The following is a 57,671-nucleotide window of genomic DNA, read 5'->3' as shown; positions in this document are numbered from 1 at the left end:
AGACTCCGCGAATGGTATGTGGACGAGGAATCCAGCGCCGACGCACAGCTGTTGATGTCGGAGCTGTTCACCAATGCCGTTCGGCACACGGACAGCGAAAAGGTCAGCTGCGAGCTGTGGGTCATCGGAGTGCGCCTGCGCCTCGAGGTCACCGATGAGGGCGGGGGCGGCTCCGCGATGCGCGTCGACAACCCCGCCTGTGCCCGCCTGGGAGACGACGAGGGCGAAAGCGGGAGGGGCCTCCTGCTGGTGAGCGTGCTCGCCGACGACTGGGGCATACGCAAGGCCCGCACGGGCGGCTCCGACGCGGTGACGGGGCACGCTGTGTGGGCCGAGCTGGAATGCCACAGGACACACAACTGACGGCGGACACCGAAGGACAACCGAGACGGTACGCACCGCTGACAGCGCCTCCCGCCGATGGCAGGATGCACGGCATTTACCGGCCAAGATCGGGCTCCATTGCCGACCTGTCCCTCGTGGAGGCGCTGTGTCCGCACGATCCGCGCGTAAGCGACAGCACGGGATTTCCCGCATCTCTCTGACAGCCGCTCTGGCTGCCGCCGTACTGACCGCGGCCACCGCCTGTTCCAGCACCAAGACCTCCGGTGGCAGCGGTGGCAAGGTGCAGTTGGCCCACTCGGGGAAACTGACCACCTGCACCCACCTTCCCTACATGCCCTTCCAGTTCAAGAAGGGCAAAGAGGTTGTCGGGTTCGACGTGGACCTCGTGGATCTGGTCGCCAAGGACCTCAAGGTCGAGCAGGAGATCGTGGACACGCCCTTCGAGGGCATCCAGTCCGGAGAGGATCTGAACACGGGCAAGTGCGACCTTGCCGCCGCCGGGATGACGATCACGCCGGTGCGGGAGAAGAACCTCGATTTCTCCCATTCCTACTTCGAGGCCACCCAGGCTCTGCTGGTCAAGAAGGGCAAAGGCTACGACTCGCTCGACGACCTCAAGGGCAAGGAGCTGGGCGTCCAGCAGTCGACGACCGGCGAGGAGTACGCCAAGAAGCACGCCAAGGGCGTCAAGACCCGCCAGTACGAGGATCTCGGCCTCCTCCTGACCGCCGTCAAGACCGGCAAGGTGGACGCGGGCATCAACGACAACGGCGTGCTGTACGACTACGCCAAGAAGAACCCGGACACCCGGGTGACCACCGAGTTCGACACCGGAGAGCAGTACGGCATCGGCGTGCGCACCGGCAACGACGCACTGCGCGAACAGATCAACAAGACGCTCAAGAAGGCCAGGGCCGACGGGCGGTACGACCGGATCTACAAGAAGTGGTTCGGCAAGGAGCCGGCGAAGTGAGCCGCACCGGCCGTGCCCGTGCTGTCCGCTCCGCGCAGTACGGCGTTCTGGTCCTCCTGGTCCTCGTCGTCGCGTTCGCGGCGGACTGGGGCGAGCTGCGGCGCGCGTTCTTCGACGTCGAGGTGGCCAAGGAACAGTTCCCGGACGTCGTGACGACGGCGTTGGTCAACACGGTTGTCTACACCGTGCTCGGCTTCACCTTCGGGCTGGCTCTGGGCCTGCTGCTGGCGTTGATGCGGCTGTCGCGGGTACCGCCCTACCGCTGGCTGGCGATCGCCTATATCGAGTTCTTCCGCGGCGTGCCGGCGCTGCTGGTGTTCATCGCTCTGGGCTTCGGCGTCCCGCTGGCCTTCGAGGTCTCCATCGACCAGTACGTGACGGTCATGCTGGCGCTCGGGCTGGTGGGAGCGGCCTACATGGCGGAGACCATCCGGGCGGGCATCCAGGCCGTCCCCAAGGGGCAGACGGAGGCAGCCCGCTCGCTGGGCATGTCGTCCTCCCGCGCCATGGTCTCCATCGTCATCCCGCAGGCGTTCCGCATCGTGCTGCCGCCGCTGGCCAACGAACTCATCCTGCTCACCAAGGACTCCTCTCTCGTCTACCTGCTGGGACTGTCGATGGACCAGTACGAGCTGGCCAAGTTCGGCCGGGACGCGCTCAATCAGCACCACAGCCTCACACCCATCCTGATAGCGGGGCTTTTCTACCTGGTCATCACGCTGCCCCTGGGCCACCTGGTGCGGCGCCTGGAAGCCCGTACGGCGAGGGCGAGGTGAGCGGCATGAGCGGTACGACCGGTGACGGCCCGACCGGTGCGAAGGTGGCCGGGAGGTCTCCCCAGGACGGCACGGCGGCCATCGAGATCGAGGGGCTGCGCAAGTCCTTCGGTGCGCTGGAGGTGCTCCGCGGCATCGACATCACCGTGCGGCGCGGCGAGGTGGTCTGCGTCATCGGCCCGTCGGGGTCGGGGAAGTCCACGCTGCTGCGCTGTGTGAACCTCCTGGAGGAGCCCACCTCGGGCCGGGTGCGGGTCGCCGGGACGGAGGTGACCGACCCGGAGGTGGACATCGACCGGGTACGGCGCCGTATCGGCATGGTCTTCCAGGCGTTCAACCTCTTTCCGCACCTGACCGCGCTGGGGAACCTGACCATCGCGCAGCGCCGCGTCCTGGGACGCGGCAAGGCGGAGGCGGAGGAGGTGGCCCGGCGCAACCTCCGCCGCGTCGGACTGACGGAGAAGGCGGACAGCTACCCCGCGCAGCTGTCCGGCGGGCAGCAGCAGCGGGTGGCGATAGCCCGTGCCCTGTCCATGGGGCCTGAGCTGATGCTGTTCGACGAGCCGACCTCGGCGCTGGACCCTGAGCTGGTCGGCGACGTGCTCGCGGTGATGCGCGCGCTGGCGGACGAGGGGATGACCATGCTGGTGGTCACCCACGAGATGAGCTTCGCCCGGGAGGTCGCCGACCGGGTCATCTTCATGGACGGGGGTGTCGTCGTCGAAGAGGGGCCGCCCGAACGGGTCGTGGTCGATCCGAGTCACGCGCGGACCCGGGCCTTCCTCGCCCGGGTGCTGGATCCGGCCGCGGCGGACGTCCTGGAGGGGTCTCCGGCGCCGGAGTCCCCCTCGGCGCCGCTGGAGGGGCCGCCGTAGGGGCCGGGGTGGCCCCTACGAGGAGTCGTCCTGGGGCCGTCGCGGGGGAATGCCTCCGTCCGCTGCCGTCGAGAGGGCAGGCTGTCAGACCCTCCCTCTACATTCGTAGGTCTCACCGACTTCGCGTGTTCGCCGGCGCCGCCGGGTGGCCGGAGCAGACGAAAGGCAACGACGATGGCAGACAGCCCCCGCACGGCGGACGCTCCCGCGGGCCGGACCCCCGGCACCGCGGAGGAACTGCTGGAGCAGGCGAAGCCGTACCGCAACGAACTGCTGGCGCACTGCTACCGAATGATGGGCTCGGTGCACGACGCCGAGGACCTGGTGCAGGACACCTACCTGAGGGCGTGGCGGTCCGGCGACCGCTTCGAGGGCAGGTCCTCCCTGCGCACCTGGCTGTACCGCATCGCCACCAACGCCTGTCTGACCGCCATCGAGCAGCGGGGCCGGCGCCCGATGCCCTCCGGTCTGGGCGCGCCCAGCGACGACCCGGAACGCCCGGTGACGCAGGCCCCGGAGGTGCCCTGGCTGGAGCCGATCCCGGACGCGATGTTCTCGGGCGCGTCGGCCCCGAGCGATCCGGCTTCGGTCGTGGTGGACCGCTCGTCCATGCGGCTGGCGCTGGTGGCCGCGCTCCAGCACCTCCCCGCCCGGCAGCGCGCCGTCCTGCTGCTGCGTGATGTGCTCAAGTGGCGGGCGGCCGAGGTCGCCGAGCTGCTCGACACGACGACGGCGAGCGTCAACAGCGCGCTGCAACGGGCCCGCGCCCAGTTGGAGCGGGTCGCGCCGGTGGAGGAGGAGCTGGCGGAGCCCACCGATCCGGCCTCACGGGAGCTGCTGGACCGGTACGCGGCGGCGTTCGAGCGCTCGGACGTGACCGCGATCATCGACCTCTTCAAGGAGGACGCCGTCTGGGAGATGCCTCCGTTCGAGCAGTGGTTCCGCGGCCGGGAGGACATCGTGCGCCTCATCGGCGCCCAGTGCCCCATCGGACGCGACGAGGGCCTCATGCTGCCGGCCTCGGCCAACGGCCAGCCGGCGTTCGGCCTGTACAACCTGCGGGAGGACGGCACCTACCGGCCGTTCCACCTCCAGGTGCTCACTCTGCGGGACGGCCAGGTCGCCCACGTCGGCGCGTTCTTCGGGGACGCGCTCTTCGAGAAATTCGGGCTTCCCGTGGTGGTCGGCGCGGAGGAGGCCGCCGCACGGCGCTGAGCCGCGGCCTCCATGGCTGCCGGCGCCGCCGGAACCTCGTGCTCCCTGTGGGAGCCGGAGGGCCCGCTTCCCGTGTGGGCGGGCCCTCCCGGTCGGCCGGAGCAGGGCTTCAGACACCCAGCAGGTGGTCCATGGCCAGCTGATCGAGGTGCTCGAAGGCCATGCCGCGGCCGGCCGCCGCCGCGACGTCGAAGTCCTCGTAGGCGCCGCGGTCGGCCAGCAGCGCGCCGGGGGTCTCACCGGGATCGAGGGTGGGTCGCGCCAGCTCGTCGAGTCGCGAGGCCCGCAGTGCTTCCCGCACGGCCGGGTCGGCACGGAAGGCTGCCGCACGCTCGCGCAGGATGAGGTAGTTGCGCATGCATCCCGCGGCGGAAGCCCATACCCCGTCGGTGTCCTCCGTGCGCGGAGGCTTGAAGTCGAAGTGGCGCGGCCCGTCGTAGTCGCTGCTCTCCAGCAGGTCGACCAGCCAGAAGGCAGCACGCAGGTCACCCGCGCCGAAGCGCAGGTCCTGGTCGTACTTGATGCCGGACTGGCCGTTGAGGTCCAGGTGGAAGAGCTTGCCCGCCCACAGTGCTTGGGCGATCCCGTGCGGGTAGTTGAGCCCCGCCATCTGCTCGTGCCCCACCTCCGGGTTGACGCCGAAGAGTTCGGGGCGCTCCAGGCGTTCGATGAAGGCCAGCGCATGGCCGACGGTCGGCAGCAGGATGTCGCCGCGCGGCTCGTTGGGCTTGGGCTCCAGCGCGAAACGCAGGTCGTAGCCCTGCTCGGTGACGTACTGGGCGAGCAGGTCGAAGGCTTCCTTCATCCGGTCGAGGGCGGCCCTCACGTCCTTGGCGGCCCCGGATTCGGCGCCTTCCCTGCCGCCCCAGGCCACGTAGGTGCGGGCGCCCAGTCCGGCGGCCAGGTCGATGTTCCGCATCGTCTTGCGCAGGGCGAAGCGCCGTACGTCGCGGTCGTTGGCGGTGAAGGCGCCGTCCTTGAAGACGGGGTGGGTGAACAGGTTGGTCGTCGCCATGGGAACCGTCATGCCGGTCGCGTCGAGGGCCTGACGGAACCGCTTGACGTGCGCTTCCCGCTCGCCTTCGGGGGCTCCGAACGGAATGAGGTCGTCGTCGTGGAACGTCACTCCGTACGCCCCCAGCTCGGAGAGGCGGTGCACCGACTCGACGGGGTCGAGGGGGGCCCGGGTGGCGTCGCCGAACGGGTCACGGCCCTGCCAGCCCACCGTCCACAGGCCGAAGCTGAACTTGTCCGCCGGTACGGGCTCGTAGCTCATCTGCTGTCCTCTCCCGCGCGCTGTGCCCCGCCGGTGTCCTCGTGCCTCTCTCAGGGAGCGACTGCCGCTGCCGCGGCCGACCGCGACACCGCCTGGGCGGACGCGTCACCGCTCAGGCGGACGTGTCACTGTCCGGGCAGACGTGTCACCGTCCGGTCGGACGCCTGTAGGAGACCGCGCGGAGCTATTCGTCATGGCCGTTGACAAATTAGTATGCGCGCAGCACCGGCAGCGAGGGAAGGGATCGGCAGCCCATGGCCGCACCGGAAGGGCCGCTCGTCATCGGAGTCGACAGCTCCACGCAGTCCACCAAGGCTCTCGTGGTGGACGCCGCGACGGGCCAGGTGGTCGCCCGGGGACAGGCACCCCACACCGTCTCCCCCGGCGACCGCCGCGAGTCGGACCCCGAGGAGTGGTGGCAGGCGCTCCGTACGGCGGTGGGACAGTGCGGACGGGCCGCCGGTGAGGCCGCCGCCGTCTCCGTCGCCGGACAGCAGCACGGCCTGGTGACGCTGGACGCGGACGGCCGTCCCGTGCGGGAAGCCCTGCTGTGGAACGACGTACGCTCCGCACCGCAGCGCGACCGCCTGGTGGCCGACCTCGGTGGTCCCGAGGCGTGGGCCCGGCGCGTGGGCAGCGTGCCCCCGCCGGCCTTCACCGTCACCAAGTGGGCGTGGCTGCGCGAGAACGAGCCGGAGTCGGCCCGGGCCACGGCCGCGGTCCGGCTGCCGCACGACTTCCTGACCGAGCGGCTGACAGGACGTGCGTGCACGGACCGGGGCGACGCGTCGGGCACCGGTTGGTGGGCCTCTTCGACCGAGTCCTACGACAAGGAGATCCTGCGGCTCGCCGGGCTCGATCCCGCGCTGCTGCCCCCGGTCATGTCGGCGGGCGAGGCCGCGGGCACCGTGCGGGAGGCGGAGGACGGTTTCCTCACCCCGGGAACGCTCGTGGCCACCGGTACCGGTGACAACATGGCGGCGGCACTCGGTCTGGGCCTGCTGCCCGGCCAGCCCGTCGTCAGCCTCGGCACCTCGGGCACGGTGTACGCGGTCTCCACACGCCGCCCAACCGATCCGACCGGGACCGTTGCGGGGTTCGCCGACGCCCGCACGGGATGGCTGCCGCTGGCCTGCACGCTCAACTGCACCCTGGCCGTGGACCGGATGGCCGCGCTGCTCTCCCGTGACCGGGAAGACGTGGAGCCGGGCGGCCGGGTCACCGCGCTGCCCTTCCTGGACGGTGAGCGCACTCCCGACCTCCCTTACGCGACGGGACTGCTGACCGGGCTGCAGCACGCCACCACGGGTGGCCAGGTGCTCCAGGCCGCCTATGACGGCGCCGTGTTCGCGCTCCTGCGGGCGCTCGATCTCGTGCTGGCCGAGACGGGAGAGAGCCCCGGTGACGCACCGCTGCTCCTGATCGGCGGCGGTGCCAAGGGAGTGGCCTGGAGGGAGACCGTGCGACGGCTGTCCGGGCGCGCCGTCCAGGTGCCGCGGGCCCAGGAACTGGTGGCCTTGGGGGCCGCGGCCCAGGCCGCGGGACTGCTGCTCGGTGAGGACCCGTCCGCCGTGGCCCGGCGCTGGCGCACCGCCGACGGTTCCTCGTACGAACCCGTCGAACGGGACGAGGCAGCGCTCGCCCGCCTCTCCGACACGCTCGACGGGGCACGGACGCTGCTGGCCCGACCGCACTGACCCTCCGAGCCGCCACCCCCGTCCCGCACACCGACCGCCCCCGCCGCACCCCACTCGGCGCATACAGGCACCGCAACGACCCGACGGCCGGGACGGCACCTGTTCGCACCGAAGGAGCCCGCTCCATGGCAGGTCACGCGCCCGGTTCGCAAAGGGAGATACGCAAGCGCAACCTGTCCCGCGTGCTGTACGCGATCGCGGAACAGGGGCCGTCTTCCCGGGCGGCCGTCGCCGTGCGGCTGGGTCTGACCCGTGCCGCGGTGTCCACCCTCGTGGACGAACTGCTGCACGCCGGTCTGCTGACCGAGCAGGGCCCCACGCCGCCCGGCGGCGGCCCCGGCCGCCCCGGTACCGCACTGGCGCTGACGGACAGCGGGCCGTGCGGGCTCGGGGCGGAGATCGGCGTGGACCATCTCGCCGTCTGCGCCGTCGACACGCGCGGTCAGGTGCGCGCACGCGTCCGGCTGGAGTCCGACGACCGGACCGGCGCACCGGGTGCGGAAGGGCGAGGCGATACGCCGGATTCCCTCGGACGGGACGGTGGTGCGGTTTCGCAGGGACGGAACGGTGCATCAGATGCCCACCGGCGGAACAGCACCGCGGTTTCCCATGGGCGGAACTGCACCGCGATTACCCACAGGCTGGGCATCTCACCAGGTCAGGTCCTCGCCCGGCTGCGGGCCCTGGTGGACGAGGTGGCCGCGCGGGCCCGCGCGCTCGGGTTGCACCCGGCCGGGCTCGCCGTGGCGGTGCCGGGCCTGGTCGCCCGGGGGACCACCACGGTCGTCCGGGCGCCGAACCTCGGCTGGTACGACATCGACCTCGCCCCCGCTCTCCAGGGCGCGGGGGTGGCGGAGGGGGCGGCGCCCCTGCCGCTGACCGTGGACAACGAGGCGAACCTCGGCGCCCTCGCGGAACTGTGGCTGGACAGCGACCGGGTGCCCCGTGACTTCGTGCACGTCTCCGCCGAGGTCGGCATCGGTGCCGCCGTGGTACTGGAAGGCGAACTCCTGCGCGGGAACCGTGGCTTCGCGGGCGAACTCGGTCATGTGCCGGTGCGTCCGGAGGGCCCGGACTGCGCCTGCGGAGGGAGCGGCTGCCTGGAACAGTACGCGGGTGAGGTGGCCCTGCTGCGCGCCGCCGGGATCGCTCCTGAGAGCCCCAGGCACGCCGCCCTCGCGGCGCTCTCGGAGCAGGCCGCGCACGGAGGCACCGGAGCGAGAGCGGCGCTGGAAGAGGCGGGCACGGCTCTGGGCATCGCGCTGGCCGGGGCGGTCAGTCTGCTCGATCCCGGCGCCCTGGTCCTCGGGGGAGCGCTGGCCCGCTTCGCCCCCTGGCTGCGCCCGGCCCTGGAGAGGGAGCTGACCGAGCGTACGGCCGCTCCCGGGGAGCCGCCCGCGCTGCTGGTCTCCGGACTGGGCGCGGACGGTCCGCTGCTGGGCGCCGCCCATGCCGCCGTCCGCGTGGTACTGGACGATCCGCTGTCCTACGCGGGCACCACCGTGGGATGAGTGCACGTACCCGCACGGCCCGCCCGGCACACCTCGGCCGGGACCGTCCGGCGCCGCCCGGTCTCCGTCCCGCGGGCTCGGGCCGCTCATGCCCTCACCCGGTCACAGGTCGCTCCAATGGCACTCTCCGACGACTCTTGGCAGCCCTTCCGGCGACTGCCATCATCAACGCGCGTCAAGCATCGGCGACGCACGTCAGGTTGTCATGTTCGTGCCCCCATTGACCCCACCCTCTTCCCCCCACTGGGAGACCCGATGGACTCAGCACGCCAGCACACCGTGTCCCCGTCCGCGCGCCCTTCGCTCCCCTCGCGCCGCACTCTGCTGCGCGGCGGCGCGGGCCTCACGCTCGCGGCAGGACTCACAGGCGCCTCCCTCATGGCGGGCAACCCCGCTACGGCGGGCTCCAGAAGACCGCTCGCGGTCGACTACCCCGAGGCGGAGTGGGTACCGGCTTCGCGGTCCAACTACACGGTCGCGGACCGCCCGACGCAGTACCCGATCGACTTCGTGGTCGTCCACGTCACACAGGAGTACTACGACGACACGCTCGCCATCTTCCAGAACCCCGCCAAGGCCGTCTCCTCCCACTACGTCGTACGGTCCGTGGACGGCCACGTCGCCCAGGTCGTGCGCGAGAAGAACGTGGCCTGGCACGCGGGCAACTGGAACTACAACACCCGCAGCGTCGGCATCGAGCACGAGGGCTGGATCGACGATCCCGACACGTGGTTCACGGACGCCATGTACGAGGCATCCGCCGCCCTGACCGCGGACGTCTGCCGCCGCCACGGCATCCCGGTGGACCGTCAGCACATCATCGGCCACAACGAGGTGCCGGGCGCCGATCACACCGACCCCGGGCCGGGTTGGGACTGGGCACGTTACATGGAGTTCGTCAAGGCCCAGTGAGACGGCCGACCGCGCCGGCGGATCCCGGGCCTGTCCCGCAGCCGGGCACTCTCGACACTCGCCTGACCGAGGCCCGCGCCCGCCCGGGATCCGCGCGGGCACCCGCCTGACCCGCCCGAAGCCGAGGGGTCGGCAACGCCCGGACCACGAGACGTGGCGAGCCCGCCAACACCGGCCCGCCGCAACGGTGTTCGCGCGTACACCCGACCGAGTACGCAAACACTTCAGCCCATCGTGTGACTACCGGCCAGAAGGCTTCTGTCCAGGGCACAGGCCCCTCATGCTCGGCATGTGCAGCAACGGGACCGCGAGCGACAACGGGACAGCGGGCAGCCCAGAAGGCGTGCCGGACGGCGGACGCTGACAGCGGCGGCGGCCGTCTGTGCCGCTCTCGGCACGACGGGGGCCGGCGCGGCGCTCGGCATGTCCTCCGCTGCCGTGCCCGCGTCGGACCAGTACGGCTCCTCGTCGCTCGCGGCAGCCGACGCCCCCGCGCGATCAGCTGTGGACGGCGCGGCCTCACTCGCACCCACCGGGTCCGTCGCATCCGACTCGTCGGCCACGTCAGCCGCGACTCCGCGCCGTGCCGGCGAACAGGGACCCAGTCCGGCCGGTGCCGCTCGGCGGCCGGGCTCCGGCGAGGGGGCACATCTGTCCGCGCACGCGGACGGCGCGCATGTGGAGGCCGCGGCCGGCCACCACCACTGCTGCCGGGGTGCCACGCTGGACGTTGCGACCGCGGACGGCGTCATCGTGCACCTCTCCGACGGGCACTGGCCGTGCCCACCCCCTCCTCCGCACCCGACACCGCCCCCCAGCCCCACACCGACTCCCACACCCACGCCGCCGGAACCGACGCCGACGCCGTCCCCGACACCGACGCCTTCAAAGCCCGCTCCCCCGCCGCCTTCACCCTCCGGCTCCGCGCCCGGTCCGTCCATCGCCCCCGCACCGGCGGCACCGGAGCCGGCGCCCGTACGGGACGCGCCGCATCGCCCTCCGCGCCCGGAGCGGCCATCGGCTCGGCCTCCCGCGCAGAAGCCCTCGCCCTCCTCACCGGAGCCTTCGCCCTCACCGTCCCGCAGCCTCCTGGCGGCTCCGCACCAGCCGACGCCCGAGCGGCAACAGCCGGACGGCAGCATGTCGATGGTCACGCGCACGCTGTTGATCGTCGCCCCCGCCGTGCTGGCGGCTGCCGCGCTGCGACCGCGTTCGAGCACTGGGCGGTCGGCGGCGTCCGGAGCATCCGGTGAAGCCCCGGGCACGGGCGGCTGACCCGGCCCCGCCTCGCCCGGACGCGCACCACCCGGCCGTCCATCGTCCACCGTTCATCGGGGCCGGACCGGGTCCGCCGCCGTCCGCGCCGCGCGGCACTGCCGTCCCGCCCGCGTCCCCGCCCCGCTTCCCATCCCTCATCCCATCCCCCATTCCCCATCCGTCTCTCGTGTTCTCTGGAGGCCCCGTTGTCCGAATGGCTCGTGCTGGTCCTCGTTCTGGTCGCCGCCTGTCTGGTGGTCCTCTCCGTGGTCGTTCTCAGACGCCGGCGCTCCGGTGGCGAGGATCCGTCCGAGACGCCGGACGTGATCGAGTACATGACGATGATGATCGGTGTGGTCTACGCCATCGTGCTGGGCCTCGCCATCGCGGGAGTGTGGGAGGCGCGCAACTCCGCGGACGCCGCCGTGACGCAGGAGGCCCAGGCACTGCACGAGGTGAGGGAACGCGTGCAGGTGTACCCCGCCGAGGAGCGGAAGCGGGTGCGTGACGACATCGACGCGTACGTGCGCTACACCGTGAAGACCGAGTGGCCCCACATGGTCGACCACGGCGAACTCACCGACCGGGGCGCGAAGATGCTCGCCCGGGTGCGCGAGGACGTGACGTCATACGAGCCGAAGACCACGCGGCAGGCCCAGTCGTACCAAGCCCTGGTCGATCAGGTAGCCGAGGCCGACACCGCGCGCACGGCGCGTGGGGAGAGCGCGGAGCCGACGATGCCGGGCGTGGTGTGGATCGGACTGTACGCGGGGGCCGTCGTCTCGATCGGCATGCTCTTCGCCCTGCAGATCCAGCGCTCGGGAAGGGAGTTGGTGCTGGCCTGGATCTTCAGCGCGCTGATCGCCTTCCTGCTCTTCCTGGTGTGGCACTTCGACGCGCCCTTCGCCCGGGGCCTGGACGACCCGGTCTCCGCGTTCACCTCCCTGTTCCCGCGCGCCACGGGCTCGTAGGTGTGACAACACGCGCCGTCCCCCGGCCGCTCCTTCGTACTCCCCGGAGGACCGGAAGCGGGCAAGCCGCTGGAATGCGACATTCCAGCGGCTTGCGCGTCTCGGGGCGGCATTCCCGGAGGCAGCGGCGTCTTGAGTGCCGATCCCGGGACGGGCTCCGTCGTTGTCTCCGGCACCGCTCCTCGCGCCTCTCCTCTCCTCTCCTCTCCTTTCCTCTCCTCTCCGCCCCACCCCGCCCCCGCCACCCCCGCCGGCCCGGGGCCGGGTGAGATGCTGGCGGTCCGAGAGGCCGAAGATCACGAAGGAGTCCGGGTGTCCCTGCTCTTCCCCGCCCTGCACAGCGCGTCCTCGCACACGGCTCTGCGCTTCGGTGACCGGGCGCTCAGCTACCGTGAGCTGGCCGCCGCCGCGACCGGTGTGGCCGCCCGGCTGGAGCGCGCGGCCCCGGTGGCGGTCTGGGCGACGCCCAGCCTGGAGACCGCGGTCGGCGTGGTGGCCGGGCTGCTGGCCGGTGTGCCCGTCGTCCCGGTCAACCCGAAGAGCGGCGAGAGCGAGCTGGCGCACATCATCACGGACAGCGCGCCCGGGATGGTGCTGGCCGAGCCCGGCGTGGAGCTTCCGGAGCAGCTGGCGCCGCTGCCGCGCACGGACATCGGCCTGTCCGCCGAACCGGTGCCGGAGGCCGGGCTCCTGCCGACCGAGCCCAATGCGGAAACGGCCGCGCTCATCGTCTACACCTCCGGCACCACCGGCCCGCCCAAGGGCGTGGTGCTCTCCCGCCGCGCCCTGGCCAGCAATCTGGACGCGCTGGAGGAGGCCTGGCAGTGGACGGCGGACGACGTCCTGGTGCACGGCCTGCCGCTGTTCCATGTCCACGGGCTGATCCTGGGCGTGCTCGGTCCGCTGCGCCGCGGCGGCACCCTGCGCCACCTGGGCCGCTTCACCCCGCAGGGTGTGGCACGGGAGCTGGCGAGCGGCGGCACGATGCTGTTCGGGGTGCCGACGATGTACCACCGGCTCGCGGACGCGTGTGCGAGCGACCCCGATCTGGTGCGGGCGCTGGCGGCCGCGCGGCTGCTGGTCTCCGGCTCGGCCGCGCTGCCGCTCCATGACCACGAAAGGATCACGGCGGCCACCGGCCAGCGGGTGATCGAGCGGTACGGGATGACCGAGACCCTGATGAACACCAGCGTGCGCCCTGGGGGAAGCTCCCGGCCGGGCACGGTCGGGGTACCGCTGCGCGACGTGGATATCCGTCTGGTGGACGACGCGGGGCAGCGCGTCCCCGCCGAGGACACCGAGACGGTCGGTGAGCTGCAGGTGCGGGGGCCGAACCTGTTCACCGAGTACCTCAACCGCCCCGACGCCACCACCGAGGCCTTCGACGGGGGCTGGTTCCGTACCGGTGACATGGCCACGTGGGACACCGACGGCTCCGTGCGCCTCGTCGGCCGGAAGGCCACCGACCTGATCAAGAGCGGCGGCTACAAGATCGGCGCGGGGGAGATCGAGAACGTGCTCCTCGGCCATCCGGCGGTCGCCGAGGCGGCCGTGGCCGGCGAGCCCGACGACGACCTCGGAGAGCGCGTCGTCGCGTGGATCGTCCCGGCCTCCGGGCAGCAGCCTCCGACGCAGCAGGAGCTGGCGGAGCTGGTCGCGGCCCGGCTCGCCCCGCACAAGCGCCCCCGCGAGGTGCGGTTCCTGGACGCCATGCCGCGCAACGACATGGGCAAGATCCTGAAGCGGCAGCTGCCGGGCCGGCAGGGATGAGGACCGCGGTCCGCCCGGCACGGCTTCAGGAGGCGGGCGCCGGGGTGGGGCGGTTCTCGGCCGGACCGGTGGCTTCGGCCAGGCGGCGATACGAGTCGAGGCGCTGTGCGGGGTCGTAGGTGTTGAGCGTCAGCAGCACCTCGTCGGCGCCCGTGCGCTCCACGAGCCCCGCCAGCGCCTCGGTCACCTCCGCCGCTGTGCCGCGCAGCTGCGACTGCCGGGCCTCGTCGAAGGCGGCACGCTCCTTCTCGCTCATCGTGCGTCCGAGAACCTGTTCGGGCGGCAGAAGCGGCGTGAAGGTCCCCCTGGTACGGGAGACGGCCGTGGACCAGGCCTCGGGGAGCTGGAGCAGCTCGGCCTCCTCCCGGGTCGCGGCGGCGGCGGCGTTCACCGCGACGACGACGTACGGCGAGCCGGCGGGAGGGACGCCCGTGCCCGGCAGGCCGGTCTCGTGGGCCCCGCGCGGCCGGAAGGCGGCGCGGTAGGTCTCGACGGCCTCACGTGTCCGCCGCTCGTCGCGCGCGGCACCGATGACCAGGGGGAGCCCGTGCGCGGCGGCCACGGACGCGCCGGAGCCGACCGCGAGGACGAACGGCGGTACCCGCAGGCCCTCCGCGGGGCGGGCGTGGACGAGGCCCGTACCGGCGAAGTAGCCGAGCAGTTCCGCGATCTGGTCGCTGAACCCGTCCGCCGCGTCCTTGCCGACCCGCAGCGCCTTGCGTATGCCGTCGGTGAAGCCGACGGAACGCCCGAGGCCCATGTCGATCCGTCCCGGGAACAGCGACTCCAGCACGCCGAACTGCTCCGCGACCACCAGCGGCTGGTGGTTGGGGAGCATCACACCGCCGGTGCCGACCCGGATACGTGACGTGGCGGAGGCCACCGCCGCCGCCAGGACGGTCGGCGCGGACCCCGCGATGCCGGGGACGGCGTGGTGCTCGGAGACCCAGAAGCGGAGGTACCCCAGTTCCTCCGCCTGCTGCGCGAAGCGGACCGTCTCACGCAGCGCCTGGCCGGGGTGCTCACCCTCACGAGTGAGCGACCGGTCGAGGATGGAGAGAGGTACCGGGAACCGACGTGTGGAAGTCACACCTGGTGCAACGTCTCACAGCGCCATGGATTCCCGTGCGGCCGGACGGGCCGACAGGCCGGTGGGCCGCCGAGCCGGTGGGCCAGTGGGTCGCCGGGCCGATGGGCAGTCTCAGTCCTCGCCCGCCCCGGCTTCCTCCAGCAGGCCCGCGTCGTGGACGAGGAGCGCGATCTGGACCCGGTTGTTGAGGTCCAGCTTGGTCAGGATGCGGGAGACGTGCGTCTTGACGGTCGGCACGCTCATGTAGAGCGACGCCCCGATCTCGGCGTTGGTCCGGCCGCGCCCCACGCCGAGAGCGACCTCGCGTTCCCGTTCGCCGAGCACGGCGAGGGCGTCCCGGGCACGGGCGCGGCGGCTGTCGTACCCGGCGGGTGTGACGTGCTGGATGAGCTGCCGGGTGACGGCGGGCGAGAGGACGGGCTCCCCCGACGCCACCTTCCGTACGGCGGAGAGGATCTCGGCCGGGGGCGTGTCCTTCAGCAGGAACCCGGCGGCTCCGGCCCGCAGTGCGCGCAGCACGTGAGCGTCGGCATGGAAGGTGGTCAGCACGACGACCTCGGGTGCCCGCTCGCGCCGGCGGAGGGTCTCGGTGGCGGTGAGGCCGTCCACGGTCGGCATCCGGATGTCCATCAGGACGACGTCCGGGCGGTGCTCGTCGGCCAGCGGCACCACCTGGCCGCCGTCCGCCGCCTCGCCCACGATCGTGATGTCCGGGGTGCCGTCGAGCATCAGCCTGAGCCCGGCGCGTACCAGGGCGTCGTCGTCGACGAGGAGCACACGGATGGTCATGCGCCTACCGTAGCCAGCCCGCCACGCGCCCCTCCGCCGAGCCCGCGGAAACCAGCCGCGGCGGCTCACCCCCCCGGCCACGGCGCTCCCCTCCCCGCCGTGGCACTCATCTGCCCTCCCCTCTCTCCTGCCCTCTGACGGGAGCGTGCGGCGGTGTGCGGACGGGTCGCGGGTGGTACCCATGGCCGCCATGGAGTGGTTCACGCCGTGGTTCTCGGCCCCCGGGTACGAACTGAGCCGACTGGTCCTCCAGCGGGCGCTGGCCGTCGTCTATCTCGTCGCCTTCCTCTCCGCGGCGACGCAGTTCCGTCCGCTGCTCGGCGAGCACGGACTGCTGCCGGCAACCGCCTTCGTGCGGCGCGTGCCGTTCCGTGCCTCCCCGAGCCTCTTCCACTGGCGGTGCGACGACCGGGTCACGGGAGCCTGTGCCTGGGCGGGCGTCGTCCTGTCCGCCGCGGTGGTGGCGGGGGCCGCGGACGCCGTCCCGCTGTGGGCGTCGATGGTGATGTGGGCGCTGCTGTGGTTCCTCTACCTCTCGTTCGTCAACGTGGGGCAGATCTTCTACAGCTTCGGCTGGGAGTCGCTGCTGCTGGAGGCGGGCTTCCTCGCGGTCTTCCTGGGCAACGCGGAGACGAGCCCGCCCGTGCTGACGCTGTGGCTGATGCGCTGGCTGCTGTTCCGGGTGGAGTTCGGCGCGGGACTGATCAAGTGGCGCGGTGACGCTTGCTGGCGCGATCTGACCTGTCTCTACTACCACCACGAGACTCAGCCGATGCCCGGCCCGCTCAGCTGGTTCTTCCACCACCTCCCCAAGCCGCTGCACCGGGTGGAGGTGGCCGCCAACCATGTGGCCCAGCTCATCGTCCCGTTCGGGCTCTTCTTCCCGCAGCCCGTGGCGAGCATCGCGGCGGGACTGATCATCGTGACGCAGCTGTGGCTCGTGCTGTCGGGCAACTTCTCCTGGCTCAACTGGCTGACCATCGTCCTCGCGTTCGCGGCCGTGGACCTCTCGCCGCTCGCCGGCACCCCCGCCCTCGACCCCGCCCCGCTGTGGTTCGGCGTCGTCGTCTGCGCGGCCTGCCTCCTGGTCGCCGTACTGAGCTACTGGCCCGCACGGAACCTGGTCAGCAGGACGCAGCAGATGAACCGCTCGTTCAACTCCCTCCACCTCGTCAACACCTACGGCGCCTTCGGGAGCGTGACCCGCGTGCGCCAGGAGATCGTCCTGGAGGGCACGGACGAGGAACGGCTCACCCCTGAGACTGTGTGGCACGAGTACGAGTTCAAGGGCAAGCCGGGTGACGTGAGGCGGCTGCCGCGCCAGTTCGCGCCCTACCACCTGCGTCTGGACTGGCAGATGTGGTTCGCCGCGCTCTCCCCCGCCTACACCCGCGGCTGGTTCGAACCCCTGCTGGAACGGCTCCTGGTCAACGACCGGGCCACCCTGCGGCTGCTGCGCACCAACCCCTTCCCGCAGCAGCCGCCCACACACGTGCGTGCCCTCCTGTACCGCTACCGCTTCACGACGCGGGAGGAGCGGCGGCGGACGGGCGCCTGGTGGCACCGCACGTTCGTGCGCGAGTACCTGCCGCCAGTCCGCGTCACGGGGCAGTACGGCGGACGCTCCTGGTGAGACCGGGCGCCGCCGATGCCCCGAAGCCCGCCAGGTGACGAACAGCTCCGGCGAACGCCCTGCCGGAACCACTCGTCACGCACTAGCGGGACCACTCGTCAGCCCCCCTGACCGGGGCTGCTCGTCAGTCCCCTAGCGCGACTGCTCGTCCCGGCCGACCGCGGCGATCAGGCCCTGGGCCGTCTTGTCGGAGTCGGTCCCATGGCCCTCGACAGTTTCGAGGGCGACCTCGGCGCAACGGAGGAACATGGCCTGCTCGTGTGCGGTGAGCGCGGCCTCGACGTCGCCGGGGTGCGCCGCGAGAGCTTTGCCGAGTTCGGCGCCGTCGAGCATGGCCAGGTTGGCGCCTTCACCGTTCGGGGCCGCCAGGTGGGCCGCGTCACCGAGCAGGGTCACCCCGGGCACCCGGTCCCACCGGTGCCCGGCCGGCAGGGCGTAGAGAGGGCGCAGGACCGGCGGGACGTCGCCGTCGGTGATCAGCGCGGTGAGTTCCGGTGCCCAGCCCTCGAACTCCTTCGCGACCCGCGCGGCGGCCTCGGCGGCATCGTCGAAATCGATGGCGGCGAACCACTCCCGAGGCTCCGCCAGCCCGACATAGGTGTGCAGAGTGTCCCCCCGCTCCCGGTGAGCGAAGATCTCCCTGCCCTCCTTCTGCGCGATCATCGCCCCGCTTCCGACCACCTTCGCGACGGCCGGGTGCCGGGTGTCGGCGTCGAAGAGATAGGTCTCGACAACCGACTTGCCGACGTACTCGGGTGTGACGCCGGAGAGCAGCGGCCGGACGCGCGACCACGCGCCGTCCGCGCCGACCAGCAGGCCGGTGGTGAGCGTGGAGCCGTCGGCGAAAGTCACCTCATGACGCCCGTTTCCGAGGCCACGGGTACCGCTGACCTTGTGCCCCCACCGGACGGTGCCGGCCGGGAGCGAGTCGAGCAGGACCTGTCGCAGCTCGCCGCGCAGCACCTCGGGACGTCCCCCTGTGCCGTCGTCGGCCTGCTCGAACAGGAGCGTCCCGTCCGGGTCGAGGACCCGCAGTGCCTGGCGGCCCTCGAGAATGAGACCACGGAACTCGTCCATCAGGCCGGCGGCTTCGAGGGCGATGTGCCCGTTGTAGTCGTGGATGTCGAACATCCCGCCCTGCGAACGGGCCGTCGGTGACGACTCGGCCTCGTAGACCGTGGCCGATATGCCGTGGAGGTGCAGGACGCGGGCGAGCGTGAGGCCGCCGAGCCCGGCGCCGATGATGGTGACATCAGTGGTCATGGGACTTTCTTCCTGATCCTGGCCCCCTGGGCGGGCGCCTGGCGGTTCCCGCCGGGAGCGCCGTTCCAGTACGTCGGGACGATGCGTCGGTGCTGGCCGGCGCCGTGTTGTCCGGCGCCGACGAGTTCCACTCTCCCGTCCGCTGTCGACAGATCACCGACAGACCACTGACCACCGTCGACAATCCCCCGACAACGCCCCGGCAGTCCCGTAGGGACGCCACCACCCGTTCCGTCCACCCCGCTGCCGGCTGCGCCTGTTCCGGTTCCGCCTGTTCCGTCCCTGGAGTCGGATTGCCGGCGGCCATGGGGCCGCGGAGCGCGGGCGCGTTCGCCGGTTCACGGCACGGGTGTCCGCGCCACCTCGGGGGACGACGACTCCAGCGGTACGGACCAGGAACGCACCAGCCCCAGCTGGGCCGCCTGCCTCGGCAGCACCGCGTCCAGCGCCCAGTCCGCCAGCACGCGGATCCGGTTCCCCGGCATGGAGGCGAGGTGATAGCCGCGCGTCACCAGGTTGGCGAGCGGCCCGGAGAGGGGCACGCGCAGCGGGTTCGCGGCAGCCTGCACGCCACCGAGGTCGACCATGAAGCCGAGATCGTGATGCTTGTAGGGACGGGACGCGCCGTAACCGAGGGAAGCCGCGAGGTTGCGTCCCGCGACCTTCCCCTGCCGCACCGCATGCTGGGCGGTCATGGGAGTGATCTCTCCCGGCCGCGTCAGGTCGGGCACCGCCGCCGCGTCACCGCAGGCCATGACGTCCGGCCGGCCGGGCACCCGCAGGTACTCGTCGACCATGAGCCGCCCCTGCTGGGTCTCCAGCCCCAGGTCCTTCACCAGCGGGTCCGGGCGCACGCCCACGCACCAGATCAGCGAGCGAGTGGGGATGAACTCACCGTCACTGAGGAGCACACCCTCGCTGGTCGCCTCCTTCACCGACATCTGGGTCCGTACGTCCACACCGCGTTTCCGCAGCACCCGGTGAGCGGTGTCGGACAGGCGTTTGTCCAGCTCAGGAAGGACGCGCGGGGCGAGGTCGAGCAGCATCCAGCGGGGTGTCCCGTCGGCGTGGGCGCCATCCGCCTCGGACCGGCGTGCGCCGCGGCTGTGCTGCCGGGCCAGCGAGTCGGTGAACATCTGGCCGTGCGCCGCGACCTCGGTGCCCGTGTAGCCGGCGCCCACGACGACGAAAGTGCGGCGCGCCGCGGCCTCCTCCGGGTCGTCACAGGCCGCCGCCAAGGCGAGCTGCCGGTTGATGTGGTCCCGCAGATACAGGGCCTCGGGCATGCCGCGGAAACCGTGCGCGTGTTCGGCGACCCCGGGAATCGGCAGCAGCTTGTTGACGCTGCCGACCGTCAGCAGGAGCCTGTCGTAGCCCAGCTCTCCCGAGCGCCCCTCGGGGTCCACGTACCGCAGCCGGCGGCGGTCGAAGTCGACCTCTCCCACCTCGCCGAGTACGAGCCGTACGCCTGGCAGGGTGCCCGCCAGCGAGACGGAGACCCGCCGCGGCTCCAGCACGCCGGAGGCGACCTCGGGAAGCAGCGGCAGATAGAGGAAGTAGTCGTTGGGGTTCACCAGCACGATCTCCACGGCGCCACGGAGCGTGCGCGGGAGCGTACGTGAAAGAGTTCGCGCCGCCTGGTATCCGGCGAATCCAGCTCCGACGATCACAATGCGGGACCGGCTCACAGCCGAGACCTCCTCCCCGGGAGCGGGGCCGGAGCCACCTGGCAACTCCGGCCATGTGTCGCAGAAGAGCCGGAGTTCCCGCGCACCTCCCGGACAAACTCCGGTGAGCCCACGCTCCCGGGGGCCGAGCCTTCCCCTCCCCCGCTTCCCTGGGGGCGCCCACTCCCCCGGTGCGCCCGGCGCACCCGAGCCACGGTCCGGGTCCTCCCCCGGACCGCCCGGAGGAGGCCCGCCGGGAGGGCCGGCCCGATGGAGGGGGGTGGGAGCGAGCACCCCCTGAAGTGCTGTATTGTTCTTTGTGCGCGAGCGGGACGGGGCAAAACCCCGGACCGAACGAGCACCGGGACGTGGCGCAGTTTGGTAGCGCACTTGACTGGGGGTCAAGGGGTCGTGGGTTCAAATCCCGCCGTCCCGACCAGGTTGTAGCTGGTCGGAGGCCGTTTCCACCGAGAGGTGGGAACGGCCTTCCGTGTTTTGCGGACGTTGAGTGGTCGCCATCGGTACGGGACAGATGTGCGGGCCCCGATATCGCAGCGGCGTACGGCCTGGTGGTCGTGGCGTGGTCGCGGACTTGCTCCCCTCGGTCGAGTGCGGCATGGCGTCGACGGCGTGGCCGGCCGTGCGCTGGGGCACATAAGCGTGGAGGTTCGCGGTGGCGGAGAGGGCCGAGTGCCGCGCGGCCCGCGAGGAGCGGCCGCCGCACCCGGCGCGTACATGCTTGGAGCTGGGCGACCGCGCAAGCGCAGGGCTTCGAGGCTGCTCGGAACGGGGAAGCGGAAGCACGCGCTCAGTGCTCGTCCTTCTTCTCCGTGAACTTCACGCTGTTGAAGGTGGCCGCGGTGCCGAAGGGGGTGTAGTCGCCGTCTTCCATCGTCAGGAAGAACGTGGAGACCTTGCACTTGGTGGCGGTGTAGAGGTGTGCGTACAGCCCGCTCTGGTTGTTGGCCCAGTTCCCCTTCCCCACGGGCCAGCACTGGCCCTTCTTCGGGTTGTGGAACTTGTTCGGGTTGCTGCCGTCGGTGGAGGTCGAGTAGGCGAAGTAGGGTGCCTCGGCCTGGGTGGCGGGCGGCGCGGCCGCTGTGAGTGCGGTGAAGAGGGCCGCGGCGCACAGGATGGTCGTCGTACGGCGCACGAGAGGACTCCGTTCGGCTGGGTGTGGGCCCCGGGCCGGCCGGCCCGGGTGGCGGGTCAGGGACGTCGGATCTCGTAGGTGGTGACCACGGCGGCATGGTCGGAGGGCCAGGCGTTGTAGCGGTAGCGGGGGTGGTCCTCCCAGGCGGGGTGGTCCTCGGCGGGGGCCGGGGCGCCGGCCGTGAGCGTGTGCGAGTCGAGGGCACGCAGCCGCCTGCCCTTGTGGAAGATGAAGTCGATGCGGTCCAGCGGCTCGACGCGTTGCAGCTCCTCGCGCCACAGGGTGACCGGCGACCAGGTCAGGCCCGGGTTCGCCGAGGGATCGGGGTGGACGGCGCGGTAGGAGTCGGTGAAGGCCGCGTCTTCGAGCAGCAGGGTGGCCGGCCAGTTGACGGGCGGTGTCAAGACCTCGCTGGTCCAGTCGAGGTGGGAGGGGCTGTTGAAGTCGCCCAGGATGATCACCGGCTGGTCGTCCGCCCGGGCCGTGTAGGGGGCGAGCGGCGCGAGGATGTGTTCCTCCATCTCCTCGGCCCGGGCCGAGGCGCCCTCCTGTGCCTGTACGGCGGGTGTGAAGCGGCGCGTGCCGGGCGGGGCTTTGTCGGGGCCGTAGCAGGTGTGGTCGAGGTGGACGGTGCACACCTGCACCGTCACCGCGCCGACGACGACGGCGGTGCGCAGGTAGTGCTGGCCGAAGCCGCCGGCGTCGGGGTCGATGGGGTACCGCGAGAGGACGCCCACGTCCTTGTCGTCGACCGGGTCGTCGTTCAGGCGGGGGTACTGGTGGTAGTACCAGCCCAGACGCTCGGCCAGGCGTCGGACCGTGCCGGGTTCCTGATAGCGGTGGACCTCCTGGAGGGCGACGAGGTCGATGCCGCTTTCCAGCAGGACGCGCAGGACCTTGTCCTCCCCGTTGAGGACGCGCGTGGCGTCGTACCACATGTTCCAGGTGGCCACCCGGAGCCGGTCGGTCACCGGGTCGGTTCCGGCCCGTACCGGGATGCGGACGGCGATGGTCGCGGGGCGGGCGCCGGGGTCCTCGGCGTCGTGGGCGGTGACCACGAGGTGCCCGTAGCGGCCCGCCGTTCCCTCCGGGGCGACGCCCGTCACCTCGCCGGCCGGTGAGACCGACAGCCAGTCGTCCCCGCTGTGCCCGGTGAAGACGACGGGCCGGCCGAAGGACCGCAGCAGCCCGGCCAGCGGCACGCAGACGGGCTGCCCGATCAGCACGTTGGCGGTGGTGAAGGAGCCGACCAGGAAGTACGGTTCCGAGGTCAGCTCGAAGGGGAGCGGCTCGGCCAGGTCGATGACGCCCTCACCTGCTCGGTCGCTCCCGCCGGCCCGGGCGTGGCCGGTCCCGGCGGCCTGCTGGAGCTTGAGGACGTAGGAGCCGGGCGAGATGGCGTCGTCCTCGCCGGGGTCGGTGGACAGGCCGGAGAACCACACGACCCCGGCCCTGCCCGGTGCGTACTCGAAGGTGACGCACTCCTCTTCCGTGTCCTGGCTCGCGTCCACGTGCGGGTTCGTGTCCCGGTCCGGCTCCGTTTCCGGGGGCGGGGCCGCGTCCGGGTCCCGGTAGAGGGCGACGCGGTTGTCGCCCGCCGCCTCCACCTCGTAGAAGACGGGGATATCCGCTCCGGGCCGCAGCGGCTCGCTCGTGCAGAGGCTGATCCGGTTCGGCATCGTGGACTCCGGTCGCTCGACGGGGCGCAGCCGTTGGCCTTCGGCCCTCTTCGTCCCGGGGCGGCTCCCCGGGCGATGACATGGATATGCCCCGCGTCCTCCGATGCCGTGTGGACGGGCCACGAGCTTCCGCCGATCGAAGGACACCCTCTGGGACCAGCGGTCCCCGAGTTTCCGTCATCCGAAGGGCGCCCCTGTGACACCAGCGGTCCCAGAGGGGGAAGAGGAACTCCTCTCCCCGTCGGCGAGTCTGGTCACGACGTGCGGCGGGTCGTAGCGTGAGGCAGAGGCCGAGGGAGGGGGGCCGCGTGGGGGGCTTCGACGCGGAAGGCCGGCGGGCGGTGGCGCGGACCTATGCGGGTCTCGGTGCGGGGTTTGCCGCCCTGGGAACGGTGTGTGCCCTGTGGGGCGGGCCGCTTGGGACCGTCTTCGCCGCGATCGCCGGGCTGAGTGCGCTGCTCGCGCTGACAGCGGCGGCCGGATTCCGGCAACTGGCGCCGGGAGGCAGCACCGTTCACGCGGACATGGCCCAGTTCGGCTGGGGGCTGCTGAACATCGTATGGACGCTGCTGTCGGTGCTGATGCCGGTCGCGGTGTGTGTCTGGTTGTTCGTCATGGACGAGGAGTTTTGGGGAGGCACGCTGAGGACGGGAGTCGCACTGCCGGTGTTCCTGGTGTTCAGCGCGCTCGTGCGACAGGCCCACCGCCAGGCAGCCAGGACGTTCGACGAAAGTGCCCGATGAGCCCGCCGAGGGTGAGCCCCAGGCCGCCGTCATGTCCGTGCATCCGGTGGAGCCGCGCGAGCCGGTCAGGGTGATGTCGTACGAGCAGCGGTGGCCGGTGGACATCACCTCCTCCAGAAGAGCGGTCCCGTCCCGCATCCAGGCGGCCGCTCGCTCGAAGGGGAGAGTGCACCGCGTGACCTCGAAGTAGCGGACCAGCAGCCCTTTTTCGTGTTCCCGTGGGATGGGCGCGAACGCCACGCTCAGCACGTCGCTGTGCGCACCGGCGGGCGGAGCCCGTCCAGCCGCAGCTCTTCGACGCGGCGCGCGCTGCCGAAACCGCCGCCGACTGCTGGGGCATCCCGTGGACGCCTTCGCTCAGCAGCGGCGGAGTGTGCCTCTTCTCGCCGAGGGCGGGCAGGGCCCCGCCGGCGCTCCCAGGGGCAGTGGACACCCGCGGGCGCAGCGGCGACCCACCGGCCCGCGCCAACCTTCCCGCCCCGTTCGCGCGACGGCGGTGACCACGACTCCAGGGGCGGTCCGGCGGCACGTCCGGCCGGGAAGGGTGATACTGGCGCCGCGCACCGGAGCATGTGCGAGGTGTCTTGGGGGGAGGAGATCCGGGTGAAGCCACTGGCTGCTGCCGATCCGCGACGGATCGGGCCGTTCCGGCTCGTCGGTGTACTCGGGGGCGGGGGGATGGGCCGGGTCTATCTGGGCCGCTCGGCAGAAGGCCGTACGGTCGCGGTGAAGGCGGCCCGCGCCGAGCTGGCCGATGACGAGCACTTCCGGGTCCGGTTCGCCCGCGAGGTGGCCGCCGCACGGCAGGTGGAAGGCCCCTTCGTCGCTCCGGTCGTGGCGGCGGACCCGGAGGGGGCGGCCCCCTGGATGGCGACGGCCTACCTGCCGGGCATCTCCCTGACGGACGCCGTACTGGCGCACGGGCCACTGCCCGAGCGTGCCGCGGGAATGCTGGCCGCCGGACTCGTGGAAGCACTGGCCTCGATCCACGCGGCGGGCATCGTGCACCGCGACCTCAAGCCGTCGAACGTGCTGCTGACCGCCGAGGGGCCTCGCGTCATCGACTTCGGCATCGCCTACGCCGCCGCGGCCACCGCGTTGACCCATACGGGCATGGTCATCGGGACACCGGGGTTCATGGCGCCCGAACAGGTGAGTTCGGCGGGGCCCGCTGTGACGGGCGCGACCGATGTGTTCGCGCTGGGCGGGGTGCTCACCTTCGCGTCGACGGGACACGGCCCCTTCGGCAGCGCCGAGCCACAGGTCCTGATGTACCGGACGGTGCACGAGCGGCCCCGTCTGGACCGGGTCCCCGCCGCGCTTCGTGAAGCGGCTGCCGCGTGCCTGGCCGGGAACCCGCGCGACCGCCCCGGCATCGCGTGGTTGCGCGAGAGACTGGGCCCGGCGGGCCCGTACGGGGACTGGCTCCCCGCACCTGTCACGCACAGCCTGCTCGAACTGGCCGGGCGCGTCATGGAGGCGGACGGCCCGCCGCTGCCGGATGCGGGTGCCGAACCGTCGCCGGACCGGCCGTCGTCCGGCCCGGCAGCCGACGGCACCGGAGGCAAGGCAGCAGCCGACGGGACAGCGCTCCTTCCCCGCACCCGGTCGCCGCACGAGGCGCCCACCCAGACGGCACGGACCCGTCCCCTCACCCTCGGCCCCCGGCCGAGCCGGCGGGGCCTTACCCGGCGCGGCACGCTGATCGGATTCTCCGGCGCCGCGGCCGCGGCGGCGGGCGGACTCGCCTGGACGCTGCGCCCCCAGGCGAGAGACAGGGGAAAGCGCCCCAACCCGCTCGGGGTGACGGCCCAGGACGAACTGTCCGTCGTCGCCTTCAAGAAGGGAGCGGGCGGGTTCGGCGACGCGTACCTCCAAGAGGCGGAAGAACGCTATCGGCGTGCCTTCCAGGGAAGCCACGTCTCGCACCGCGCCACCGAGAACATCGCCAAGACCGTGCTGGCCCGGCTCCACGCCTCGGCCCCACCCCCGGACCTGGTGCAGAACTCGGGCTCCTCACCGCTCGACCTGCACGCGCTGATCCGGGACGGGGAACTGACGGACCTGGGACCACTGCTGGACGCGCCGTCGCCCGACGCGCCGGGAACGACCGTCCGGGAGACCCTCCGCCCGGGCACCCTTGCGCGGGAGGGTGCGGGCGGCTCCTCCGTGTATGTGCTGCGGTACGCGAGCCTGGTGCTCGGCATCTGGTACATCCCCGAGCTGTTCGAGGAGTTCGGCTGGGAGTACCCGCACACCTGGGACGCGATGCTGGAATTGTGCGCCGCCGCGAAGAAACAGGGCCTCGCGGGGTGGGCGTTCGCCGGCAGCTACCCCTCGTACCTGCTCTATCTCGTCCTGCCTCTCATCGGTAAAGCGGGCGGACGCGGCGCGCTGGAGGCCATCGACAACCTGGACAGCGGCGCATGGCACCACGAGGCGGTGCGGGACGCCTTCGAGGCGGTCTACGAACTGGGGGCGAAGGGGTACGTGCATCCGCGCAGCGCGAGTTGGAGCCACCTGTCCTCCCAGGCGGCCTGGCTCGACGGGAAAGCGCTCTTTCTCCCCAACGGCAGCTGGCTGGAGGAGGAGATGGCCTCGGCTCCCGGGACCTACGACGAGATGGCGGTCGCCCCCACTCCCACGCTGGACGCCTCGGACGCGCTGCCGTTCCCCACGATGTGGCACCTGCCCTCGAGGCCCTTCTTCGTCCCGCGCAAGGCACGGAACCCAAAGGGCGGGATGGAACTCCTCCGCATCATGCTCGGCCGCACCTCGGCCCGGCGCTTCACCGAACTGACCGGGAGCCTCACCACCGTCGACCGTGCCGAGCACGCGCGGGACCTGCCTTCCGGTGCGGCCTCCGCCGCGCGTGCCCTGGCCCGGGCCGGACGCCATGTCCTCAACCCCCGTCTCCCCGACTGGCATCCCGGGCTGTGCCGCAACAGGATCGGTCCCGTACTGGGTGAGCTGATCACGGCCCGCGTACGGCCCGCGGAGGCCAGGGACCGTATCCAGCGCCACGCCGATGCGGCCGCCCGGGACGGCAAGGGGCCCGGGCCGCGCCACTGAGCCGCCGGCCGTCGCCACTCAGCCCGGCGCGGCAGCGAGGCGGCCGCACCAGTACCGAGGAGTCCGCCGCGACTTGGACCGCTACCGGCCGCTCCCCTCCCCGGACGGCACCGCACACGCCGTGCAGGCGCGCGATGAGCGACCGCTACGGCTGAGCCCCGTCCTTCCTCCCCGCACGCTCCTCTCCCGCGAGGAGCCGCAGTGCCGTGTCGTCCTTGCTGCCGGGCTGCGGGAAGTACACGTACAGCACATGCCCCTCGGGGCCGGCGAGTGCGAAGGTTTCGAAGTCGAGGGAGAGGATGCCGGCGTCCTCGACCGCGAGCCGCTTCCGGCCGGTCACGCGGTCGTACACATCGTGCGAGTCCCACAGGGCGCGGAACGTGTCGCTGCGCTCCCGCATGCTCGCCACGAACTCGTCCAGCTCCGCGGGCCGGCCCGCCACGGTGGTACGCAGGCCGGCGACGGCCTGGACGGCGATGTCCTCCCAGTCGGGGTACACCCTGGGGGCACGGGGGTCGAGGAAGGTGAACTCGATCAGGTTGTGCCCTGGGCTCCACGCCGGGTTGACCCGGGCCGCGAGGGCGGTACCGGCCAGGACGTCGCGACGGGGACCGACGACGAAGGCGGGCAGGTCGGCCCACCGTTCGAGCAGTACCAGCACCCCCGGCCGCACGGCGTCGACCGGCTCCGCGCCGCTGCCGGCCGCCGGTGCGAGCGACGGCGCCACCAGGGACCACAGATAGGTCCGCTCGGTGTCGTCCAGGCGCAGCACACCGGCCAGGGCTTCGAGGATCTCGCGGGAGGGGTGCCGGTCGCGGCCCTGTTCGATGCGGGTGTAGTAGGAGGGGCTGACACCGGCGAGCAGCGCCAGTTCCTCGCGGCGCAGACCCTTGACCCGCCGTCGTGTGTTGTCGACGACTCCGGCGGAGGCGGGGTCGACGCGTTCCCGGCGGCTGCGCAGGAAGGAGCCGAGGCGGTTGTCGTTCTGGTTGTTGTCACGAGTCATCCAGCCGGATTCTACGGACGCCGCCTGCCCCCGGCGCGGCAGGCACCGCCGAAGCTGACCCTCCGGGAGCCACCCTCGGAGGGGCGTGGCACCCGCGCCGGAGTCCCGTTGTAATCAAGGCATGACGAATGAAGTTGTCACAGCAGAGGAACCGGCGGGCGGCGCCGAGGGGGCGCCGGTCTGGCTGATCACCGGATGTTCGAGCGGTCTTGGCCGCGCCCTGGCCGAGCACGCGCTGTCACGCGGCGACCGCGTCGCGGTGACCGCTCGCGACGTGGCGAGCGTCCGGGACCTCGCCACCGCCCATGGTGACCGGGCGCTGGCCCTGCGGCTGGACGTCACCGACCCGGCGTCGGTGACCGCGGCCGTCGAGGCGTGCGAGAAGGAGTTCGGGCGTGTGGACGTCCTGGTCAACAACGCCGGCTACGGCTACCTGGCTGCCATCGAGGAAGGAGAGGACGCCGCGGTCCGGGACCTGTACGACACCAATGTGCACGGCGTGGTCACCGTCCTGAAGGCGGTGCTGCCCGGTATGCGGGCCCGCCGTTCGGGGCGCATCGTGAATGTCTCCTCCTTCGGCGGTCTCGCGGCGTTCGCCGCGACCGGCTACTACCACGCCACCAAGTTCGCGCTCGAAGGACTGTCCGAGTCGCTGGCCGCGGAGGTCGCCCCGCTCGGCATCGCGGTCACCCTCGCCGAGCCGGGCGGCCTGCGCACCCGGTGGGCGGGGAGTTCCATGCAGCAGTCCCCCATACGCCTGGACGACTACGAGCAGACCGCCGGCAAGCGCCGTGAGACCACCTTTGCCGTCTCCGGCCGCCAGCCCGGCGACCCGGTCCGCGCCGCCGCGGCGATCGCCGCCGCCGTCGACGCCGAGACACCGCCGCTGCGGCTCCTGCTCGGCTCGGACGCGCTCGCCGGCGCCCGCGCCCGCCTGGAACGCCTGCGAAGCGAGATCGACGCGAACGAGACACTGACCAGGAGCGCGGACCTGGAGCCGGCATCAGGGGCGGCAGCGTGACCGCGGGTAAGAACACCGCCATGCCCCGTGGGGCGTTCGTGGTGATCGGTGCCGGCCCTGGGCTGGGGGCCGCCGCGGCACGCCGGTTCGGCCGGGAGGGGCATCCGGTCGGGCTGGTCGCACGCGACGCGGAGCGCCTGGAGCGGATGGCCGCCGACCTGGCCCGCGAGATCCCGGCGCCGGTCGCCGCCCCGGCCACCGCGACCGCGGACGTGACCGATCCGGACGAGCTGGCCGCCGCGCTCGGCGCGCTGCGCGAGCGGCTCGGCCCCATCGAGGTGGTGCTCTTCAGCCCGCGACCGAGTCTGGAGTGGATCAAACCGGTACTGGACACCGAGCCGCAGGACGTCGCGAACGCGCTGGCGCTCAGCGTCGTCGCCGCCACGGCGGTGGTCCGCACGGCGGCCGCGGACATGCGCCGCCACGGCCGTGGCACGCTGTTGTTCACCACCGGCGGCGCCGCCGTCGAACCGCACCGCGACCGCGCGGTGTCCGGGATCGCCTACGCGGCCGAGTCGGCCTACGTCCGCATGCTCCACGACGCGCTCGGCGACGAGGGCGTGTACGCCGCGCAGCTCACGGTCGTCGGACCCATCGGCCCCGGGGCACGGCACGAACCGGATGCGGTGGCCGGACAACTGTGGCAGCTCCACACCCGGCGCGACCATCCGCTGCTCGTCCTGCGCTGACGAGGAGAGTGCCCGGCCGACCGCCTCGGCCAGCTCTGCCACCGTGCCGCCCGGCCTCCGGCATCCGGCATCCGGCCGCAAGACGACCGGGTCGCTCATCGACGACTCCCCTCGCCAGCGCCCGGAGCGCCGGCGGCCGAGTCCGCGGCTCTCTCCAGGCCGCACCCTTCTCCGTGGTGGGGTCAAGGGGCGTGGGTCCACACCCCGCCGTCCCGAGCGGTGAAAGAGCAGGTGAGGGCGGGTTTCCCGATACGGGAGACCCGCCCTCGCCGCTTCTTGAGGGCCACCTGGGAGAAATCCGGGAGATGATCTCGGAGTCATCGCGGCAGGGCCGCGCCCATGACGGACGCGGATCGGACACCCAGGCCGACTCGGGCTCTTCGTGGCGGGTGGCGACGGTAGTGGCCGTTGTTACCAAGTGCGGACACAAACCGGTGAACAACTTGTGCTCGGGTGCCATCTCACGGGGTGCAGCGAACAGGAGCTGCGACCGGTACCCGCGGTTGAGCGTCGGTGCCGGATTCCGACACCCTTGGGGGGAATACGCATCATGACCGTTCGTACTCGTCGCACCGTCCGTTCCGCCGGCCTGGTGGCCGCCGCCGTCGCCGCGGCGCTCTCGCTGACCGCCTGCCAGAGCGGGGGCAAGGAAGCGGCCATGGAGAAGAAGGACTCCGCCGCCTCCACGGCCGCTTCCACCACCGGCAGCGGTGGTACGAAGAGCGAAGGCGCCCGGACCGCAGCGGGCAAGGACCAGATCCGCGAGCAGAGCGGGTCGCCCGCCAACGCCGGCGCTCCGAAGACCACCGCCAAGAAGGGTTCGACCCGTACCCAGAAGCTGGTGGACGGCAGCACGGCCAAGATCCAGAAGCTCGGTGAGCAGCACTACCGCGCCAAGATCGTCAACGGTGGTTCGGTCCTGGCCACCATGGAGACGAAGGGGCACGACGCCGGGCTCGACGCCAACGACATGTTCGTCGTGCTGACGCTGGGCGGCGAGGTGCACTCCTGGATGGGCGGCGGGCACCAGGGGCCGGGCACCTTCCAGCTCGCGGGCGGCTGGACCGCCAAGGTCAAGAAGCTCGGTGAGCTGCGCTACCAGGCGCAGATCATCGGGAACGACGGGGTGGCCGCCACGCTGAAGACCAACGGGCACGACGCCGGGCTCAACGCCAACGGTGTCTACATCGTGCTCAGCAGCGGCGGCGTGATCAGCGCCCACGCGTAAGCACTTGCCCGGTCACGCGGCGGTGGAGCCACCCGGAGGTGGTTCCACCGCCGCGGTCATGACTGCCTTCGCCGGCCATGGCCGCCTTCGAACGGCCTTTCTCTCTCCCCCCAATGGCGCCGACTCAGGAGGGAGACAACATGCCGTCCAGGACCACGGACCGCGCGAGCACCGCCTACTTCCCCCGGCTTGCCGCGGAGCGCTTGGACATCGCCCTGTGCCGGGCCTCAGCCACGGTCGCGAGGGCCGCGGACGCCCACGCCGGGGCCCTCGGACTGGGCGTCGGCCAGCACCTGGTGCTGAAGATGCTCCCCGAGGTCGGCCCCTGCTCGCAGCGCGTCCTGAGCGACGAGTCGCGCATCGACCGCACCGTGATGGTGGGCATCTGCGACGGTCTCGAACAGGCGGGCCACGTACGCCGCGAACGAGACGTCGCGGACCGCCGCGCCTACGCCGTCCCCCTCACCGATTCCGGCCGCCGGCTCCTCGCCCAGGCGGAAGACGCCGTGCCCGAGTTCCTCGACGGCACCTTCCATGCCCTCAGCCCTGCCGAGCGCCGGCAGCTCTCGGACCTCCTCGGCAAACTGCTGCGGACCGAACCGTGACGGTTCCCCCGGCCTCGCCCCCACCCTCGGCACCGGCTCCGGCAGCACCCGCCCCTCGTCGGCCCCCCTTCTCATCCGTCGGAGCCCCTGCCGGTCACGTCTGAGCAGCGCGCCACTCGCTCGACGGGATCCGCAACGCGCATCCGCCGAGTACTTGCCGCCAGCGGTTTCTTCGGCATCGAGCCGTTCCGCCCACAGGCCGACGCGGGCTCGGTCGCGCGGACGGCCTTTCGTGGAGCGGTCGTCGGGCCGGGTCGCGCACGGCCCGGGCCGGCCCGTTGAGGTGCGCGACGACGAAGGCCGGGATCATCACCGCGGCGATCCATCCGCCTGCCGCTCGGCTCGGCGGTGCGACGAGGAGAGGAGCACGCTGTCGACGATCAGGGCGACCCCGCCCGCAGCGACCAGCGCTCGTGCGTGATCCGACCAGGAAGGGACCAGCCCGCGGACGTGGTCCGCGCACACGAAGTGCCCGGCACCGGTGCACACCAGGAAGGCCGCCAGTGCGACGGCCGCCGTAGCCTTCACGCCATGACGGTGCCGCCGACCGGGGCGTGGACGCTTGAACGAAACGATCGCCGTCTGCACTTCGCAACCGGCCCGGCGGCGACGAAGTTCGCCGAGTCATGCTCCTTCCGGCTGCACCCCCACCGGCACCCGGCTGGAAGATCGTGCTCGCACCCGGCGGCGGTGCCGAGGTCGGCTACGTGGGTGACCGCACCGCCGCCGCGACCGGTGTGGTCGTGCCGCCGCAGCCGGCACACACCTGCACCGTGTCCCCGGCCTACGTCGTCCTCTTCCTGGACCCGTGGGAACGGGCGCTCGGCACCGGCCCAGCGGCCCTGGACGAGACCGCGCCCAGGCGCGTGCTCGCGGCTCTCGGTCGCCCCGGTCCCGGCGCCGACCTGGACGCGGCCCGTGCCGAGCTGAGGAGGCTCGCCGGAGGGAGCGCCCCGCTCGATCCCCGGGTCGCCCACGCGGTACGGCAGGTCACCCGCGCCGGATCCACCCCCAGGGTCGGCGCGGTCGCCGTCCGGGTAGGGCTCTCCCCGTCGCGGTTGCGCATGCCCGTCCGTGACGGGGTGGAGGTACCCCTTCCACGGCTGCCCCTGTGGGCCGTGCTACACGCCGCCATGGCCGAACCACCGGCCGAATCCGCGGCCTGTGCGGCCGCTTTCGCGGGCTTCGCCGACCAGGCGCACCTCACGCGCACGGCGCGGACCCACGCAGGCCGCACCCCGTCGGGGATCCTTCGCCCGAAAGCGTCCGCGGGCAGTCCCCGGGCCCGCGCGATGCGGGAGAGTGACCTTGAGGGCTCTCCCTCCCGTCCCACGGAACATCGAACTCAGCCGCGGTGGAGCGCACTCCGGCGTCGATGGTCCTCCAGCATGGCGTCGAGACGATCGCGGAGCAGCGTACGGCCGAGATCGTCGTAGGCGCGGGCCCACAGGGGGTGGAGTGCGGGAAGGCGCTGCTCGTCCTCGTGGTAGGCGGCGGTGAGCCCCAGAAGGGCGCTCGCAGGGTGGCCCGCGTCGAGCATCCGGGAGGCGTCGGCCAGGATGGTGTCCGTCTCCCCGGTGAAGGCCGGGTACTCGCCGGCGAAGGCGTCATCCGGTGCGAGGACGCCGATGCCGGTGCCGGACGGGTCGGGCTCGTGGCGCCAGCCGGCCGGCGTCGCCAGATCGAGCGGAACCTCCACGTCGCCGCCGTCGGGGCCCACCCCGTGGTCCGGGGTGGGATGGACGCCGAGCACGGCGGACAGCCGTGCCACCTGGGCGCGGCGGCGCTCTCCCCCGTTGCGCAGGGCGAGGGCGAGCAGGAAGGTGAGGCCGTCCAGGGTGTTCCGGCCTATGATGCCCGGGTCCTTGTGGCCGAAGGAGGCCACGGGATGGTCGGTGCGCCCGAGCTCCGGCGCGGGGACCACCCATCCGACGCAGGTGCCGTTGCCCAGGTCCGCGAAGGGGAGAAGTTCCGGTACTGACATGAACGGTACGTGGTGCCGACGGAACACCTCCCCCGCGTAGCAGTCCTCCCACCCCTGGGGCGCGAGGGGTGCCTCACACAGGTCGAACGGCAGGGCGGAGCTGGTCTGCACACGGAACGCGTCGTACAGGCCCTCCTCGTACAGGTCCGTCTCGAGGAATCCCTCCTCCCAGGCGACATCGATCACCGTGGCGAGTGCGGGCGGGGTCGGGAAGGGGAACAGGTCGTCGGTCCAGCGCGGTGTTGTCGTCATGGAACGGTGAGTGTCGCACTCGCGTCCGACAGCTGCCGTAGTGGTGCGTGCTCAGTCGGTCGGACCCTGCGTCAGCCGCGGAGTGCTGTCACTCGACGAGACGGCCCGGTGACCCCGGAACGCCCCCTCGGGACGGCTGACTGCCGCCTCAGCAGGGGCGCGACGCGCGGCTCGGACCCGGCGCTCTGGGGGCGGGGCGGCGTGTGAGCCGCACAGGATCGAGCAGGTCGGTCCGAGTGGTGATCACCGGCTGGCCCGCCCGTGCCTCTTCCCCCGTGCCTGGGCCGGGGTCACCGTATGGCGCGCGGATCAGCCCTCCGTACTGCGCGAACGGCGGGGGTCACCGCCGCGACGGGTGGGCCGTCGGGGTGCCGGGCGGTGCCGGGGCGTCCGCGGATGGTCATCATTCGATGAAACAACTCCCAAAGCTTGGGCACAAATTCCACACATACTCTCTTCATACCGGTCCCGATGGTCTAGATTGACCGTGCTTCAGCCGTTCGGGCCCGAAGCGACCACCATTGATCTTCAGGTCCAGCGCTACGAACAGCCAGCGGTCACACCCCGGTCACCACACGTGGCGTGATCGCTTCTCGGAGCCCGGAGGGGCCTCGGGTGCGGGGAGCACCGGGGTTTCGACGGGTGCGAGCACCTTGGGAGAACCGGCGGGGCATGCGCATGCCCTGCCGCCGGGGTGGGCTGTCCACGTGGCGTCGGCGGATCCGGGATGTCGTGCGCGGGGGGCGTGGGCGTTCCGCCGGGGAGGAACAGCGCGGCGCGGGGGCGGAGGCCCCCCGTGGGGAGGAACGCTGCGGGGGGCGGGGGCCTCCCCGGGGGGAGGAACAGTGCTGGGCGCACATGTCGCACCACTTCCGGTACGGGGGGTGCCGTGCAAAAGGGGGGGTTAGTCAGCCCGTTACCGTCGGCGGACAAACGTCTGGCGGACAGGGCGATGAACCGCACCGCGAACGACTGGGAGCAGCGGTACCGCCGTACCGTGATCACCAGTGACACCCTGGTCACCGCCTTCGTGGTGGCGGCGACAGGCATCTTCTTCGGGGCCCGTGACGCGGCCAACTGGCATGAGAAGTGGGGCATTCTCGCGATCGGCACCGAACTGCTGGTGCTGGGCGCGCTGGCGGTGAGCCGGGCGTGGGTGCCGGCCGTGCTGGGCCAGGGCGCCGAGGAGTTCCGCCGGCTCGGGCGCTCGCTGTTCATGGCGGCCGTGGTGCTGGCGCTCGGCGGGATCGCCCTCACCTCGCGCAACATCAAGCTCTGGATCTTCGTCGCGATCCCCGCGATCGCACTCATCACCATGACCGCGCGCTATCTGCTGCGCCTTCGGCTGCACAGGCAGCGGAAGGAAGGGCGGTGTCTGAGACCGGTGCTCGCCGCCGGGAGCCCGGGCACCGTGCGGGACCTGATCACCCGGGTCCGCAAGTTCCCGCACCTGGGCTGGCGGGTGGAGGCGGTGTGCACGCCGGACGGCCGCGGACTCGACGGCGACCAGCTGGACGGGGTGCCGGTCGTCGGCCGGCTGGCCGACCTGGCCGGGCACGTGCGCCGCGACGGCTACCGCGTCGTCGCGGTCACACCGGACCCGCACTGGTCACCGGAGCAGTTGCAGCGGCTGGCCTGGAATCTGGAGGGCAGCGAGGCGGAGATGGTGGTGGCCCCCGTGCTGATGGAGGTGGCAGGACCGCGGCTGCATGTCGACGCGGTGCTCGGGATACCGCTGCTGCGGGTCAGCATGCCCGCCTTCACCGGGGTCCGCCGGGCGGTCAAGGAGGTGGTCGACCGGTTGGGCGCGGCGATCCTGCTGGTGCTGTTCGCGCCGCTGATGGTGCTGGTCGGGCTGCTCGTGCTGGCCGACAGCCGGGGCGGGGCGTTCTACCGCCAGCGCAGGGTCGGCAAGGGCGGCCGCGAGTTCACCCTCTTCAAGTTCCGCACCATGGTCGCCGGGGCCGACCGGGCGCGCGCCGAACTGGCCGACCGCAACGAGGGCGCAGGTCTGCTGTTCAAGCTCCGCCGGGACCCCAGGGTGACCCGGGTGGGAGCCGTGCTGCGCCGCTATTCGCTCGACGAACTGCCGCAGCTCTTCAACGTACTCACCGGGTCCATGTCGCTGGTGGGTCCGCGGCCTCCGCTGCCGGAGGAGTCCGCCGCCTACGGTCCGGACATCCGGCGGCGCCTGCTGGTCAAGCCAGGGCTCACGGGCCTGTGGCAGATCAGCGGACGCAGCGATCTGCCGTGGGAGGAGGCGGTCCGCCTGGACCTGCGGTACGTGGAGGACTGGTCGCTCGCCCTGGACACGGTGATCTTGTGGAAGACGCTGCGGGCGGTGCTCCAGGGACAGGGGGCCTATTGATGCGCGGAGATCGTCGTCCGGCCGGAGCAGGGGCGGCAGGCCACAAGGGCCTGCCCGGGGGGAGGGACGGGTCATGAGGGTCAGCGTTTTCGGGCTCGGCTACGTGGGCTGTGTGTCGGCCGCGTGCCTGGCCGGCATGGGGCACGAGGTCGTCGGGGTGGACGTGAACCAGGTGAAGGTCGACCTGGTCAACGAGGGCAGGGCCCCGGTGGTGGAGGAGCGGATCGGCGAGCTGATCACCGAGGTGGTGCGGACCGGGGCGTTACGGGCCACCGGTGACGTCCGGGAGGCGCTCGCGGACAGCCAGGTGTCGCTGGTCTGCGTGGGCACGCCGTCGGAGCCCAACGGCAGCCTGTGCACCGCGTATCTGGAGCGGGTCACCGAGCAGATCGGCGCGGCGCTGGCCGAGCGGGGCGGGCGGCACACCGTCGTGTTCCGCAGCACCATGCTGCCGGGCACCTGCCTGAACCTGCTGGTGCCGATCCTGGAGAAGTACGTCGGCGGGACGGCCGGGGTGGACGTCGGGGTCGCGGTCAACCCGGAGTTCCTGCGCGAGGGCACCAGCGTGCGGGACTTCTTCGACCCGCCCAAGACCGTCATCGGGGAGCTGGACGCGGCGAGCGGTGACGCGGTGAGGGCGCTGTACGACGGACTGCCCGGTGAGGTCTTCCGGGTGCCGGTCCCGACGGCCGAGGCGATCAAGTACGCGGACAACGCGTTCCACGGCCTCAAGATCGGCTTCGCGAACGAGCTGGGCGCGGTGTGCCAGGCGCTCGGGGTGGACTCGCACCAGGTGATGGACGTGTTCCTGGCCGACCGCAAGCTGAACATCAGCTCCGCCTATCTGCGGCCCGGCTTCGCCTTCGGCGGCTCGTGCCTGCCCAAGGACCTGCGCAGCCTGGTCCACGCGGCGCAGCGGGCCGATGTCTCGGTGCCCATCCTCGCCCACGTGCTGCCGTCCAACTCCGCGCATCTGCAGCGCGCGGTGGAGCTGGTCGAGCGCACCGGCAAACGCCGGGCGGGCCTGCTGGGGCTGTCCTTCAAACCCGGCACCGACGACCTCCGTGAGAGCCCGCTCGTCGAGCTGGCGGAGAGGCTCTTCGGCAAGGGGTACGACCTGAAGATCTACGACGCGAACGTGAGCCTCTCCCGGCTGCTCGGCGCGAACCGGGAGTACATCGAGACCCGGCTGCCGCACCTGACGCAACTGCTCGCGGACTCCGTGGACGAGGTCCTCGAACACGCCGAGGTGTGCCTGATCGGCACCAGGGATCCCGGCGTGCTCGCGGCGCTGCCCCATGGCGGCGGCCCGGTGCTGATCGACCTCGTCCGCCTTCCCGACGCCGAGGCGCGCCGGGCCGAGCCGGGGTATGTGGGCCTTGCCTGGTGACGCGGCGGGCGGCGGGCGGCCGGGGCGGCGCGCGCTGATCCTGGTGGAGAACCTGTCGGTGCCGTTCGACCGGCGGGTGTGGCAGGAGTGCACGACGCTGCGCGACGCGGGATGGACGGTGCACGTCATCTGCCCCCGCGGGACCAAGCGGGACACGGAGCCGGAGGCGGAGATCGACGGGGTGCGGATCCACCGCTACCCGTTGCGCGCGGCCACCGGAGGGCCGGCCGGCTATCTGCGGGAGTACGGCTCGGCGTTGTGGCACACGGCCCGGCTGGCCCGCAGGGTCGGCCCGGTTGATGTGGTCCACGCCTGCAACCCGCCCGACCTGCTGTTCCTGCCGGCACTGTGGCTCAAGCGGCGCGGCGCGCGGTTCGTCTTCGACCAGCACGACCTGGTGCCCGAGCTGTACCTCTCCCGGTTCGGCCGGGGTGAGGACCTGCTCCACCGTGCCGTGTGCGCGCTGGAGCGGCTGACCTACCGGGCGGCGGACGTCGTGCTCGCCACGAACGAGAGCTACCGGGACGTCGCGACGCGCCGGGGCGGCAAACGCGCCGAGGACGTCTTCGTGGTGCGCAGCGCGCCCGCGATCGAGCGGTTCCAACCGGTGCCGCCGGAGCCGGAGCTGAAGCGGGGCAAGCCCCATCTGCTGTGCTACCTCGGCGTCATGGGCCCGCAGGACGGCGTCGACTACGCCCTGCGCGCCCTCGCGAAGCTGCGTGACGAGGTCGGGCGTACCGACTGGCACGCGGTGTTCGTCGGCTCCGGTGACGCCTTCGACGCGATGGTGGAGCTGTCGCGGCGGCTCGGGCTGCGTGACCAGGTGCGGTTCACCGGGCGCGTACCGGACGCCGACCTGGTGCGCTACCTGTCCACCGCGGACGTGTGCCTCTCCCCCGACCCGCGCAATCCGCTCAACGACGTGTCGACCATGAACAAGGTCCTGGAGTACATGGCGATGGGCCGGCCGATCGTCTCGTTCGACCTGAAGGAGGCGCGGGTCTCCGCCGGTGACGCCGCCGTCTACGCGCCCGCCAACGACGAGGCGCAGTTCGCGAAGCTCATCGCGGTGTTGCTGGACGATCCCGGCAAGCGGGCCCGGATGGGCAGGATCGGCCAGGAGCGGATCGGCGGGCAGCTCTCCTGGCGGAACTCCCAGCGGGCGCTGCTCGCCGCCTACGCCGCCGCCTGCCGCGGCCGCGCGCCCGTGGCGGAGGGCGCCCCGGTCCGGCCGGGGAGGAGGCCCCGCCGTTGAGCGATGACACCATACGCCTGGTCACGATCGGACGGATCCTCCGCCGGCGCTGGCGGCTGCTGGCCGTCCTCACCGTGGTGGGCGCGCTCGTCGGCTACGGCGCCTCGGTGCTGTTCCCGCCTCGCTACACGGCGTCGGCGTCGGTTCTGCTGCCGGGGCAGTGGGAGGAGCGCGAGCTGCTGACCCAGGCGCAGATCGCGACCAGTTCGGCGGTGCTGGACCGCGCCGCCGCCGCACTCGGCCGGCCGGACGTCAGCGGCGGCGAGCTGCGGGACAGGGTGAGCGCCGATGCCTCCGACGGGAACATCATCCGCGTCTCGGGGACGGCGACGACCCCTGAGCGCGCACAGCGGCTGTCCGACCTGGTGGCCCAGCAGTTCGTCGCCTTCGCCACGCGGATCGCGGGCGGCACCACCGACCCCGAAGCCGTCACGGGCCAGGAGACGCTGCGCAAGAAGGTGGCGGAGACCAACCGCCGCATCACCGAACTGGCCGACGCGGCCGATCCGGGGCGGACGGTGGAGAGCGTGCAGGCCCGCACCACGCTGGAGAAGCTGCGCACCTCGCTGGAAGAGTCCATGAAGAAGCTGGACCAGGCCGACCCGGCGGGCGAGAAGGCCGGCCCGGTCGTCATGGGGCCCGCGGCCCGGCCGACCGGGGAGGCGCCGCCGACGCGGGTGCAGCTCGTCCTCTCCGGGGCGCTGCTGTCCTTCCTGCTCGCGGTCGTCGGCCATCTGGTCGCCGCACGGGTGAACCGCCGCCTGCGCGCCGAACCGGAGATCGCCACGGCGCTGGGTTCGGTGGTGCTGGGCACCGTCGACGTGCCCGGCGAACGGCGCGCGCGAGGCCCCGACGGACGCGGCCCGGGGGCCCGGCTGCGCCGGCTGCTGGGTGTCGATGTGCGGTGGGACGTGCCGCCGCCGCCGAGGTCCGGCGACGAGGCCGGCAGGCGGATCCGCTACCGGCGGGTGTGCGCCCGCCTCCGGGACCAGGCGCCGGCCGCCCGGCGGTTGCTCGTCGTCGTACCGGACGGCGACGAGATCGCCCGCCGGGCCGCCGGGCACCTCGCCGCCGAGGCCGGGAGTGCTCCTTCCCCCACCTTGGCGAACGGGGCGTGCCCCGTGCTGCGGGTGGTGGGTGTTCCGGTGCCGCGGCCGGTGGTGCCGGACCGCGGTACCGAGTCCGGTGCCCTGGTCGTCGTCAGCGCGGGCAGGTGGACGGCGGAGGAGCTGGCCGGTGTCGCGGGGGCGTGTGCGGACGGCGGGCACGAGGTCGTCGGCGTGGTCGTCGCCGGCCAGGTCGAGGCCGGTCCGGCGCGGGCCGCCGGCTCGCCCAGGCAGGACGCCGCCCCGGCGCTCGCGGCCGGCGGCCGGGCGACGGGAGGTCCATCGTGACGACGAGCACGACCGCCCAGACGCCGGCCCCCACTCCCCTGCTGGACCTGCGGGCGCTGGTGGTCGCGGTGCGCAGGCGGCGGCGCCTGTGGTGCGCCATGGCGCTGCTGGGGCTGCTGGCCGGGGCGGCGGTGGCGGTCCTGCTGCCGCCCCCGCCGACCGCGGTGACCAAGGTGCTGGTCACACACAAGGAGGACCAGCCCAACGACACCGGAACGCTGATCCGCACCGATGTCGCGCTGCTGGGCACCACGCGCATCGCCGGCAAGGCCCTGCGGTCCCTCGGGTCCACAGAGGAACCCGAGGACTTCATGGCGGACTACCGGGGCACCGGCCTGACCAACAACCTGCTCCAGATCGAGGTGACGGGCGGCAGCGACGCGCAGGCGGTGGCCCGGGCCCGGGCGCTGGCCGACGCGTTCGTCGCGGACCATGTGAGGCGGATGCGGCAGACCGCGAAAGCCGAGGCGAAGGCGCTGCTCGACCAGCGTGACCGGATGCGGGACGAACTCACCGAGGTCAACAAGGCCATCTCGGGCCGCTCGCCCGGACGCGGCCCGGAAGCGTCGGCCGGCGTCGAGTCGCTCTTCGCCCGGCGGGCCGAACTCACCTCGAGGATCGCCGACTTCGACCAGCGCGCAGCGGATGCGCGCACCGGTGCGCCCGAACTCGTCGCCGGGACGCAGATCGTGGACGCGCCCCGCGCGGTGCGGCACTCCCTGGCCAGGACCGCTGTCACCGACGCGGCGATCGGGTGCGTCCTCGGACTCGTGCTCGGGCTCGCGGTGGCCGCGGTCGGCGCGGTGGTGGCGGACCGCCCGGTGCTGCGCCGGGAGGTCGCGGCGGACCTGGGCGCCTCGGTCATCGCGGAACTGCGCCGCGCGCCCCGCCGGACGGCCGGGCCGTGGCGGCACCGGCGGGCCCGGGTGGCGCACGAGCGGCTCACCGCGACCCTGGCCCGCACCGTGCGCGGCTGCGCGGACGGGGTGTCGCTGCTGGAACTGGGCTGTGCGCGCACCACCGGCGTGCTCGCCCTGCGTCTCGCGGAAGCACTGGCACAGGACGGGCCGGTGGTGGTCGTCGACGGGCTGCCCGGCCCGCGTCTCGCCGGCCTGAGCCGGCAGCCGGAGGGCCCGGACGTGGTCGGCGTCGAGCAGGCCGGGACCGTCGCCTCCCCGGTGCGCCGGATCGGCGTCGGCTCGGTCGCGCCCGGCACGGCGTGGACCGACCTGCGGTACCTCGGCAGCAGGACCGTGCTCGTCGTGCGTGCCGGGAGCGGCAGCGCCGCGTGGCTGCACACCGTGGCGCGGCAGCTCGCGGACCAGAACATTGCGGTGCTCGGCGTCGTGCTGGTCGACCCCGATCCACGGGACCGGACCGACGGCACGCTCTGGGACGGCCCGCCCGCCCCGCGCGGCCGGGGCGAGCAGCCGGCCCGGCGGAACGGCCGGGGTACCTCCCACACCGTTCAGGCAGTGGGAGAGGGCCGGCTGCCGGCGGAGCGGCTGCCGATGTGGGCCGTACAACAGGGCCCGGACAACGACCAGGAGGCGCGGTAGGACATGTGTGGCATCGCAGGCGCTTACCGATGGCCGGACGGAGAAGCCGTGGCCGACCGGCTCACCGGTCTCCTGGCCCACCGCGGCCCGGACGGGGCGGGCCGCTACAGCCACCCGGCCGGGGACGGCGAAGTGCACCTCGGGCACCGCAGGCTGGCCGTCATCGACCTGTCCCAGGCCGGCGCCCAGCCGATGGCCTCCGGCGGCCTCTGCCTGACGTACAACGGCGAGCTGTACAACGCGCCCGAGCTGCGTGCCGAACTGGCGGCAGCCGGGGTGCGCTTCCGCGGCACCTCCGACACCGAGGTGCTGCTGGAGTGCTGGCGGCGCTGGGGCACCGACTGCCTGCCCCGGCTGCGCGGCATGTTCGCGTTCGCCGTCTTCGACGAGCGGACCGGCGAGCTGGTGCTGGCCCGCGACCAGCTCGGCATCAAGCCGCTGTTCCTGCTGCGGCGCGGCGAGGGCCTGGTGTTCGCCTCCGAGCTGAAGGCGCTCGCCGCGGTGGCCGGTGGGTCGCTGCGGGTGGACCACGCGGCACTGGTGGCCTCGCTGCTGTACTACTGGGTGCCGGACTCGCGCTGCGCGTTCCGCGAGGCGGAGAAGCTGCCGCCGGGGAGCTGGCTGCGGTGCCGTCCCGACGGCCGGGTGGAGCGCGGCCGGTACTGGAAGCTGAGGGACGTCGCCGCCGAGGGCCGGGAGCGGGCCCGCAGCGGCGAACTCCCCGATCTGGCGGCCCTCATCGAGGAGTCGACCCGGCGGCACCTGCTCTCCGACGTACCGGTGGCGGCCTTCCTCTCGGGCGGCCTGGACTCCAGCTATCTGACCGCGCTGGCGGCCCGCCACCGGCCCGGGATCTCCGCGTACACGATCGGGTTCCGCGCCCAGGACGCCAGGTTCGAGGCGATGCCCGACGACCTGCGCTACGCGCGGCAGGTGGCCGAGCGGTTCGGCGTCGACCTGCACGAGATCGAGATCGCTCCCGACGTGCTGGACCTGCTGCCGCGGATGACGTACCACCTGGACGAGCCGATCGGTGACCCGGCCGCGATCAACACCTTCCTGATCTGCTCGGCGGCGCGGGAGGCCGGGGTCAAGGTGATGCTCTCGGGGATGGGCGCCGACGAGCTGTTCGCCGGGTACCGCAAGCACCTGGCCAATCTGCTCGCGCTGCGCTACCAGCGCGTCCCCGGGCCGCTGCGGCGCGGCCTGTCCCGGGCCGTGGACCGGCTGCCGGTCGCCACCTCCCGGCGCGGGTTCCGGTCGGTGCGCTTCGCGAAGCGGTTCCTCTCCTTCGCGGAGCTGCCGGAGGAGACGGCGTTCCGGCGCAGTTACACCATGTACGACCGGGCGGAGCTGCTCGCCCTGCTCGATCCGGACCTGGCCCCGGCGGTCGAGGACGTGCTGGGCGAGCACGCGGACATCTACCAGGACAACGACCTGGACGACTTCGTCAACCGCATGTGCCTGGGCGACGCCCGGATGTTCCTGCCGGGCCTCAACCTCGCCTATACGGACCGGTCGAGCATGGCCGCGTCGACCGAGGTGCGGGTGCCGTACGTGGACGTCGAGGTGGTGAAGGCGGCGTTCGCCGTGCCCGGCGATCGCAAGATCGTCGGGCGGCAGGGCAAGGCCGTCCTCAAGGAGGCGGCCGCCTCGGTCCTGCCCCGGGAGATCGTCTACCGGCCCAAGGGCCTCTTCAGCGCTCCGCTGCGGGCCTGGATGAGCCGGGACCTGGCACCGCTGGTGCGCGAGGTGGCCGAGGACGGCGAGCTGGTGCGTTCCGGGTTCCTGCGCCGCGACGCGCTGGCGCGGCTCGTGGCCGAGGACGCGGCCGGGCAGCGGGACTACTCCAAGCATCTGTGGCACGTGCTGACCCTCGAGTACTGGTATCGCGGCGCGACCTGCGGGTCCGGCCGGAACTCACCGATCACGGCGTAGAGACAAGAGGACTTCGGGTGAAACAGGTTGTGCAGAACTACAAGAGCGGCGAACTGGCGCTGCTCGACGTGCCGGCGCCCGGGTGCAAGCCCGGCGGCGTACTGGTGCGGAGCACCTACTCGCTGATCTCCACCGGTACCGAGCTGATGAAGGTGTCCGAGGCCGGGATGTCGATGGTGGGCAAGGCCCGCTCCCGTCCCGACCAGGTGGCCAAGGTCATGCGGAGCGTGGCCACCAACGGAGTGCCCGCCACCTACCGCAAGGTGATGGGCAAACTGGACTCCTACACGCCGCTGGGCTACTCGCTGTGCGGGGTGGTCGAGCAGGTCGGCGCCGGGATCGACGACGTGAAGGCGGGCGACCTCGTGGCCTGCGCCGGCAACGAGCACGCCTTGCACGCCGAGCTGAACTGGGTGCCGAAGAACCTCTACGCCCAGGTGCCGGACGGCCTCGCACCGCGGCACGCGGCCTTCGGCACCGTCGGCTCGATCGCGCTGCAGGGCGTCCGGCAGGGCCGGCCGCAGCTCGGTGAGGTGGCGCTGGTCATCGGCCTCGGCCTGATCGGACAGCTGGTGGCGCGGCTCCTCACCGCCTCCGGGGTCCGCGTCGTCGGCGCCGACCCCGACCCGGTGCGCTGCGAGCTGGCCGAGCGCCTGGGCGCCGCCTCCTGCGGCGATCCCGCCTCCGCGGCCGTGGAGACGGCCGTCGCCCGCCTCACCGGCGGCCTGGGCGTGGACCAGGTGTATCTGGCCGCGGGCGGCGACAGCAACCAGCCCGTCGAGCTGGCCGCCCGGCTGAGCCGGGACCGCGGCCGGGTCGTCGACATCGGCAAGTGCCGCCTGGACCTGCCGTGGAACGCCTACTACGAGAAGGAGCTGGACGTCCGGTTCTCCCGCAGTTACGGCCCCGGGCGCTACGACCCGGAGTACGAGCTGGAGGGGCGCGACTACCCGGTCGGCCACGTGCGGTGGACCGAGCGCCGCAATCTCGCCTGCTTCCTCGACCTCCTCGCCCGCGGCAGCGTCGACGTCGAACCGCTGATCTCCCACATCGCGGACTTCGACGACGCCGTCGGGACCTACCAGCGCCTCAAGGACGGCGAGATGAAGGCCGTGGCCGTGCTGTTCCGGTATCCCGCGCCCGGCGGGGAGGCCCCGGGCGCGGAGCCCCCGGTGGTGTCCGTGCCCGCCGTGCGGCGGGGTGGCGGCGGGGTGTCCGTCCCGGCCAGGGCAGCCAGGACGCCGGTGCGGCTCGCGTTCGCCGGCGCGGGGAACTACGCGACATCGATGCTGCTGCCGCACCTGGCACAGCGCGACGGGGTCGAGCTGTCCACGGTCGTCACCACGACGGCGCTCTCGGGAGCCAACGCGCAGCGGAAGTTCGGCTTCTCCCGGGCGACCACCGATCTCGACGCCGTGCTCGGCGACTCGTCCATCGACGCGGTCTTCGTGGTCACCCGGCACAGCTCGCACGCCGAACTGACCCGCAAGGCACTGCTGGCCGGCAAGGCCGTGTTCGTGGAGAAGCCGCTGGCCCTCACCGAGGAGGAGCTGGCCGGCGTCCTCGCGGCGGTGGAGGAGTCCGGCAACGACCGGCTGCAGGTGGGCTTCAACCGGCGGTTCGCGCCGCTGCTGCGGGAAGCCCGGCAGGTCTTCGGCGCCAGGACCGGCCCGGCGAGCCTCCGCTACCTGGTCAACGCGGGCCGCCTCGACCACGGCAGCTGGTACCTGCGCCAGGCCACCGAGGGCTCGCGGTTCGCCGGCGAGGGCGGGCACTTCATCGACACGGCGAGCTGGCTGCTGGGGGCCGACCCGGTCTCGGTGTACGCGGTCGCCCCGTCCGGCAACGAGGACCTCCAGATCGTGCTGCGCTACCCGGACGGCTCCACCGCCACCATCGGCTACGTCACCACCGGCCCGGCCGCCTTCCCCAAGGAGACCCTGGACCTGGTCGCGGACGGCAAGGCGCTGCGGCTCGACGACTTCGTCCGCGCCACTGTCTACGACGGCCGCCGCAAGCGGTGGGTCGGTCCGCGGCTGCCCAAGGCCCGGAACAAGGGGCAGAACGCCGAGCTGGCCGCGTTCGTCAAGGCCGTGCGGAGCGGCGGGCCGATGCCGGTGCCGCTCAGGTCGCTGGCCGCCACCACGGCGGCCACCCTCGCCGTGCCGGCCGGTCTTGCCTGCGGTGCGCCGGTGACACTGGCGGGGGTGCGATGACCGCGGGTCCGACCAGTACGGGCTGGTACCTGCGGCGGCTGTCCCGGATGGAACCGGGGGAGGTCGCGGGCCGGGTGGGCGACGCGGTGCGCAGGCGGCGGTGGCGGTCGGCGCGGCCGCGGTGCCCACGCGTGGCCGGCGCCCGGTTCACCGCCGTCCTGCCCGCCGGGGCGCTGGAGGCGGTGCCGCCGGACGCCGTGAAACGTCTCGTCGCCGAGGCGGACCGGCTGATGGCCGGGCACGCCGTGTACTTCGGGGTGGAGCGCGACGACATGGCCGACCCGGACTGGTCCTACGACCCGAGGACCGGCCGCCGGGCCCCGTGGGGTTACGCCTTCGACGTGCCGTACCGGGACGAGGAGGCGGTCGGAGACATCAAGCAGATCTGGGAGCCCTCCCGGCACCAGCACCTCACCCGGCTCGCCGCGGCCTACGCGGTCACCGGGAACGAGCGGTACGCCGAGCGGGTGGCCGAGCACCTGCGGTCGTGGTGGGCGGCCAACCCACCGCTGCGCGGCGTGCACTGGATCAGCGGCATCGAGCTGGGCATCCGGCTGCTGTCGTGGGTGTGGATCCGCCGGCTGCTGGACGGCTGGCCGGGCGCGGCCGGACTGTTCGAGGACAACCCGGTGGCGCTGCACCAGATATGGCACCACCAGCGCTGGCTGGCCGCCTTCCCCAGCCGGGGCTCGTCGGCGAACAACCATGTCATCGCGGAGGCCGCCGGGCAGTCCGCCGCGGCCTGCGCGTTCGACTGGTTCCCCTCCTCGGCGCGTTGGCGGTCCGCCGCGCTGCGGTCGCTGGAGCGGCAACTGCGCGCCAACACCTTCCCCTCGGGCCTCAACCGGGAGATGGCCACCGAATACCACGGGCTCGTCCTGGAGCTGGGCCTGGCCGCGGTCGCCGAGGCGGACGCCGCCGGTGTGCCGGTCCCCGCGACGGTCCGCCTCGTACTGCTGCGCATGACCGACGCGCTCGCGGCCGTCGTGGACAGCCGGCTGCGACCACCGCGCCAGGGGGACGCGGACGACGGGTACGGTCTGGTCCTGGACGGCGCGGGCACCGACCGCTGGGCCTCGCTGCTTTCCACGGGGGACGCCGTGTTCGGCCGGCTCGCCTGGTGGCCGGCCGTGACCGCCACGGATGTGCGCACCCCGCTGCTGGCCGCACTCGTCCGGCCGTACGCGAGGCGGGGACCGGGCCCGGAGCACGGCCCGGACCCGGACCAAGGACCGGGCCCGGAGCAGGGACGACCCGCCCCCGCGCAGGGAGCGCGCTCGGAGCGAGGGCCCGACTCCGTGAGGGGAACCGGCGCCAGGAGCGGAACCGCACCGGCCGTGGCCCGCCCGGCACGGCGGCCGGACCACTTCGCGGACGCGGGCATGACCATCCTGCGCGGTCCGGAGGGCATCTGGTGCCGCTGCGACGGGGGTCCGCACGGCTTCGGGTCCATCGCCGCGCACGCCCACGCGGACGCGCTGTCCGTGGAGGTCCGGCACGACGGCGTCGACGTCCTCGCGGATCCGGGGACCTACTGCTACCACGGGCAGCGCGAGTGGCGGCGGTACTTCCGCTCGACCCTCGGCCACAACACCCTGCAGCTCGACGACCGCGACCAGTCCCTCTCCGGCGGCCCGTTCCTGTGGACACGGCACGCCCGCACCCGGGTGCTGCTCGCGGACGTCCCCGACGAGGGCACGGCCCGCTGGTGCGCCGAGCACGACGGCTACCAGGGCACCGTGCACCGCCGCCGGGTGGAGCTGACCGCCGGGCGCCGGGAGCTGCGCGTGGTGGACGAGGTGCGCGGCCCGCGCCGGGCCGCGCGGCTGGCGTTCCACCTCGGGCCGGCGATCACGGCGGACCTGGTGGAGCACCGGGCGCGGCTCACCTGGACCCGGGACGGCGAGGAGCGGTCCGCCGTCCTCGACCTGCCCGGACGGTTGCGCTGGCGGGCGCATCGCGGCGAGACCGCCCCTTCCCCGCACCCTTCGAGCGGGGGATACCCCGTGCTGGGCTGGTACTCCCCCGGCTTCGGACGCAAGGAGCCCAGCACCACGCTGGTCGGCACCGGATTCGCCGGCGGCGCGGAGGGGTTCACCACCGTACTCAGGTTCCACGGCTAGGGGGGCGCGTGGGGATCAGGAGGCGGAACCGGGCGTTAGCGGTGGTGGCGTTGGCGCTGGCCCTGCTGGGGGTGGCCGGCTGTGTGGGCACGCCGGGCGCCCCGGGGGAACCGAGCGCGGCGCCCTCCCCGACCGCGGCCCGGTCCGTGGCCCGGGTGTGCGCCCAGCCGGCGGCGGGACCCGTGAAGGCGCCGGCGGGCGCGGTGACGGTCGATCCCGCGGTGGTCGGTGACCTGGCCGCGAAGACCCGGAGCAGCCCCGCGCACACCACGTTCTGGCTCCGGCCGGGCAGGCACCGGCTGAAGGCGGACCGCTACTCCCAGGTCGTGCCCAAGAAGGGGAACCGCTACCTCGGCGCGCCGGGCGCGGTGCTCGACGGCCGGCGGACCAACCAGTACGCGTTCGGCGGCGGTGCCCGCGACGTCACCATCCGCCATCTGACCGTGCAGAGGTTCGTCGCGCCGCACAACGAGGGCGTGGTCAACCACGACTCGGCCGACGGGTGGCTGGTCGAGCACGCGACGATCCAGCACAACTCGGGCGCCGGGCTGATGGCCGGCTCGCGCCAGCGGGTCCGCGCCAGCTGCCTGCGCGGCAACGGGCAGTACGGCATGAACGCCTACAAGGACGGCGGCCCCCTCCGCGACCTGGTGGTCGAGGGCAACGAGATCGCGGGCAACAACACCGGCGACTGGGAGCGGCGGCGGAAGGGCTGCGGCTGCACCGCAGGCGTGAAGTTCTGGGCCGTCGACGGCGCCGACGTACGCGGCAACTGGGTGCACGACAACCGCGGGGCCGGGTTGTGGGCGGACACCAACAACAACGACTTCCGCATCGAGGAGAACGTGCTCGACGCCAACGACGGCGCCGCGCTGATCTATGAGACGAGCTACAACGCGGTCATCCGCAAGAACACGATCCGGCGGAACAACCGGGTCGAGGGCCGCCGGTACGCCGACCGGGGCGACAGCTTCCCGTTCGCGACGCTCTACCTGTCCGAGTCCGGCGGCGAACCACGGGTGAGAGCCCGCACGGACAAGATCGAGGTCTACCGGAACGTGCTGGAGAACAACTGGTCCGGGATCACCCTGTGGGAGAACGCCGACCGGTTCTGCAACAGCCCGGCCAACACCTCCTTGGGCGACTGCACACTGCTGGTGCGGGACGCCGGCCGCTGCGCGCGGCCGGCGATCGCCACGGCGCCGCTCTACTCCGACTGCCGGTGGAAGACCCAGCGGGTGGACATCCACGACAACCGCTTCGTCCTGGACAAGTCCGCCGTCAAGTGCACGGTCAAGTGCGGCCGCATGGCGGTGCTGGCCAACTACGGCACCTATCCGGACTGGTCGCCGTACCAGGGCGAGCGGGTGGCCGAGGCGATCACCCACGACCAGCGCAACCGCTGGCACGACAACGTCTACCTCGGGCCGTGGGAGTTCGTCGCCCACGACCCGAGCCGGGTGCTCGACTTCGGGCAGTGGCGCGGCACGCCCTACCAGCAGGACGCGGACAGCACCCTCGACCCGCGGGCCGGTGGTTGAGATGAGCGAGGAGCTGCGGCGCGGCGGGGTGCCGGGCGGAGCGGAGACGGCGGGCACGCCACCCGGAACCGAACCGCAGCCCGCCGCCACGCCGAGGGCGGTCGGGATCGTGTGGGGGCTGCTGGTCCTCAACACGCTCGGTTCCGCGGGGGCGAAGACCCTCGTCCCGCTCCCCCGCTCCCTCATCCAGATGGTCACCATGGGCGCGCTGGCCGGCGCGTTCGCGCTGGCGCTGGTGCTCAATCTCCGGCTGCGCGTCCGGGCCGGCGCCCTCGTCTTCCTGCTCACCCTGCTGCTGGTGCCGAGCGTCCTGTCCAGCCTGCACCTGGAGTCCGGGTTCGGCGCCCTGTTCCGCTGCGTCCGGCTGGCTCTGTTCGTCGGCACGCTGTGGCTGCTCACCCGCTGGTGGGACGGCGGCCTGACCTTCGTGAGGCACCACGTCCGGACGTACTTCGCGGTGCTGGGGTCGGTCGCCGCAGGCGCGGTCGTCTCCCCGGGCACGGCCATGCCCGAGCTGTACGGCGGGCGGCTGGTCGGCGCGCTGTGGCCGCTCACCCCGCCGCAGATCGGACAGTACGCCGCGGTGATCAGCGGGCTCACCGTGCTCCTCGTCCTGGGCCGCCGGACCGACAAGGCCGGTGCGGCCGTCGTCCTCGTCCCCTCGCTCGTCCTGCTCGCGCTGACCCACACCCGGACGGCCACGCTCGGCCTGCTCATCGGGCTGACGCCGGCGATCGGCTCGCTCGTGCTCACCAGTGCCGCCGCGCGCCGCTTCTTCGCCTGGGCCGCGCTGGTCGCCGCGGTCGCCGCCGTGGGGTTCGCCTCCGCGCTGCGGGCCTGGTTCCTGCGCGGACAGAGCCAGGAGCACCTCACCAGCCTCACCGGCCGGGCCAAGGTCTGGGACGCCCTGCTGGCGGCCCCCCGGACGACCTCGGAGAAGGTGTTCGGGGTGGGCCTGGGCGACAAGTCCTTCGGCGGGCTGCCGATCGACAACAGCTGGCTGGCCGTCTACCACGAGCAGGGCTGGAGCGGTGTCGCCCTCGTCGCGGCGGTCTTCCTCGTGCTCGGTGGCGTGGCGCTGCTGCGGCCGCCGTCGCTGCCGAGGGCCTGCGCGATCTTCCTGATCAGCTACTGCGCGATCGCGTCGTACACCGAGGCCGGGCTCGGCGACGCCTCGCCGTATCTGCTGCACCTGGCCGTGGCCGCCTCGCTGCTGGCCGCCCCCGCCACCGCCACGCCCCTTCCGGCGTCCGCGGTCCCCCGACGACAGCTTCCACGACGGACTCAGGAGCGGAGGTGACCTCACGCATGCGTGTCCTGGTGGTGCACAACCGCTACGCCTCGGCGCAGCCGAGCGGGGAGAACAAGGTCGTCGACCAGGAGGTGGGGCTGCTGCGCGCGGCCGGGCACCGGGTCGAGGTCTTCGAGCGGCGCAGCGACGACATCGCCGGCATGTCCCCGCTGGGCAAGGCCGCGGTGCCGCTGCTGGTGCCGTGGAACCCGGCGGTCCGCTCACAGCTGGCGGCCCGGCTGCGCACCTCGCGCCCCGACGTGGTGCACCTCCACAACGTCTTCCCGCTGCTGTCGCCCGCCGTGCTGGCCGCCTGCGCCGACGCGGGCGTGCCCGCCGTCGCCACGCTGCACAACTACACCCAGGTCTGCCCGCCCGGCACCCTCCAGCGGGACGGCCGGCCGTGCACCGAGTGCGTCGGGACGGCGCCGCTGCCCGCCGTCCGGCACGGCTGCTACCGCGGCTCCCGGCTGGCGACGGTGCCCCTCGCGGTGAGTCTGTCGGCCAACCGGCGGCGGTGGTGGTCCGGCGTGGAGCGGTTCTTCTGCATCTCCGCGGCGCAGCGCGACGTGCTGGTGGGGGCCGGAATGCCCGCCGAGCGGCTGGTGGTGAAGCACAACTTCGTGCCCGACCCGGACGCCCGCCGGTCGGGCCCCGGCACGCACCTGCTCTTCCTCGGCCGGCTCGCCGAGGCCAAGGGCGTGCGGCTGCTGATGGCCGCGTGGGACGAGGTCGCGGCGAGCGGCGGTGTGGGCGTGCCGCTCGTCATCGCGGGAGCGGGGCCGCTGGAGTCCGAGGTGGCCGCGTGGGCGGCGGGCCGCGAGGACGTGCGCTACGCCGGACTGTACGGAGGGGCGGAGTGCCGGCAGGCCCTCGCGCGGTCGGTCGCCGTGGTGGCTCCCTCGACATGGCTGGAGGCGTTCGGGCTGGTGGTCGTGGAGGCGATGGCGGCGGGGGTCCCGGCTGTCGCCGCGGGGCACGGCGCCTTCGCCGAACTCGTCGAGGACGGAGTGACCGGGCTGCTGCACCGGCCGGGCGAGGCCGCCTCGCTCGCGGCGTGCCTGCGGCGGATCACCGCCCGGCCCGACCGCAACCGGGAGATGGGCCGGGCGGCCCGGCGCCGTTACGAGCAGGGCTTCAGTCCGGCCGTCGGGCTGGAGCGCCTGGTGGAGGGGTACCGCTCCGCGCTCGCGGGGCGGACGGAATCTTTGGGGGGCACTACATGACACAATGCCGGCTCTGCGGCTCGGAGGCGATGGCGAGCGTCGTCGATCTCGGGGCGACGCCGCCGTGTGAGAGCTTTCTGTCCGCGGACCAACTGGACCAGCCGGAACCGGCGTACCCGCTGCACCTGCGGGTCTGCACCGACTGCTGGCTCGCGCAGCTCCCTGTGCTGATCACGCCGGAGGAGACGTTCGAGGAGTACGCGTATTTCTCCTCGTACTCGACCTCCTGGGTGGAGCACGCGCGGACCTTCGTCGGCGACGCCGTCCGGCAGTTGGGCCTCGGCCCCGCGGAGAGGGAAGCCTTCGTGGTCGAGGTGGCGAGCAACGACGGCTATCTGCTGCGGCACCTGGTGGACCGGGGGATCCGCTGCCTCGGCATCGAGCCGTCGGTGAACGTCGGGGCCGCGGCGCGGGAGGCGGGCGTGCCCACGCTCACTCAGTTCCTGACCCCGGCGACCGGCACGGCCGTCCGCGAGGAGCACGGCCCGGCCGACCTGGTCGTGGCCAACAACGTGTACGCGCACATCCCCGACGTGGTCGGGTTCACCCGGGGGCTGCGTGCCCTGGTCGCCGACGACGGCTGGGTCTCCATCGAGGTGCAGCACCTGCTGACCCTGATCGAGCAGAACCAGTACGACACGATCTACCACGAGCACTTCCAGTACTACACGGTCGCCTCCGCGATCCGGGCCCTCGCCAGCGGCGGGCTCGCGCTCGTGGACGTCGAGCCGCTGCCCACGCACGGCGGCTCGATCCGGCTGTGGGCCCGCCCTGCCGAGGCGGCCGGCGAGGCGTCCCGCCGGGTGGCCGAGGTGCTCGACCGGGAGAAGGCCGCCGGGCTGCGGGAGCTGTCCGGGTACACCGAGTTCTCCGCCCGGGTGGCCAAGGTGCGCCGGGACCTGCTGCGGTTCCTCATCGAGGCGGCCGAGCGCGGCGAGACGGTCGTGGGCTACGGCGCCCCGGGCAAGGGCAACACCCTGCTCAACCACTGCGGCATCCGGCCCGACCTGCTCCCCTACACGGTCGACCGCAACCCCTACAAGCACGGCAGGTTCACCCCGGGCACCCGCGTCCCGGTCCTGCCGCCCGAGCGGATAGCCGCCGACAGACCGGACTACGTCCTGGTCCTCCCCTGGAACCTGCGGGCCGAACTGGTCGAGCAGCTCTCCTTCGTGCACGCCTGGGGCGGCCGGCTGGTCTTTCCCATCCCGGAACTGAGCATTGTCGAGGTCAAGCCATGAAGGTCGTACTGTTCTGCGGCGGTTACGGGCTGCGGATGCGCAGCGGGGCGTCCGACGACCTCCCCAAGCCGATGGCGATGGTCGGCCCGCGTCCGCTGATCTGGCACGTCATGCGCTACTACGCGCACTTCGGGCACACGGAGTTCATCCTGTGCCTGGGGTACGGGGCGCACCACATCAAGGACTTCTTCCTCACCTACGAGGAGACGGCGTCCAACGACTTCGTACTGCGAGGCGGGCGGACCGAGCTGCTGTCCACCGACATCGCCGGCTGGACGATCACGTTCGTGCAGACCGGCATCGAGTCACCGATCGGAGAGCGGCTGCGCCGGGTGCGGCAGCACCTGAACGGCGACGAGATGTTCCTCGCCAACTACGCCGACGTGCTCACCGACGCGCCGCTGCCGCAGATGATCGACCAGTTCGCCCGGCGGGACGCGGGCGCGTCGATGATGGTGGTGCCGCCGCAGTCCTCCTTCCACTGCGTGGACCTGGCCGAGGACGGCCTGGTGGGCGGCATCACCGCGGTCAGCGAGCTGCCGCTGTGGGAGAACGGCGGCTACTTCGTGCTCCGCCAGGAGGTCTTCGACCACATCCCGGAGAACGGGGACCTGGTGGGCGACGGGTGCGCCCAGCTGGCCAAGCGCGGCCGGCTGGTGGCGCACCGGCACCGCGGCTTCTGGAAGCCGACCGACACCGTGAAGGAGCGGGCCGCGCTGGATGCCGCCTACGCCCGGGGCGACCGCCCGTGGGCCGTGTGGGAGGACAGCGCCGGGGTGGGCGCGTGATCCGGCTCGGGGCCGGGCGCCCGGACCGGATCGTCGCGGTGGGCGCGCACTGCGACGACCTCGCCATCGGCGCCGGCGGCACCCTGCTGACGCTCTGCCGCGCACGGCCGGGTATCCGTGTCGACGCGCTGGTGCTCTCCGGCGCCGGCAGCGAGCGGGAGCGGGAGGAGCGGGCCGCGCTCGCCGCTTTCTGTCCGGGCGCCGACCTGCGGCTGACCGTGCGCGAACTGCCGGACGGCCGGCTGCCCGCGCGCTGGGAAGAGGCCAAGGCCGCGGTCGAGGAACTGCGTGCGCACACCGACCCGGAGCTGGTCCTGGCCCCGCGCACCGAGGACGCGCACCAGGACCACCGCGGCCTGGCGCGGCTGATACCCACCGCCTTCCGCGACCACCTGGTCCTCGGCTACGAGATCGTCAAATGGGACGGCGACCTCGGCCGTATGGCGGCCTACCAGCCGCTCACGCCGCAGACCGCCGAAGAGAAGGTGCGGCTGCTGCGGGAGCACTACCCCTCGCAGCGGCACCGGCCCTGGTACGACCGTGAGGCCTTTCTCGGCCTCGCGCGGATCCGCGGCATCGAATGCCACGAGGGCTACGCCGAGGCGTTCGCCGTCACCAAACTCACGCTCAACCTGGGGGGTTGACACCTTGCGCGTACTGCTCACCGGTCACCAGGGATACCTGGGCACCGTCATGGCCCCGGTCCTCGCCGCCGCCGGGCACGAGGTCGTCGGCCTCGACGCCGGCCTGTTCGCCGGCTGCGTCCTCGGCCCGGCACCCGCCGACCCGCCGGGGCACCAGGTGGATCTGCGCGATGTCACCGCCGACCACGTGGCCGGGGTGGACGCCGTGATCCACCTGGCCGCGCTCTCCAACGACCCGCTGGGAGCGCTGGCCCCGGACCTCACCTACGAGATCAACCACCACGCGTCCGTACGGCTGGCCCGGCTGGCCCGCGACGCCGGGGTGCGGCGCTTCCTGTACGCGTCGACCTGCTCGGTCTACGGTGCCGCCGGCGGTGACGATCTGGTGGGCGAGGACGCGCCGCTGCGCCCCGTGACGCCGTACGCGGAGTCCAAGGTGCGGGTGGAGGACGACCTGCACGCGCTGGCCGACGGCGACTTCAGCCCGGTCTTCCTGCGGAACGCCACCGCCTTCGGCCACTCGCCCCGGCTGCGCGCCGACATCGTGCTGAACAATCTGGTGGGCCACGCGCTGCTGTCCGGCGAGGTGCGGGTGCTCTCCGACGGCACCCCCTGGCGCCCGCTGGTGCACGCCGCCGACATCGCGCGGGCCTTCACGGCCGCGCTGGCCGCCCCGCGCGAGGCGGTGCACGCCCGCGCCTTCAACATCGGCAGCGAGACCAACAACGTCACGGTCGCCGAGATCGCCGGGCAGGTCGCGGAGGCGGTGCCCGGATCCCGGGTGGTGATCACCGGGGAGACGGGTGCCGACCCGCGCTCCTACCGGGTGGACTTCTCCCGGTTCCGCGCCGCGATACCCGGTTTCGACTGCGCGTGGACGGTGAAGCAGGGCGCGCTCGAACTCGCCGACGCCTACCGGACACACGGGCTGACCCGGGAGGACTTCGAGCAGCGCTTCACCCGGCTGGCCGTGCTGCGCGCGGCGTCCGAGACCGGTGCCGTGGACGACACCCTGCGGTGGCGCCGGTGACCGGGGCCGGCGAGCAGATGTACGCGCTGGTGGAGCGGCTCTACCCGCTGTGCCGGAGCATCACCGGAGACGGTGTGCGCGCCACCTTGCGGATCGTCGACGAGTACCTTCCGCTGCAGGTGCACGAGGTGCCGACCGGGACGCGGGTGCTCGACTGGACGGTGCCGCAGGAGTGGAACATCCGGGACGCGTACATCGCCGACCCCGCCGGCAACCGCGTCGTCGACTTCGCGGAGTCCAGCCTGCACGTGCTCGGCTACAGCGTGCCGGTGTCGGCCACCATGCCCCTGTCCGAGCTGCGTGCGCACCTGCACACCCTGCCGGACCACCCGTCCTGGGTGCCGTACCGCACCAGCTACTACAAGCGGGACTGGGGGTTCTGCCTGGCCCAGGAAACCCTGGACGCGCTGCCCGACGGCGAGTACGAGGTGCGCATCGACTCCACCCTCGCGGACGGCCACCTCACCTACGCCGAGCACGTGGTCCCCGGGCAGGTCCCCGACGAGGTGCTCGTCTCCTGCCACGTCTGCCACCCGTCGCTGGCCAACGACAACCTGGCCGGCATCGCGGTGGCGACGTTCCTGGCCCAGGCGCTGGCGGAGCAGACGCCGTACTACACCTACCGGTTCCTCTTCGCGCCCGGCACCATCGGGGCGATCACCTGGCTGGCCCGCAACAAGGAACGGGTGCGTGGGGGAAGGGTCAAGCACGGGCTGGTGCTGGCCTGCGCCGGCGACCCGGGCAGCCTGACGTACAAGCAGAGCAGGCGCGGCGACGCGGAGATCGACCGGGTGCTGCGCTACGTGCTGGCCGCCTCCGGACGCCCGCACCGCATCACAAAGTTCACTCCGTACGGCTACGACGAGCGGCAGTTCTGCTCGCCCGGGTTCGATCTGGGCGTGGGCTCGCTCACCCGGACCCCGTACGCCGGCTACCCGGAGTACCACACCTCGGCGGACAGCCTGGACTTCGTCTCCCCGGAGGCGATGGCGGACACGCTCGCCGTCTGCCGCGAGGCGTTCGCCGTTCTCGACCGCGACCGGCGCTGCCTCAACCTCAGTCCCTACGGCGAGCCGCAGCTGGGCCGGCGCGGGCTGTACGACGCACTCGGCGGGCGCAGCGACACCCAGCAGGCCCAAATGGCCATGCTCTGGGTGCTCAATCTCTCCGACGGCGAGCACAGCCTGCTGGACATCGCGGAGCGGTCCGGGCTGCCGTTCGACACCGTCGCCGTCGCGGCCGACGCCCTGCGCGGCGCCGGGCTCATCAAGGAATGACGCGGATGGCCACCGGAGGCGGGAAGACGACGGCGGCGGCGGCCGGGGCCGCGCCCGCCCGGACGGCCGCCAGGCGGGCCGTCGTCGGCCGGCTGTCGTGGGGGCTGGCCGACCAGGCGGCCTCCAGCATGACCAACTTCGCGGTGGGCATCTACGTGGCACGCTCGCTCGGGCTGGCCGCGTTCGGCGCGTTCAGCCTGGCCTGGGTGACCTACGGCGTGGTGCTCAACGTCTCCCGCGGACTGGCCACGGACCCGCTCATGGTGCGCTTCAGCGGCGTGCCGGACGCGTCCTGGCGCACGGCGGCGGCCCGTGCGTCGGGCACCGCGCTCGGCGTCGGGACGGCGCTCGGCGCGGGGTGCCTGGTGGCCGGGACGGCTCTCGGCGGGCGGGTGGGGACCGCGTTCGCCTGCCTCGGTCTCGTCCTTCCGGGGCTGCTGCTCCAGGACGCCTGGCGGTTCGCGTTCTTCGCCGCGGGCACCGGGCGGAAGGCGTTCGCCAACGACCTGGTGTGGGGCGTCGCGCTCGTCCCGGCCATGGTGGTGGCGGCCCGCGTGGGCAGCGTCGCCGCGTTCGTACTCGCCTGGGGCGCGTCCGCCGCGCTGGCCGCGGGGTTCGGCTGCCTCCAGTCGGGCGTGCGGCCCGGGGTGCTCGGGGTGCGCGCGTGGCTTCGCGAGCACCGCGACCTCGGCGCCCGGTACCTGGTCGAGAACGTCAGCAACAGCGGCGCGAGCCAGCTGAGGGCGTACGGGCTCGGCGCGCTCGTCGGCGTCGGCGCGGTCGGGGTGATCCGGGGCGCCGAACTCCTGCTCGGTCCTTTCCTCGCCCTGCTGATGGGGCTGTCGCTGGTCACCGTGGCGGAGGCGGCACGGGTGCTGCGGCGGACCCCGCACCGGCTGGGCGCGTTCTGCCTCCTGCTGGGCGGCGGACAGGCCGCC

General features: G+C 72.7%; 46 protein-coding genes and 1 tRNA gene (1 of these 47 cut by a window edge). 37 read left to right on the top strand and 10 right to left on the bottom strand.

Annotation, left to right across the window (positions count from 1 at the left end; genetic code table 11):
• The 5 genes from FM076_RS29540 to FM076_RS29520 form a co-directional block, all read left to right on the top strand.
• Window positions 1-363, top strand: the 3' portion of a protein-coding gene (locus tag FM076_RS29540) for an ATP-binding protein (protein WP_173873907.1). It extends 135 nt beyond the left edge of the window; the window shows 363 of its 498 coding nt (coding positions 136-498); its start codon lies off the left edge, out of view; the stop codon is at window positions 361-363.
• A 172-nt stretch (window positions 364-535) separates the two neighbouring features.
• Window positions 536-1,318, top strand: a complete 783-nt coding sequence (locus FM076_RS29535; RefSeq protein ID WP_173875093.1) for a transporter substrate-binding domain-containing protein — start codon at window positions 536-538, stop codon at window positions 1,316-1,318.
• Window positions 1,315-2,094: an ABC transporter permease subunit gene (locus FM076_RS29530; protein ID WP_173873906.1), complete on the top strand. Its 780-nt coding sequence runs from the start codon at window positions 1,315-1,317 to the stop codon at window positions 2,092-2,094. Before FM076_RS29535 ends, FM076_RS29530 begins: the two co-directional genes overlap by 4 nt.
• A 5-nt stretch (window positions 2,095-2,099) precedes the next feature.
• Window positions 2,100-2,969: an amino acid ABC transporter ATP-binding protein gene (locus tag FM076_RS29525; RefSeq protein ID WP_243274669.1), complete on the top strand. Its 870-nt coding sequence runs from the start codon at window positions 2,100-2,102 to the stop codon at window positions 2,967-2,969.
• A gap of 174 nt (window positions 2,970-3,143) precedes the next feature.
• Window positions 3,144-4,184: a sigma-70 family RNA polymerase sigma factor gene (locus tag FM076_RS29520; protein WP_173873905.1), complete on the top strand. Its 1,041-nt coding sequence runs from the start codon at window positions 3,144-3,146 to the stop codon at window positions 4,182-4,184.
• Between the two features lie 109 nt (window positions 4,185-4,293).
• On the opposite strand, the gene xylA is transcribed toward FM076_RS29520, so the two are convergent.
• Entirely contained in the window at window positions 4,294-5,460 is a 1,167-nt protein-coding gene (gene xylA, locus FM076_RS29515; protein ID WP_173873904.1) for a xylose isomerase, read from the bottom strand.
• Window positions 5,461-5,714: 254 nt separating this feature from the next.
• Between xylA and xylB the strand changes: the two genes are divergently transcribed.
• The 6 genes from xylB to FM076_RS29485 all read left to right on the top strand — a co-directional run bounded on the left by xylB (window position 5,715) and on the right by FM076_RS29485 (window position 13,578).
• Window positions 5,715-7,157, top strand: coding sequence for a xylulokinase (gene xylB / locus FM076_RS29510; RefSeq protein ID WP_173873903.1), 1,443 nt, complete (start codon window positions 5,715-5,717; stop codon window positions 7,155-7,157).
• Window positions 7,158-7,282: 125 nt separating this feature from the next.
• Window positions 7,283-8,668, top strand: coding sequence for an ROK family transcriptional regulator (locus FM076_RS29505; RefSeq protein WP_173873902.1), 1,386 nt, complete (start codon window positions 7,283-7,285; stop codon window positions 8,666-8,668).
• 255 nt (window positions 8,669-8,923) lie between these two features.
• Window positions 8,924-9,580 carry an N-acetylmuramoyl-L-alanine amidase gene (locus FM076_RS29500; RefSeq protein ID WP_173873901.1) on the top strand — a complete coding sequence of 219 codons (657 nt, stop codon included), beginning with the start codon at window positions 8,924-8,926 and terminating at the stop codon, window positions 9,578-9,580.
• Between the two features lie 779 nt (window positions 9,581-10,359).
• The gene (locus FM076_RS29495) at window positions 10,360-10,833 is read left to right on the top strand and encodes a hypothetical protein (protein WP_173867899.1); all 474 of its coding nucleotides are present in this window, start codon (window positions 10,360-10,362) and stop codon (window positions 10,831-10,833) included.
• 210 nt (window positions 10,834-11,043) lie between these two features.
• Complete coding sequence (locus FM076_RS29490; protein WP_173873900.1) at window positions 11,044-11,808, top strand: DUF4239 domain-containing protein; 765 nt, start codon at window positions 11,044-11,046, stop codon at window positions 11,806-11,808.
• Between the two features lie 312 nt (window positions 11,809-12,120).
• On the top strand, window positions 12,121-13,578 hold the full coding sequence (locus tag FM076_RS29485) for an acyl-CoA synthetase (RefSeq protein WP_345945314.1): 1,458 nt from the start codon (window positions 12,121-12,123) through the stop codon (window positions 13,576-13,578).
• Between the two features lie 25 nt (window positions 13,579-13,603).
• Here the strand turns inward: FM076_RS29485 and FM076_RS29480 are convergent, their stop codons facing one another.
• Entirely contained in the window at window positions 13,604-14,668 is a 1,065-nt protein-coding gene (locus tag FM076_RS29480) for an MsnO8 family LLM class oxidoreductase (RefSeq protein ID WP_173873898.1), read from the bottom strand.
• Window positions 14,669-14,779: 111 nt separating this feature from the next.
• Window positions 14,780-15,457, bottom strand: a complete 678-nt coding sequence (locus tag FM076_RS29475) for a response regulator transcription factor (RefSeq protein WP_173873897.1) — start codon at window positions 15,455-15,457, stop codon at window positions 14,780-14,782.
• Window positions 15,458-15,638: 181 nt separating this feature from the next.
• Here FM076_RS29475 and FM076_RS29470 point away from each other — a divergent pair, with 181 nt between their 5' ends.
• Window positions 15,639-17,090: a lipase maturation factor family protein gene (locus FM076_RS29470; protein WP_428815096.1), complete on the top strand. Its 1,452-nt coding sequence runs from the start codon at window positions 15,639-15,641 to the stop codon at window positions 17,088-17,090.
• Window positions 17,091-17,222: 132 nt separating this feature from the next.
• On the opposite strand, the gene FM076_RS29465 is transcribed toward FM076_RS29470, so the two are convergent.
• Together FM076_RS29465 and FM076_RS29460 are read right to left on the bottom strand one after the other, a co-directional pair.
• On the bottom strand, window positions 17,223-18,353 hold the full coding sequence (locus FM076_RS29465; protein ID WP_173873896.1) for an FAD-dependent oxidoreductase: 1,131 nt from the start codon (window positions 18,351-18,353) through the stop codon (window positions 17,223-17,225).
• A 338-nt stretch (window positions 18,354-18,691) separates the two neighbouring features.
• A complete protein-coding gene (locus FM076_RS29460) occupies window positions 18,692-20,041 on the bottom strand; it encodes an FAD-dependent oxidoreductase (RefSeq protein ID WP_173873895.1) in 1,350 nt (449 codons plus the stop codon).
• Between the two features lie 341 nt (window positions 20,042-20,382).
• Here FM076_RS29460 and FM076_RS29455 point away from each other — a divergent pair.
• Window positions 20,383-20,459, top strand: a tRNA-Pro gene (locus tag FM076_RS29455).
• A 369-nt stretch (window positions 20,460-20,828) separates the two neighbouring features.
• Here FM076_RS29455 and FM076_RS29450 read toward each other — a convergent pair.
• Window positions 20,829-21,173 (bottom strand): hypothetical protein, encoded by a 345-nt coding sequence (locus tag FM076_RS29450; protein WP_173873894.1) that lies wholly within the window; start codon window positions 21,171-21,173, stop codon window positions 20,829-20,831.
• 56 nt (window positions 21,174-21,229) lie between these two features.
• Window positions 21,230-22,852 (bottom strand): endonuclease/exonuclease/phosphatase family protein, encoded by a 1,623-nt coding sequence (locus tag FM076_RS29445; protein WP_173873893.1) that lies wholly within the window; start codon window positions 22,850-22,852, stop codon window positions 21,230-21,232.
• A 308-nt stretch (window positions 22,853-23,160) separates the two neighbouring features.
• Here FM076_RS29445 and FM076_RS29440 point away from each other — a divergent pair, with 308 nt between their 5' ends.
• The 3 genes from FM076_RS29440 (at window position 23,161) to ngcE (ending at window position 26,667) form a co-directional block, all read left to right on the top strand.
• Window positions 23,161-23,595: a hypothetical protein gene (locus tag FM076_RS29440; RefSeq protein WP_173873892.1), complete on the top strand. Its 435-nt coding sequence runs from the start codon at window positions 23,161-23,163 to the stop codon at window positions 23,593-23,595.
• Window positions 23,585-23,785, top strand: a complete 201-nt coding sequence (locus tag FM076_RS29435; protein ID WP_173873891.1) for a hypothetical protein — start codon at window positions 23,585-23,587, stop codon at window positions 23,783-23,785. The genes FM076_RS29440 and FM076_RS29435 overlap by 11 nt, the downstream gene beginning before the upstream one ends.
• Window positions 23,786-24,198: 413 nt before the next feature.
• Window positions 24,199-26,667: an N-acetylglucosamine/diacetylchitobiose ABC transporter substrate-binding protein gene (gene ngcE / locus FM076_RS29430; protein ID WP_345945311.1), complete on the top strand. Its 2,469-nt coding sequence runs from the start codon at window positions 24,199-24,201 to the stop codon at window positions 26,665-26,667.
• A 145-nt stretch (window positions 26,668-26,812) separates the two neighbouring features.
• Here ngcE and FM076_RS29425 read toward each other — a convergent pair whose 3' ends face one another.
• Complete coding sequence (locus FM076_RS29425; protein ID WP_173873889.1) at window positions 26,813-27,673, bottom strand: helix-turn-helix domain-containing protein; 861 nt, start codon at window positions 27,671-27,673, stop codon at window positions 26,813-26,815.
• Window positions 27,674-27,794: 121 nt separating this feature from the next.
• Between FM076_RS29425 and FM076_RS29420 the strand changes: the two genes are divergently transcribed.
• From FM076_RS29420 to FM076_RS29405, 4 genes are all read left to right on the top strand, one after another.
• On the top strand, window positions 27,795-28,694 hold the full coding sequence (locus tag FM076_RS29420) for an oxidoreductase (protein ID WP_173873888.1): 900 nt from the start codon (window positions 27,795-27,797) through the stop codon (window positions 28,692-28,694).
• Between the two features lie 20 nt (window positions 28,695-28,714).
• Window positions 28,715-29,383 (top strand): SDR family NAD(P)-dependent oxidoreductase, encoded by a 669-nt coding sequence (locus FM076_RS29415; protein WP_173873887.1) that lies wholly within the window; start codon window positions 28,715-28,717, stop codon window positions 29,381-29,383.
• Between the two features lie 550 nt (window positions 29,384-29,933).
• Entirely contained in the window at window positions 29,934-30,611 is a 678-nt protein-coding gene (locus FM076_RS29410; protein WP_173873886.1) for a hypothetical protein, read from the top strand.
• Window positions 30,612-30,751: 140 nt separating this feature from the next.
• Window positions 30,752-31,216, top strand: coding sequence for a MarR family winged helix-turn-helix transcriptional regulator (locus FM076_RS29405; RefSeq protein WP_173873885.1), 465 nt, complete (start codon window positions 30,752-30,754; stop codon window positions 31,214-31,216).
• Between the two features lie 309 nt (window positions 31,217-31,525).
• On the opposite strand, the gene FM076_RS29400 is transcribed toward FM076_RS29405, so the two are convergent.
• Both FM076_RS29400 and FM076_RS29395 read right to left on the bottom strand, forming a co-directional pair.
• Entirely contained in the window at window positions 31,526-31,744 is a 219-nt protein-coding gene (locus tag FM076_RS29400) for a hypothetical protein (protein WP_173873884.1), read from the bottom strand.
• Between the two features lie 817 nt (window positions 31,745-32,561).
• The gene (locus tag FM076_RS29395; RefSeq protein WP_173873883.1) at window positions 32,562-33,452 is read right to left on the bottom strand and encodes a hypothetical protein; all 891 of its coding nucleotides are present in this window, start codon (window positions 33,450-33,452) and stop codon (window positions 32,562-32,564) included.
• A gap of 889 nt (window positions 33,453-34,341) precedes the next feature.
• On the opposite strand from FM076_RS29395, the gene FM076_RS29390 reads away from it, so the two are divergent.
• The 17 genes from FM076_RS29390 to FM076_RS29310 all read left to right on the top strand — a co-directional run.
• Complete coding sequence (locus FM076_RS29390; protein ID WP_173873882.1) at window positions 34,342-35,820, top strand: exopolysaccharide biosynthesis polyprenyl glycosylphosphotransferase; 1,479 nt, start codon at window positions 34,342-34,344, stop codon at window positions 35,818-35,820.
• 73 nt (window positions 35,821-35,893) lie between these two features.
• Complete coding sequence (locus FM076_RS29385) at window positions 35,894-37,210, top strand: nucleotide sugar dehydrogenase (RefSeq protein ID WP_173873881.1); 1,317 nt, start codon at window positions 35,894-35,896, stop codon at window positions 37,208-37,210.
• The gene (locus FM076_RS29380; RefSeq protein ID WP_173873880.1) at window positions 37,191-38,465 is read left to right on the top strand and encodes a glycosyltransferase family 4 protein; all 1,275 of its coding nucleotides are present in this window, start codon (window positions 37,191-37,193) and stop codon (window positions 38,463-38,465) included. The genes FM076_RS29385 and FM076_RS29380 overlap by 20 nt, the downstream gene beginning before the upstream one ends.
• A complete protein-coding gene (locus FM076_RS29375; protein ID WP_173873879.1) occupies window positions 38,462-39,859 on the top strand; it encodes a Wzz/FepE/Etk N-terminal domain-containing protein in 1,398 nt (465 codons plus the stop codon). The genes FM076_RS29380 and FM076_RS29375 overlap by 4 nt, the downstream gene beginning before the upstream one ends.
• On the top strand, window positions 39,856-41,418 hold the full coding sequence (locus FM076_RS29370) for a Wzz/FepE/Etk N-terminal domain-containing protein (RefSeq protein WP_173873878.1): 1,563 nt from the start codon (window positions 39,856-39,858) through the stop codon (window positions 41,416-41,418). The genes FM076_RS29375 and FM076_RS29370 overlap by 4 nt, the downstream gene beginning before the upstream one ends.
• 3 nt (window positions 41,419-41,421) lie before the next feature.
• Window positions 41,422-43,356: an asparagine synthase (glutamine-hydrolyzing) gene (gene asnB, locus FM076_RS29365; protein WP_173873877.1), complete on the top strand. Its 1,935-nt coding sequence runs from the start codon at window positions 41,422-41,424 to the stop codon at window positions 43,354-43,356.
• 17 nt (window positions 43,357-43,373) lie between these two features.
• Window positions 43,374-45,572, top strand: coding sequence for a Gfo/Idh/MocA family oxidoreductase (locus FM076_RS29360; protein WP_173873876.1), 2,199 nt, complete (start codon window positions 43,374-43,376; stop codon window positions 45,570-45,572).
• Complete coding sequence (locus FM076_RS29355) at window positions 45,569-47,695, top strand: alginate lyase family protein (RefSeq protein ID WP_173873875.1); 2,127 nt, start codon at window positions 45,569-45,571, stop codon at window positions 47,693-47,695. The genes FM076_RS29360 and FM076_RS29355 overlap by 4 nt, the downstream gene beginning before the upstream one ends.
• 8 nt (window positions 47,696-47,703) lie before the next feature.
• Complete coding sequence (locus FM076_RS29350; protein ID WP_173873874.1) at window positions 47,704-49,236, top strand: right-handed parallel beta-helix repeat-containing protein; 1,533 nt, start codon at window positions 47,704-47,706, stop codon at window positions 49,234-49,236.
• A 1-nt stretch (window position 49,237) separates the two neighbouring features.
• Window positions 49,238-50,536, top strand: a complete 1,299-nt coding sequence (locus tag FM076_RS29345) for an O-antigen ligase domain-containing protein (protein WP_173873873.1) — start codon at window positions 49,238-49,240, stop codon at window positions 50,534-50,536.
• Window positions 50,537-50,544: 8 nt separating this feature from the next.
• On the top strand, window positions 50,545-51,753 hold the full coding sequence (locus FM076_RS29340; RefSeq protein ID WP_173875090.1) for a glycosyltransferase: 1,209 nt from the start codon (window positions 50,545-50,547) through the stop codon (window positions 51,751-51,753).
• Entirely contained in the window at window positions 51,750-52,994 is a 1,245-nt protein-coding gene (locus FM076_RS29335; RefSeq protein ID WP_173873872.1) for a class I SAM-dependent methyltransferase, read from the top strand. Before FM076_RS29340 ends, FM076_RS29335 begins: the two co-directional genes overlap by 4 nt.
• Window positions 52,991-53,782 (top strand): glucose-1-phosphate cytidylyltransferase, encoded by a 792-nt coding sequence (locus tag FM076_RS29330; RefSeq protein WP_173873871.1) that lies wholly within the window; start codon window positions 52,991-52,993, stop codon window positions 53,780-53,782. Before FM076_RS29335 ends, FM076_RS29330 begins: the two co-directional genes overlap by 4 nt.
• On the top strand, window positions 53,779-54,426 hold the full coding sequence (locus tag FM076_RS29325) for a PIG-L family deacetylase (protein WP_173873870.1): 648 nt from the start codon (window positions 53,779-53,781) through the stop codon (window positions 54,424-54,426). The genes FM076_RS29330 and FM076_RS29325 overlap by 4 nt, the downstream gene beginning before the upstream one ends.
• A gap of 4 nt (window positions 54,427-54,430) precedes the next feature.
• Window positions 54,431-55,456, top strand: a complete 1,026-nt coding sequence (locus tag FM076_RS29320; protein ID WP_173873869.1) for an NAD-dependent epimerase/dehydratase family protein — start codon at window positions 54,431-54,433, stop codon at window positions 55,454-55,456.
• A complete protein-coding gene (locus FM076_RS29315; RefSeq protein ID WP_173873868.1) occupies window positions 55,444-56,733 on the top strand; it encodes a DUF4910 domain-containing protein in 1,290 nt (429 codons plus the stop codon). Before FM076_RS29320 ends, FM076_RS29315 begins: the two co-directional genes overlap by 13 nt.
• Window positions 56,730-57,671, top strand: a 942-nt coding sequence (locus FM076_RS29310; RefSeq protein ID WP_173873867.1) for a hypothetical protein, incomplete at its 3' end; no start/stop codon positions are given. The genes FM076_RS29315 and FM076_RS29310, both read left to right, overlap by 4 nt.

The sequence above is a fragment of the Streptomyces albus subsp. chlorinus genome (assembly GCF_013302895.1).
Taxonomy (GTDB): domain Bacteria; phylum Actinomycetota; class Actinomycetes; order Streptomycetales; family Streptomycetaceae; genus Streptomyces; species Streptomyces chlorinus.
This window is presented reverse-complemented; position numbering and strand designations above follow the sequence as displayed.

Bases quoted from the DNA above. Each gene is read 5' to 3' on its own strand.
- FM076_RS29525 (WP_243274669.1), top strand. From the start codon at position 2,100: ATGAGCGGTACGACCGGTGACGGCCCGACCGGTGCGAAGGTGGCCGGG.
- FM076_RS29520 (WP_173873905.1), top strand. From the start codon at position 3,144: ATGGCAGACAGCCCCCGCACGGCGGACGCTCCCGCGGGCCGGACCCCC.
- xylA (WP_173873904.1), bottom strand. From the start codon at position 5,460: ATGAGCTACGAGCCCGTACCGGCGGACAAGTTCAGCTTCGGCCTGTGG.
- xylB (WP_173873903.1), top strand. From the start codon at position 5,715: ATGGCCGCACCGGAAGGGCCGCTCGTCATCGGAGTCGACAGCTCCACG.
- FM076_RS29505 (WP_173873902.1), top strand. From the start codon at position 7,283: ATGGCAGGTCACGCGCCCGGTTCGCAAAGGGAGATACGCAAGCGCAAC.
- FM076_RS29500 (WP_173873901.1), top strand. From the start codon at position 8,924: ATGGACTCAGCACGCCAGCACACCGTGTCCCCGTCCGCGCGCCCTTCG.
- FM076_RS29475 (WP_173873897.1), bottom strand. From the start codon at position 15,457: ATGACCATCCGTGTGCTCCTCGTCGACGACGACGCCCTGGTACGCGCC.
- FM076_RS29470 (WP_428815096.1), top strand. From the start codon at position 15,639: ATGGCCGCCATGGAGTGGTTCACGCCGTGGTTCTCGGCCCCCGGGTAC.
- FM076_RS29465 (WP_173873896.1), bottom strand. From the start codon at position 18,353: ATGACCACTGATGTCACCATCATCGGCGCCGGGCTCGGCGGCCTCACG.
- FM076_RS29445 (WP_173873893.1), bottom strand. From the start codon at position 22,852: ATGCCGAACCGGATCAGCCTCTGCACGAGCGAGCCGCTGCGGCCCGGA.
- FM076_RS29425 (WP_173873889.1), bottom strand. From the start codon at position 27,673: ATGACTCGTGACAACAACCAGAACGACAACCGCCTCGGCTCCTTCCTG.
- FM076_RS29420 (WP_173873888.1), top strand. From the start codon at position 27,795: ATGACGAATGAAGTTGTCACAGCAGAGGAACCGGCGGGCGGCGCCGAG.
- FM076_RS29415 (WP_173873887.1), top strand. From the start codon at position 28,715: ATGCCCCGTGGGGCGTTCGTGGTGATCGGTGCCGGCCCTGGGCTGGGG.
- FM076_RS29410 (WP_173873886.1), top strand. From the start codon at position 29,934: ATGACCGTTCGTACTCGTCGCACCGTCCGTTCCGCCGGCCTGGTGGCC.
- FM076_RS29405 (WP_173873885.1), top strand. From the start codon at position 30,752: ATGCCGTCCAGGACCACGGACCGCGCGAGCACCGCCTACTTCCCCCGG.
- FM076_RS29395 (WP_173873883.1), bottom strand. From the start codon at position 33,452: ATGACGACAACACCGCGCTGGACCGACGACCTGTTCCCCTTCCCGACC.
- FM076_RS29385 (WP_173873881.1), top strand. From the start codon at position 35,894: ATGAGGGTCAGCGTTTTCGGGCTCGGCTACGTGGGCTGTGTGTCGGCC.
- FM076_RS29380 (WP_173873880.1), top strand. From the start codon at position 37,191: ATGTGGGCCTTGCCTGGTGACGCGGCGGGCGGCGGGCGGCCGGGGCGG.
- asnB (WP_173873877.1), top strand. From the start codon at position 41,422: ATGTGTGGCATCGCAGGCGCTTACCGATGGCCGGACGGAGAAGCCGTG.
- FM076_RS29355 (WP_173873875.1), top strand. From the start codon at position 45,569: ATGACCGCGGGTCCGACCAGTACGGGCTGGTACCTGCGGCGGCTGTCC.
- FM076_RS29345 (WP_173873873.1), top strand. From the start codon at position 49,238: ATGAGCGAGGAGCTGCGGCGCGGCGGGGTGCCGGGCGGAGCGGAGACG.
- FM076_RS29340 (WP_173875090.1), top strand. From the start codon at position 50,545: ATGCGTGTCCTGGTGGTGCACAACCGCTACGCCTCGGCGCAGCCGAGC.
- FM076_RS29335 (WP_173873872.1), top strand. From the start codon at position 51,750: ATGACACAATGCCGGCTCTGCGGCTCGGAGGCGATGGCGAGCGTCGTC.
- FM076_RS29330 (WP_173873871.1), top strand. From the start codon at position 52,991: ATGAAGGTCGTACTGTTCTGCGGCGGTTACGGGCTGCGGATGCGCAGC.